The sequence below is a fragment of the Yimella sp. NH-Cas1 genome (assembly GCF_022359705.1).
GTDB lineage: Bacteria > Actinomycetota > Actinomycetes > Actinomycetales > Dermatophilaceae > Yimella > Yimella lutea.
In genome coordinates this window covers 2576277-2633947 of the sequence record NZ_JAKSGG010000003.1, presented here as the reverse complement: position 1 = coordinate 2633947, position 57671 = coordinate 2576277, and the positions used below count along the sequence as shown (strand labels likewise).

The window sequence follows — 57671 nt, the reverse complement described above, 5'->3', positions numbered from 1 at the left end:
ATTCGGCAGGACCAGTCCGTCCCCGACGGCAAGGGCCTGGTGCTGTTCATCTCCAACGACAACCTGCGCAAGGGTGCCGCGCTCAACACCGTGCAGATCGCCGAGGTCATCGCTTCGGGGACGTGAGGCCTGATGAACGGTCGCCGACCTGTTCTCGCCGTCGTGGGTGCGACGGGGGTGGTCGGACAGACCCTGGTCTCGATGCTGCCCACCCGTCCCGACGTCTGGGGTGAGGTGCGGCTGCTCGCGTCCGGCCACTCCCAGGGAGCGACGATGCAGGCGCTCGGCCAGGAACTGCCTGTGCAGGAGTTGGCGGAGGCGAACTTCGACGACGTCGACGTCTGCATCCTCAGCGTGCCGATCGATGTCGCCCGCACCTGGGCACCGATCATCGCGCGAGCCGGCACCGTCGTCATCGACAACTCCGGGGCCCACACGGTCAACCCGACCGTGCCGTTGGTGGTGCCGGAGATCAATCCGGATGCAGCCCGCGGCGAGGGCGGGCGGATCATCGCCAGTCCCGGTGGCACGACCTTGCTGATGGCGAACACGCTCGCGACTTTGCACGAGGTCTGGCATCTGCGCGAGGTCGTCGCCGCCACGTACCAGGCCGTGTCCGACGCCGGTGTCCGCGGCGTTCATCGCCTGTACGACGAGACCGCCGAGCTTGCCGGGAACCGAGGCGTCGGTCAGACTCCGGGCGATGTGCGTCGCTTCGTGTCCGACATCGACGGGCGCTCGCCGTTCCCGGCGCCGGTGGCGTTCAACGTGATTCCGTGGGTCGGTGGCCCGGGTGACGGACGTTGGTCGAGTACCGAACTGCGTGCCCGTGAAGAGGTGCGCGCCATCCTGGGTGAACCCGATCTGCGGATGGCGACCACCTGCGTGCAGGTGCCGGTCACGACCACCCACTCGGCCTCGCTGCATCTGAGCTTCGAGCGACGACTCACGCGGGCGGACGCCGTCCGCGCGCTGACCGAGAGATCCAACTCCGTTGTCGTCCTGGACGATCCGTTGCGGCAGGAGTGGCCGACGCCCGTCGACGTCGTCGGCACGGACCCGGTGTTCGTCGGACGGGTCAGGCAGCCCGGTGACTTCCCGCGCGCCCTCGAACTCTTCGTCTGCGTCGACAACCTGCGCAAGGGGTCTGCGCTCAACATGATCCAACTCGCGGAGCTCGTTGCGAGCTGAACGGCGGACGTCCGGATTTGGTCACGATTGCGCTGCGTAACGTCCCAAATGCCCCCATGTCATGACATTGATGTGTTCATGTGACTTAGGGTGTCCGCCATGACGCAGCAGAATGCCGCCGAGGGGCAGCCCGCGGATCTGAGCAAAGCGGGGCGTGACGGGCAGGCCGGTCGGCCGTTGGTCGTCCTGGAGAACGTGAACAAGCACTTCGGTGATCTGCACGTGTTGCGGGACATCGACCTGACCGTTCACCAGGGTGAGGTCGTCGTCGTCCTTGGCCCTTCCGGGTCGGGTAAGTCGACGCTGTGTCGCACGATCAACCGCCTGGAGACCTACGAGAGCGGGTCGATCACGATCGACGGCATTCCGCTGCCGGAAGAAGGCGCGGGCCTGGCCAAGCTTCGTGCGGACGTCGGCATGGTCTTCCAGTCGTTCAACCTGTTCTCGCACAAGACGATCCTGCAGAACATCACGCTCGGGCCGATCAAGGTGCGCAAGATGAAGGCCAAGGAGGCCGAGTCGCGCGCGATGGAACTGCTGAAGCGCGTGGGTGTCGACCACCAGGCGAACAAGTATCCGGCGCAGTTGTCCGGCGGACAGCAGCAGCGCGTGGCGATCGCGCGGTCGCTCGCGATGGAGCCCAAGGTGATGCTCTTCGACGAGCCGACCTCGGCACTCGACCCCGAGATGATCAACGAGGTGCTCGACGTCATGGGGCAACTCGCCAAGGAGGGCATGACGATGATCGTCGTGACCCACGAGATGGGCTTCGCGCGCCGTGCCGCCGACCGCGTCGTCTTCATGGCCGACGGCCAGATCCTCGAGCAGGAGACGCCCGAGGAGTTCTTCAACAACCCCAAGACCGATCGCGCCAAGGACTTCCTGTCCAAGATCCTGGCGCACTGAGCACGCTCACCCACAGTCCCGGGATGACAACCATCCCGTCAGCAGGAGGAGAATCATGAAGTTCCGTTCCGCTTCCGCGGTCGCCATGATGGCCGCAGCATCCCTGACCCTCGCCGCCTGCGGCGGAGACGACTCGTCCGGCTCGGGGGAGAAGATCAAGATCGGTGTGAAGTTCGACCAGCCTGGTCTGGGCTTCAAGGAGGGCACCAAGAACTCCGGCTTCGACGTAGCCGTCGCCAAGTACGTCGCCGGCAAGATGGGCTTCAAGGAAGACCAGATCCAGTTCGTCGAGTCGCCCTCGAAGCAGCGCGAGAAGATGCTGGCCGCCGGCACCGTCAAGATGATCTTCGCGACCTACTCGATCACCGACAAGCGCAAGGCGCAGGTCTCCTTCGGCGGCCCGTACTTCGTCGCCGGCCAGTCCGTGCTGGTGAAGTCCGACAGTGACATCAACAGCGTCGACGCGCTCAAGGGCAAGCGGGTCTGCTCGGTCACCGGTTCGACCTCGGTCGACAACCTGAAGAAGAAGCAGCCGGCTCTGGTGCCGCAGAAGTACGACACCTACTCCGCCTGCGCCACCGCGCTGAAGTCGGGCGCTGTCGACGCGATGACAACGGACGACGCGATCCTCGCCGGGTACTCCAACCAGGCGGCGTACAAGGGTGCCTTCAAGCTCGTCGGTGGCACCTTCTCCACCGAGAAGTACGGCGTCGGCCTGAAGAAGGGCGACAAGGACACCTGCACCAAGGTCAACTCCGCGATCCAGGAAATGATCAAGGACGGGTCGTGGGAGAAGGCGCTGAAGGAGAACCTGGGCGCCGACTACAAGTACAACACCACCGAGAACCCGCCGAAGTCCCTCGAGACCTGCGCGTGATCGGTGCCGCGTCGGTGTCGGTCATGCCGGCACCGACGCGGTTTCCCCTTCGTGACTTCGAAAGGCAGTGATGTCACAACTCATCAACGAGTACCACCTGCTGTCGGCTTTCTGGATGACCATCAAGCTGACGGTCCTGGCTGCGATCGGCAGCCTCGTCCTGGGCACGATCATCGCGGTGCTGCGTATGTCGCCGGTGCCGATGTTGCGCTTCCTGGGCACCTCCTACGTCAACGTCTTCCGCAACCTGCCGCTGACATTGATCATCCTGTCGATGAACCTGGTCCTGTGGGCGCAGCTGAGCATCAGCCTCGCCGACAGCAAGGACCCCGCGTACCTCGACATCAACAACTTCCGGTTGGCGGTGCTCGGTCTGGTGATCTACCACGCCGCGTATGTCTGTGAGTCGCTGCGCAGTGGCGTCAACACGATCCCGCTCGGGCAGGCCGAGGCCGCCCGCTCCATCGGGCTCACCTTCGGTCAGTCGCTGAAGGAGGTCGTGCTGCCGCAGGCGTTCCGCGGCGCGGTGGTGCCGCTGGGCAACACCCTGATCGCGCTCACCAAGAACACCACGATCGCGGTCGTCATCGGTGTGGCAGAGATGGCAGCCCTGCTGACCGCGGTCACCGAGAAAGACCCCGGCCTGCTGAACCAGGCGTTCCTGGCCACGGCCGGACTGTTCGTCCTGCTGACCCTCCCCACCGGCGTCCTCATCGGGCACCTCGGTAAGAAGCTGGCGGTGAAGAGATGAGCGCCTCGGTTCTGTTCGATGCACCCGGCCCGAAGGCTCGCCGCCGGCACATGATGCTCACCGTCGTCGGTGTGCTGTTGTTCTTGGTCGGAATGTTCCTGGTGTACAAGCGGCTGGACGACAAGGGCCAGTTCGCGTCGGCGCTGTGGAAGCCGCTGACCACCGGCACCGTCTGGCAATCCCTGCTCGAGGGCCTGGTCGGCACGCTCAAGGCGGCCGCGATCGCGATCGTGATCGCCGGTGTCCTGGGTGTGCTCTTTGCCCTCGGCCGGATGTCGGAGATCGCGCCGCTGCGCTGGATCTGCTCGGTGCTCGTGGAGATCTTCCGCGCAGTCCCGGTGCTGTTGATGATGCTGTTCACCTACGGCTACCTGTCCACCAGCGGTGCCGTGGACGACGAACTGGCCCCGTTGTACGCGACCGTCACCGGTCTGGTGCTCTACAACTCCTCGGTGGTCGCCGAGGTCATCCGCTCCGGTGTCGACCAGTTGCCCAACGGGCAACGGGAGGCCGGTCTGTCGATCGGTCTGCGAGCCAACCAGACCCTGCGGATGATTCAGCTGCCGCAGGCGATCACCGCGATGTTGCCGGCTTTGATCAGCCAGTTGGTCGTCGTGCTTAAGGACACCGCGCTCGGTTACAACGTGCTCTACAGCGAACTGCTGCGCACCGGTCAGGGCATCGGATCCAACAACGCCAACATCGTGCAGATGATGTTCGTGCTCGGCGTGATCTACATCCTGATCAACTACTCGCTGTCCAAGCTGGCCGAGTTCGTCGAGCGCCGGTTGAAGAACCGCGGCCGCGGATCGAGGAAACAGCAGGTCACCGGCGGACCGGTGGTCGCTGCCGACGCAGCCGCGTAGTCCCGTTCTGCAGAAAGTCCGCAGCCTCGTCCCTTTGGGCGGGGCTGCGGACTTTCCTCATGTCTACGATCGAACGGTGATTTCGGACGTGAGTTTCGACGGTTTCCCGGTGGCAGCGCTCGACTTCTACGACGACCTCGAGCAGGACAACAGCAAGGCGTTCTGGGACGCGCACCGCTCGACCTACGAGGAGTCGGTGCGCGCGCCGTTCGAGGCTCTCGCAGCGGACCTGGAGTACGAGTTCGGGTCGGCGAAGATCTTCCGCCCGAACCGCGACATCCGGTTCAGCAAGGACAAGACCCCGTACAAGACGCATCAGGGGATGTACGTGTCCGCTGCCGAGGCCACCGGGTGGTACGTGCAGTTGTCCGCCGCCGGTGTCATGGTCGGCCTCGGGTTCTACAACGCCCCGCCGGACCGACTCGCCTTGTTGCGCAAGGTGATCGACAGCCCGAGCGGCGCGACCCTCGAGCGCATGATCGGCGATCTGACGGCGCAGGGCTGGGCGCTCGGCGGTGACACCGTCAAGACCGCGCCGCGCGGTTACAGCGCAGACAACCCGCGCATCGAACTGCTGCGACACAGGACGATGTCGCTGTCGAAGCAGTACGGCTTCGAGCCGTTCGTTCACACCCCGGAGGTGTTGACGCGGATCCGGGACGACTGGCGCACCGGCCGACCCCTTGTCGACTGGCTCGCCACTCATCTCGGCGACGATGGGACGGGTCTTCGTTGAGTGTTGAGCCTTGGGCCTGACGGAGGAAGGCGCAGGTGCCGAAACCACGGCGCGATGGGCTGGGACTCAGCCGGACGCTGTTCAGCTCAGAGCCCTTGGGCGTCCAGGGCTTCGGCGGTCATAATCCGACCCAGTTCGATCATCTCCGCGGCGCGGTGGAATTCCAGCGTTCGGCACGCGTCCGAGGGCAACGTGACCAGGACGTCCGGCGGGTTGGATGCCATCCGGTACCGCGCGACCAGCGACGACATCGTGTCGAACGAGCGGTTGAAGATCTCGATCGTCGACAGGTCCTTCGGCATGCGCGACCCGAGCAGACGCGCCAGCGGGTCGGCGTCCAGGTCGGCGTCCTCGGCCGCACGGTTGGCGGTCAGTCGCGCAGACAGCCGCTGCATCGTCGGCGTCTCGAGAATCTCGTTGGTGCTCCGGCGAACTCGGCGAGCTCCTCGGGTCAGCGCCTCGCTGCTTCCGATGATGGTGCGCAGCGGCGAGAGCGGCACACCCTCGTTCACGCCCTGACTCTGGCGAACACCGTTGAGCGAGATCGCGATCGTGATGTCGGAGGGCACCGCGCGCGTGGGTTCGACGGGGATCGGGTTCATCAGTCCGCCGTCGACCAGCATTCGTCCGTCGACGGTGATCGGGTGGATGACTCCGGGCATCGCGATCGATGCACGCACTGCGATGTCGGCCGGACCCTTCTGGAACCACACCTCGCGGCGTCCGTCGAGGTCGGTGGCGACGGCGGTGAACGGGATCGGGAAGTCCTCGATCTGCGAATCGGCAAGCAGTGCACCGATCTTCGTCAGGATGCGCTCGGCTCGGACCACACCCGGGCCGCCGAGGCTCGGGTCGACCAGCCGCAGGATGTCGCGCTGGGTGAGACTGAGCGCCCACTCCTTGAGGTTGTCCATCCGGCCGGACGCGGCGAAGCTGCCGACGAGAGCGCCCATCGAGGTGCCGGCGATCGTGACGACCTCGTGGCCGCGTTCGGCGATCACTTCGAGGGCGCCGATGTGGGCGTAGCCGCGGGCGCCACCGGAGCCGAGTGCGATGGCAACTCTCTTCCCGGGTGTCATGACTGCAACTGTAGGACGGTGTGGCGTGGCACCAGTCGGCTGCCGGCACCGTGTGTGGCCGCCATGGTGACCGCGGTCACATGATGGATAGCATCGGGGCTGGTTCACCTCGACACAACGAAAGTGCGGTCATGGACAAGGTTGTTGCGTCCGCGGCGCAGGCGGTGGCCGACATCGGCCCCGGTTCCTCGCTGGCGGTCGGCGGATTCGGGCTCTGCGGCATCCCGACGGTTCTCATCGAGGCGCTGCACGACGCCGGCGCGGACGACCTGAAAGTGATCTCCAACAACTGCGGCGTCGACGGTGCCGGCCTGGGAATCCTGTTGGCCGACAAGCGGATCAGCCTCGTCCAGGCGTCTTATGTCGGTGAGAACAAGGAGTTCGCGCGGCAGTACCTGTCCGGTGAGCTCGAGGTTCGCCTCACCCCGCAGGGCACCCTGGCCGAGAAGATGCGCGCCGGTGGTGCCGGCATCCCCGCGTTCTACACGCAGACCGGTGTCGGCACTCAGGTGGCCGAGGGCGGCATGCCGTGGAAGTACGACGCCGACGGAGGTATCGAGATCGAATCGCCGCCGAAGGAGACCCGCACCCTCGACAGCCTCGGCGCAGAGCGCGAGTACGTGCTCGAGGAGTCGATCGTCACCGACTTCGCGTTGGTGCGTGCCTACAAGGGTGACCGTCACGGCAACCTCGTCTTCCGCACGTCGGCCCGCAACTTCAACCCGGCCTGTGCGATGGCCGGGCGCGTCACGATCGCCGAGGTCGAGCACCTCGTCGAGCCCGGTGAGATCGAGCCGGACGAAGTGCACCTGCCGGGCATCTACGTCCACCGCGTCGTGCCCCTGACGCCCGAGCAGGCGCAGGACAAGTTGATCGAGCGCACGACCACCCGTCAGCGTCCGGGCGCCGGCGCGGCCGGTGGCTCGGAGAGCGTCGCAGAAAGCAAGGAGGCCTGAGATGGCTCTGTCCCGTGAACAGATGGCGGGTCGTGCGGCGCAGGAGCTGCAGGACGGCGACTACGTCAACCTCGGCATCGGCCTGCCGACGCTCGTGCCCAACTACGTGGCCGACGACGTCGAACTCGTGCTGCAATCCGAGAACGGCATCCTCGGCACCGGTGCCTATCCCTTCGAGGGGGAGGAGGACGCCGACCTCATCAACGCCGGCAAGGAGACGGTCACCCTGCGCAAGGGGGCGAGCATCTTCGACTCCTCGACCAGCTTCGGGATGATCCGCGGTGGCAAGGTCGACGCCGCGATCCTCGGCGCCATGCAGGTGAGCGCGGTCGGCGACATCGCCAACTGGATGATCCCCGGCAAGATGGTCAAAGGAATGGGCGGGGCGATGGACCTGGTCCACGGCGCGAAGAAGGTCATCGTGCTGATGGAGCACCTCGCCAAGGACGGCAGCCACAAGATCGTGCAGGAGTGCTCGTTGCCGCTGACCGGCAAGGGAGTCGTCCAGCGCATCATCACCGACCTCGCGGTGATCGACGTGACCGACGACGGTCTCGTCGTCCGGGAGATCGTCGACGGTCTGTCGCAGGAGGAACTGCAGGAGAAGACCGGCGTTCCGCTGACCTTCGCCTGACCTCGCCGAGGCGTGCGGGCATCGACGTCATCGCGCGTCCCGCAGGGTCTCGCCAGAGGGCGGCCACGTAATCTGCTGACCATCGGCGTCGGTGGCGATTTTTGAGGAGACATGCGGTGAGTGAGTACGACGAGTTGGTGCGTCCGGAGCACCTCGGGCCCGCGTTGGCCGAAGCGACCGGTGACGAGGCATGGAGTGAGTTCGAGGCCAAGCTGATCGCGGGCGGCAAGTCCAATCTCACCTTCGAACTGCGCTCCGGCGCAGGCGAACTCATCCTGCGCCGTCCACCGTCGGGCAAGCTGCTGCCGAGTGCACACGACATGGGTCGTGAGGCGCGGGTGCAGAAGGCGCTCGCCGGCACGTCGGTGCCGGTGCCCGAGATCGTGCTCGTCGACGAAGGCGAGTTGCTCGGACTGCCCTGCTATGTGATGCGCAAGGTCGACGGTCACGTGATCCGCGAAGCATTCCCCGAGGGATACGCCGACTCGGTCGACGACATGCAGCGCATCGCGGGGGCGCTGGTCGATACTCAGGCCGCGCTGCACCTGACCGACCCCGACTCTGTCGGGCTTGCTGACTTCGGCAAGGCCGAGGGGTTCATGGAGCGCCAAGTGCGTCGCTGGACCGAGCAGTGGCAGCGCTCGAAGACCATCGAGATTCCGCAGATGGACGAGCTCGGACGCCGCCTGTCCTCAGGGGCGCCTGCGCCGCAGCGGGTTTCGGTCATCCACGGTGACTTCCGGCTCGACAACTGCATGATGGATCCGAAGGACCCGCGCACCGTTGCCGCGGTCCTCGACTGGGAGCTCTCGGCGCTCGGCGACCCGCTCGCCGACCTGGCGCTGACCCTCTTCTACTGGGTCGAGGAGTCGGACGAGCCGGTCGGCATCACACCGTCCATCACCCGCACGCCGGGCTTCCCGGGACGCGACTTCGTCAAGAAGCGGTACGCCGAGCGCACCGGGCTCGACCTGTCGGATCTGGGCTTCTACGAGGCGTTCGCCGCGTTCAAGCTCGCCGGCATCGTCCAGGGCATCAACGCCCGGCAGAAGGCCGGTTCGATGGCGGGCCAGAACTTCGGCGAACTCGACCACCTCGTCAAGCACATCTCCCAGAAGGGTCTGGACACCCTCGACGCATGAGCTACGCGGCTGACCCTCGTTCGTCGCGGCGGGCAAGCAGGATGATGACTACGGTCACCAGCGCCGCGACGACCGATCTGTACCAGCGAGGCGGTCACGGACGACTTCTGGTTGCCGACGGCCTTGACGAGGTTCTCGCCGTGGACCACCTTGCTCGCTGCCGGCTTCGTCGGCGGCGTGGCTCAACCACCGCCGCTGGTTGAGCCGTGGGGGTGAGCTTGCGAACCCCCACGCGCCGAAACCGAGGCGAGATGCGCTGGGCCTCAGCCGGTGTAGCCGAACACGAGGGCCGAGTACGGGCCGATGTTGACCGTCGCTGCAGCCGGCTCGCCTTCCGCGGTCACCGATCCTGCTGCGACTGAACCGAACTCGTCGGAGTAGCTCGTGCCGTCGGTGTTCAGCAACAGTTCCCAACCACCCGCGCCCGGGAAGCTCACCGGAACGTCGGAGCGTGCCTCGCCACTGAAGTTCAGCACCACGACGACGCTGTCGTTCGGGCCGCCCTGCGCCCAGCGGTGGTAGGCGATGACGTTGGCGTCGTCGTCCGCGCTGACGATCTCGGTGTGTTGACCACGCAGTCCGGCACTGCGTCCTGTTGCGTTGCGGCGCAACGCGATCAGGTCGCGCCAGATGTCGACCACGCCGGGCACCTGCTCGGTGAGCGACCAGTCGAGCGGGACCGTGTCCTGGAACCAGCCGTCCTGCAGGAACTCCTGACCCATGAACAGCATCGGGATGCCGGGGGAGGTCAGCATCGTCGCGGCACCGAGCGTGGCCATCTTCTGGGCGAGCTCGCCGGACGTGTCGTCGGGCGCGACCTCCAGTGGCACGCGCGCCTTGCCGTTTGCCACCTCGTCGTGCGACTCGGTGTAGATGACCCGCTGGAACGCGTCGTCGTTGTACTTCTGCAGGATCGCTCCTGCGAGTGCCTCCAGCGAGCGGTGTTCGTCGGTGGACGCCTTCAGCGCCTCACGCACCGGGTGCACGAACGCACCGTCCCACTGGGCGTGGAAAGCGGCGCCGGCCTCGTCCGTCGAGCTGACTGCGGGGTTCTGCTGCATGTCCTCGGCGATCAGGATGCGGTCCGGGAACTCCTGTCGCACAGCGGAGTTCACCTCCTGCATCATCGCCCAACCCTCGGGGATGTCCATGCCCGAGCCGTCCTTGCTGCGGATGTACGGCGTCATGTCGAACCGCAGACCGTCGGCGTGGAAATCGCGCAACCACATGAGGGCGTTGTCGCGGATGAACGCGCGCACCTCCGGACGTCCGTAATCGGGGCGGGTGTCGCCCCACGGCGTCGAGGACCGCTCGTCGTTGTAGAAGTAGATGCCGCCCTTGCCGTTCTCCGACCAACCGTCGAACTGCCAGGTCGGCAGGTCGCTCGGACCGAAGTGGTTGTAGACGACGTCGACGATGACCGCGAGGTCACGCTCGTGCGCGGCCTTGACGAGATTCTTCAGACCGTCGGGCCCGCCGAGCACCGATTCCACCGCGAACAGGTGGGCCGGGTTGTACCCCCAGGAGTCGTCGCCTGCCCATTCCATGACCGGCATGAGCTCGATCACGTTGACTCCCAACGACTTCAGGTAGTCCAGGCGCTCGCCGACGGACTCGAACGAGCCGCGTCCCTGCTCGGCGTTGAACGAGCCGACGTGCAATTCGTAGATGACCAGGTCGTCGATCGAGTCGAGCTTGGGGGCGTCGCTGCCCCAGTCATACGTGCCGTGGTCGTAGACGATCCCGTTGCCGACCGAGTTGGTCACCTTGCGGGCATACGGGTCGATGCGCTGGAAGGACTGACCGCCGGCGGTGAGCTCGTACTTGTACTCCTGGCCGACCTCCGCCTTCGTCTCGGCGTACCAGTAACCGTTGCCCTCGGGCTCCATGACGGTCGCGCCGCCGTCCCAGCCGTTGAAGTCGCCGACGACGGCCACGCGTTCTGCGTGGGGAGCCCACACTCGGAAGGCGACGCCGCCTTCGAAGGGGATCGCGCCCATGCCTGCCTGCTGACCCATCGGTGTCTCCTGAACTCGACGCGAACTGCCCGGCCGGACGGCCGTGCGCCAGCGTACGTGGCGACGGACGCCGGGCAGGGTGACCGGAATGTGGGCGTTACCACTCGGTACTCCCGACGAGTGCGAAATTTTCCCGTTCTCACTCTGGCCCAGGGGGTCAGACAGTCGTAGATTCAACTCTCGACTCGGGCAGCACCAGCAGGAAGGCTCTCGCCATGAGCATGATGCGTACGAAGACGGTCGAGCAATCGATCGCCGAGGGTGACGAACCGGAGTACCAACTCAAGAAGCGGCTCACCGCGCTCGACCTCACGGTGTTCGGCGTCGGCGTCGTCATCGGTGCAGGCATCTTCACGGTGGCCGGTAAAGCCGCCAACGAACTCGCCGGTCCGGCAGTGGTTCTTTCCTTCATCATCGCCGCGTTCTGTTGCAGCCTGGCTGCCCTCTGTTATGCGGAGTTCGCGTCGGCGATCCCGGTCTCCGGCTCGGCCTACACCTTCAGCTATGCATCACTGGGTGAGATCATCGCGTGGATCATCGGGTGGGACCTCCTGCTCGAGTTGATGCTCGGTGCAGCTGTTGTCGCGCAGGGTTGGTCGGCCTATCTCGGAGTGTTCTTCGAACAGATGGGCTGGTCGATGCCCGAGTCGATCGCGTACGGCTCGAGTTTCGACCTTCCCGCCTTTCTCCTGGTCGCGGTGCTGACGATCCTGGTCAGCGTCGGTATCAAGGAGTCGCTGCGGGTCAACCTCGCACTCGTCGCGCTGAAGGTCTTCATCGTCCTGTTCGTGATCGTCGCTGGTCTGTTCTACGTGAAGAAGGAGAACTACACGCCGTTCGTCCCGGACAGCAAGCCGGCCGAGGGCACCACGGACGTCTGGAAGCAGCCGCTGACCGAGTGGATCTTCGGCATGACACCAGCACACTTCGGTATCGCGGGCATCATGGCCGGAGCCTCGTTGGTGTTCTTCGCGTTCATCGGTTTTGATGTCGTCGCGACCACCGCCGAAGAGGCCGAGAACCCCGCTCGCGACCTGCCGCGCGGCATCATCGGTTCGCTGATCATCTGCACCCTGCTCTACTGCGGCGTCGCCTTGGTGCTGACCGGCATGCAGCCCTACAACGAGATCGCACCCAGTGCGTCCCTGTCGAAGGCCTTCGAAGCGGTCGGGCAGGACGGGTTCGCGACATTGATCGCGGCCGGTGCGGTCGCCGGTCTGACCACGGTCGTCATGACATTGCTGATCGGCGCCTCGCGTGTCATCTTTGCGATGTCGCGTGACTGGCTGCTGCCGAAGAGCCTCGGCAAGACGAACCCGAAGACCGGAACCCCGCTGCGGATCACGATGGGTCTGGGCCTGGTCATCGCCCTGGTCGCCGCGCTGACCCCGATCGGCGAACTGGAGTACATGATCAACATCGGCACGTTGAGCGCGTTCTTCCTCGTGTCGATCGCGGTCCCGGTGCTGCGTAAGAAGCGTCCCGACATGCACCGCCCGTTCAAGGTGCCGTTCAGCCCGGTGCTGCCGATCATCTCGGCGTTGATCTGTGGCTACCTCATGCTCACGCTCCCGGTCGAGACCTGGTTGCGCTTTCTCATCTGGTTGGTGCTCGGGTTCGTCATCTACTTCGTCTACGGCTATCACCGCAGCCGGCTGGCCAAGGGCTACACCGGTCCGGCGACGGAGAAGGCGAATCTCTGACGTCGACCGGAGATGTCGAACGGGCGGGCTCCTTCCAAGGAGCTCGCCCGTTCGTCTTTTTTCGTTGTCAGGGGCAGCGTTCACATTCGCGTTGGGCGGACGTCCTGCCGGTGATCTAGAGATCGACGATCGCTTCGAGCGGCTTGGTGCGGGCCGCCCGGATGGCCGGCCACAGTGCGGCCAGCACACCGGCCACTGCTGACATCGCCAAAGTGAACAGGATCGTTCCCCACGGGATGACCGCCTGGATGTCCGGGATCCACTCGCGGAAGGTGCGCACCAGGCACCAGCCGATCGCGACGCCGATGACCATGCCGAGCAGAGCACCGAAGATGGAGATCAGGATCGACTCCAGGTAGATCGTCCGGCGCACCTGCTTGCGCAACATTCCGACCGCACGAAGCATGCCGATCTCGCGCTTGCGCTCGACCACCGACAACGCGAGCGTGTTGATGATGCCGAGCACCGCGATCAGCAGCGACAGACCGAGCATCCCGTAGAGCACGGTGAGCATCTGGTCGATCTGACCCGACTGGGAGTTCGCGAACTCCTTCGGTGTCTGCACCTTGATCGTCAGGTAGTCCTTCGTCGCCTCGCCGATGCGTTCCTGCACCGGCGGGACGTCCGCGCCGTCCTCCACATTGACCAGGGTCACGAACGACGACTGCAACTGCTTGGGCACGAGGGCCGTGTACGCGTCCTGACCGATCAGGTACGGACCCGAGAGTGGACTCTCCTGGTACACACCGGTGACGGTCGCCGTCGTGCTGGTGCCGAAGACGGTCTGCAGACGCACCTTCGATCCCAGTTTCCAACCCGGCTCGGTCGCCTGCTTGTCCGAGACCAGCAGGTCGTTGCCGCCGAGATTGGAACTGCCCTGCACCATCTTGAGCTTCATCACGTTGCCCAGGTCGCCGCTGGGCGCCGTGCCGACGGCATTCTTCCCGTCGACCTTCGCCGGGACGTTACGCAGTTGCACCACGTCCTGCACGCCGTCCACCGCGGCGACGGCGGCGGCGCTCGCCGGCGGAACGCCGCGTTCGCTGCCGATGAGGATGACGTCGGCGGTGATGTCGCTCTTGACAGCTGCGTCGATCGTCGATTTGAAGGACGATCCGAGAGTGCCGATCACGGCAACCAGCATCAGCCCGAGGGTGAGCGCGAACGCTGTCGCGGCCGTCCGGCGCGGGTTGCGGACGGCGTTGGTGCGGGCCAGGTTGCCGAGCTTGCCGAACGGTCGGGCGATGACCGCACCGAGCGCGCCGATGATCGGACGTGACAGGGCGGGCGACCCCATGATGATGGCGACGATCAGCAGGACGGCGCCGAAGCCGACCGTGCCCGCCGCCTGTCCGCCCTTGCCGGTTGCGCCGATCGCGATGGCGGCGGCACCCAGGACGGCGAGCACTGCACCGATCAACGTGCGCAGCCTGAGCGATGCGGCGCCGTCGGTCTGGCTCTCACGCATCGCCTCGACCGGAGCGACCTTGGATGCTCGGCGAGCCGGTGCGTACGCACTCACCATCGTCACCAGCACGCCGACCAGCAGGCAGGCGACGAGCGCCACCGGCGAGATCGCCAACGCTCCTTCGGGCAGCCCCGAGCCGGTCAACGACAGCAACGCCTGCAACCCGGCCGCCAGACCGATGCCGACCGCGAAGCCGATCACCGACCCGATCAGCCCGACCACGAACGCCTCGAAGAGCACCGACCGGGTGATCTGCTTGCGACCGGCACCGATCGCACGCAGCAGCGCGAGTTCCTTCACCCGCTGCGCGACGATCATCGAGAAGGTGTTGTAGATGATGAACGTGCCGACGATCAGGCCGATCGCCGCGAACGACAACAGGATGTAGTTGAAGATCTGCAGGAACTGGTTGATCGAGTCCTTCGCCTGCTTGCGCACCTCGTCGCCCGTCGTCACCTTCAGGTCCGGAAAGGCCTGTGCAACACGCTGTTTCAGCTGTTCGGGGGAGACGCCGTCGACGGCGCTGAGCGAGACGGTCGACACGTGTTCACCGTCCGTGAACAGTCGTCGGGCGCCCTCGGTGGTGAAGTCGGCTTCGGTATACCCGCTGGCGGCGGTCGACAGCTTGGTCACGCCGACAACCGTGACGTCCATCGGCTCACCGCCACCGTTGGTGGCGACCACCTTGGTCCGGGAGCCGACCTTCAGCTTGCCCTTCTTGACCGCGTCCTGGTTGAGGATGATCTCGTTCGGTGCCTGCGGGGCACGTCCTTCGATGATCCGGACGCCGTTCGGGTCCAACGCCTGGTCGTTCGGCACCCAGTTCGATCCGACGCTGGGCGCGCCGCCGGTCTGGATCGCCTTGCCGCTCGCGTCCGCGACGACGATCGTCCCCGTGTAGCCGAGCTGCACCTTGTCGACGCCGAGGCGGCGCTTCTGCGCTTGCATCCGATCGACGTCCGACTGGGGAATGCCGAGGTCGGTGCTGACCCCACCGCTCTCGTTCTTGGAGGTGACCTGGGCATCCACCCCGACCGCGACGTTGTCGAACAGGTCGTTGAACGACTTGCCGACGGTGCCGGTGAAGACCAGTGAGCCGGCCACGAACGATGTGCCGAGTACGACCGACAGGACGGTGAGCAGCAGGCGCAGCCTGTGCGCGCCGAGATTCCGCAAGGACACCTTGCGCATGGTGTTCGCCATGTCAGCGTCCCTGGCTCGGGGCGGTGTGCGGGGACGACGGACCGGCGCCACCGTCCAGGTGCTTCATGTACTCGTAGATGTCATCGGCCGACAGGCCGCTCTGGTCGGAGACGACCTGTCCGTCGGCGAGGAAGACGACGCGGTCGGCGTAGGACGCGGCGCGCGGGTCGTGGGTGACGATCACGACGGTCTGCCCGAAGTCGTCGACCGCCCCGCGCAGGATCGAGAGCACCTCGGCGGACGACTTGGAGTCCAGGTTTCCGGTCGGTTCGTCGCCGAAGATGATCTCCGGTCGTCCGACCAGCGCCCGAGCGCATGCGACACGCTGCACCTGACCACCCGACAGTTCGCTGGGCCGGTGACCGAGTCGGTCGGTGAGACCGAGTCGCTGCGTGACGGTGTCGAACCATTCCTTGTCCACGGCGGCGCCGGCGATGTCCAGCGGAAGGGTGATGTTCTCCTTCGCGGTCAGCGTCGGCACCAGGTTGAACGACTGGAAGACGAACCCGATGCGATCGCGCCGCAGCTTGGTCATCGCGGCGTCCTTCAAACCGCTGAGGTCGGTGTCGCCGATGAGGACGCGCCCGCTCGACGCGGTGTCGAGACCGGCCAGGCAGTGCATGAGCGTCGATTTGCCGGATCCGGATGGTCCCATGATGGCGGTGAATTGACCACGGTCGAAGGTCGCGCTGACTTCACGCAGGGCGTACACCGTGGTCTCACCCGAGCCGTAGGTCTTCGTGAGGTTCTCGGCCACCGCGGCGGCTTGACGGACGGGTGCTGCGGGGACCGTCATCGGTCAACCTTTCGATCGGCGTGGGGTGCTGACCGGGCACGTCCAGCGTGCGTCGTCCTCCCCCGAGGAGCATCTGCTGCGTCGAGCATTTCACGTGAGTCCGGTAGAGCGCACTGCGGTTTACCCGACGTTCGCTCGTCGGGCCAGCACGCACAGCAGGCGCCGTCGCGAGCTTCCCCCATGCCCTGTCTCCAGCCACCGCCGGGCTGCGCACTGCCCGACCTGCGCGATGCCTTCACCGGCTTTCCCTCCCTCACATCCTGATCGGAAGGTCACCGCAACGGGGGAGTCCAGCAGGTGGTGCGCGACGGCGTTGATCGCCGCCACGGTCGGGACCGCGGCCAGCGCGCCCACGATCGGGATGAAGGCGCCACAGCCGACGTCGTACGTGACAGGTGTCGCCATGCAGACTCAGCGGACGCCCGACTCACCGCAGGGTTACTGGTTGTCGTCGGATGTGCGTTGTGCGAAGCCGGAGTCGGCGAGGTCTTCGGCGAGTTCGTCGACGACGAGGGTGTCGGAGTCGATCAGGCCGGCGCGATAGGCGCTGCGACTGACCATCGTGCCGGCGACCGGTGCGGTGAACAGTTGCATGAAGACGATCAGCACGCAGATGCCCACGGCGTACCAGGTCCGCAGCGACAATGCGATGCCGAGCGCGATCACGATGATGCCGAGCACCTGTGGCTTGGTGATTCCGTGCAGTTTCGACAGGAGGTCGGGGAAGCGGACGAGCGTGACCGCCGCGCCCAGGCACAGCAGCGAACCGATCAGCAGCAGGATTGCGCCGAGCAGGTCGAGGAACCCGTTCATGACGTGCTCTCCTGGTCGCTGTGGTGTGTCTGCTCGTAGCGGCGCCGGCTGACCATTCGGTCGGCCACCATGCGCGACACGGCGACGGCACTGGTGAACCCGAGCATCGACAGCAGCAGCAACACGTTGATCTCGGTGGAGGAGTCGGAGTACGCCGCCCAGAGTCCGACGGATGCGATGACGACCGCGACCATCAGGTCGGCGGCGACGCTGCGGTCGAGTTGGCTGGGGCCGTGTGCGATGCGTCCGACCGCGATCAGGGCGGAGGCGAAGAGCACGACGGCTGCGATGCCGATGATGACGTGTGCAACCAAAATCATTCCTCGACCTCCCATTCGTCGCGGCGGGTGGCTGTGGGCGGCAGCTTGACGCAGGCGGTCTCGAAGGCGTCCTGCTCCTGCTTCGTGCCGAACGCTCGAAGTACCCGCCGCTCCGTCTCGAGTACCTGGTGCCGAACACCGGCGATCGCGTGCTCCCCCTCGAGGTCGAGCACGTGCAGGTAAAGACGTCGTGGCGAACGGACGATCTCGACGACGACAGTGCCCGGAATGAGCGAGGTCAGTTCGGCGACCTGCACCTGGTAGAGGTCGTTGTCGGAGAACAACTCGGTACGCACGATGCCGGAGCGAAGATGCACCTCGCGTCCCCAGGTCAGGCGGATGATCCTGGCCGACGACACGACGAGATCGCGCAGCAGATGACCGAGCAGGACGATGCAACCGACCAGGTGCGGACGCCCGGACAGGTGGATCGGCGGCAAGGGGAAGACGATCGTGATCAGCCAACCGAGCAACACGCCGCCGAGGAATGCTACCGGTGACGGGGACCCCCACAACAGCATCCACACCACGGCCATGCTGAGCACCGCGGCGGGACGCAAGCGCATCCGGGCGCGTGCGTTGGTCATGGCTGCACCTCGCCGAGGACGGCGCGGACGTAACTCTGATCGGTCAGGTTCGCCGCCGCCCGGCCGGTGTAGTCGTACAGCGGCCCGGCGAAGAAGGTCAGCGACAGGCTGAACAGCACCAGGGCACCGGTGGCACCGACCATCAGCGGCGGCATCGGACGGCGGTCGCCGGAAAGGTCGTCGGCGACAGCTCCGTGCAGTTCCTCGTCGTCGTGCTTGCTGGGGGAGGTGCCCCAGAACGCACGGTTCCAGACCTTGGCCATCGCCAGCAGCGTCAGCAGGCTGGTGACGATGCCGCCGACGACGACCACCCAGGCGAGCGGGGTGCCGAGTTCGGCACCGCCCTGCATCAGGCCCAGCTTGCCGATGAAGCCGGACATCGGCGGAATACCGGCCAGGTTCATCGCGGGCAGGAAGAACAGGAACGCCAGCACCGGTGACACCTTGGCCAGTCCGCCGAGGTTGTCGAGGGCGGACGACCCACCGCGGCGTTCGATCAGCCCGGTCACCAGGAACAACGTGGCCTGGATGGTGATGTGGTGCGCGGTGTAGAAGATCGTCGCGGCCAGGCCGGCGGGGTTGGCGACCGCGATGCCGAAGATCATGTAGCCCAGGTGGCTGACCAGCGTGAACGACAGCATCCGCTTGATCTCGGTCTGCGCGACCGCACCCAGGATGCCGATGATCATCGTGAGCAAACCGGCCACCAGCAACAGGTTGGTCAGGTGCTCGCCGGGGAACAGCAATGTCTGCGTCCGGATGATCGCGTACACACCGACCTTTGTCAGCAGGCCGGCGAACACGGCCGTGACCGGTGCCGGGGCGGTGGGGTAGGAGTCCGGCAGCCAGGCCGACAGCGGGAAGACGGCCGCCTTGATGCAGAAGGTGACCAGCAACAGCATGTGCAACAACAACTGCACCGGCTCGGACAGGTCACCCAGGCGCTGGGACAGCTGCGCCATGTTGACGGTGCCGGTCGCCGCGTAGATCGAGGCGATCGAGATGAGGAACAGCGACGACGACAGCAGGCTGACGATGATGTAGGTCGTGCCGGCCCGGATGCGGTCGGCCGTGCCGCCGAGGGTGAGCAGCACATAGGACGCGAACAGCAGGATCTCGAATCCGACGAACAGGTTGAACAGGTCGCCGGCCAGGAAGGCGTTGGAGACGCCGGCGATCAGCAGCAGGAAGGTCGGGTGGTAGATCGAGACCGGGATGTCGCGGCGTTGCTCGTCGTGTTCGGCGCCGGTGGAGAACACCAGGACGGCGAGGGCCACCACGGATGCGACCAGCAGCATGAGCGCGCTCAGGCGGTCTGCCACCAGCACGATGCCGAGCGGCGCCGGCCAGTCACCCATCCACAGCGCCAGCGGACCTTCCTGGTCGGTGTGCCACATGAGGATCGCGGCGACGACGATGACGCCGGAAAGGCACAGCACCGAGACGGCACGCTGCAGGCGCGGACGACGTGGGAGCGCCAGCGCGACACCGGCACCGAAGATGGTGAGCAGGACGGGGACGGGGAGCAGGTTGTTCATTCGCTCACCACGTCCTCACCGCTGTCGGAGAAGGTGGTCTCCTCGAAGGAGTCGGACGCCTCGTCCTTCTTGGCCAGTTCGCGGATGCGGGAGTCCTCGACGTCGTCCGCCGTCTCGTCGTGACCGTGCAGTTGGAAGCTGCGGTACGCCATCGCGAGCACGAACGCCGACACGGCGAGGGTGATGACGATCGCGGTGAGCACCATGGCCTGCGGCAGGGGATCGGCCGCGGTCTCGCGGGAGAACATGCCGATGATCGGTGGTGTGCCGGCGTCGCCGGCTGCGTTCAGGAACAACAGGTTCACGCCGTTCGAGCAGAGCACCACCCCGATCAGGATCCGGGACAGCGAGCGTTCGAGCAGCAGGTAGACGCCGGCCGCGACAAGGAGTCCGGCGGTGATGCTGAGGGTCAGATTCGCGGTCATCGACGACGCTCCTGACCGGGGATCGCCTTGGTGGACGAGGCGAGCGGCATGGGGGCGATGTCCTCCTGGGCGTGGACGTCGATGCCGGAGCCGAGGCTGCGGGCGAGGTCGAGGATCATGCCGACGACGACGAGGTACACACCGATGTCGAACAGCGTCGAGGAGACCAGGTGCAGTTCACCGAACATCGGCCAGTTCGCACCCCACGGCGTCGTCCATGAGTCCGGACCGGGGATGTTGACGTGGAGGTCGTAGCTCTCCAGCACCTTGCCGCCGAACGCGACGGGAATGATGGCGGAGCTGATCGCCGTGAACAGTCCGGCGCCCAGCAGACGTCCGGCATCGAAAGGCGCGGCCTCGTCCAACTCGTGGCGGCCGGCGGTCAGGTAACGCACCATCAGCGCCATGCCCGCGACCAGGCCGCCGGCGAACCCGCCACCGGGCAGGTTGTGACCGGCGAGCAGCAGGTACAGCGAGGTGATGATCAGCAGTCCGAACAGCAGACGGGTGACGACCTCGAACACCAGCGAGCGCGTCTGCGGCGACAGCGTCTGCCCGGCACGCAGCCAGACGCCGGGGTTGCGGTCGTCCTTGTGGTCGTCGTCGTGGGTCTCCATCACCTCGGACGTGCGGGTGACGGTGGCGGTGCGGGAGCGCAGGAAGATCAACGAGGCGACACCGGTGGCGGCGATGACCAGCACGGAGATCTCTCCGAAGGTGTCCCAGGCGCGCATGTCGACCAGGGCCACGTTGACGATGTTCTTGCCGTACCCGAAGTCGTAGGCTGCGTCGTACCACTCCTCGCTGACCGGTGCCGCGGTGCGTGCGCCGCCGGTGACGAGCGCGATCAGCGTGACGGTGGTGCCGACGAGCAGCGCCACCAGGACGCGCCACCAGCGGGTGGAGCTCAGCGGGCGGTTGGTGAAGTAGCGCGGCAATTTGCGGATGACCAGGACGAAGATGACCAGGCTGACGGTCTCGACGAGCACCTGGGTCAGGGCGAGGTCGGGGGCGCCGGCGATCATGAACATCAGCGCCAGGCTGTAGCCGGTGACACCGGTGAGTAGCACCGCGCGCAGGCGTCCGCGGGAGGTGGCCGCGAGGAACGCGGCCCACACCATGACGATCGCGATCGGGATCTGCGCCCAACTGTCGGCGAGGCGGACCGAGGGCCACTGCTGGATGCGCAGCATGGAGTAGGTGGCCAGCGAGACGAACACGATGAGGATCGTGCCGAGGTAGATCGACAACGAACCGCGCTGTGTGCGTGCCGTGGTCTCGACAGCGAGACGGTCGATGCCGCGCATCGAGCGGTGATAGATCTCTTCTGCTGCAACGGTCTTGGGGAAGGTCGACTGGACGGCGGCGATGCGGTCGCGGGCCAGGAACAGGCCGATACCGGCGACGACTGCGGCGACGGACATGAACAGCGGCCATCCCAGGCCGTGCCACAGGGCGAGTCCGTGGCTCGGGGTGCCGGTGCGCACGCTCTGCGCGTACGGCTCGAGGAGTTCGGTGAGCGGGGCGCCGAGGAATCCGCCGACCAGGCTGAGTGCCCCGAGGACGACGGGGACGGCGACCATGCCGACGGCGGGACGGTGCCAGTTCAGCACGGGGGCGCCGTCCTTGGGTGCGAAGGCACCCCACCACCAGCGCAGGCTGTAGGCGACGGTCAGCGCCGAACCGAAGACGAGAGCGAACGCGACGACGATCGCGGCCAGCGGGCTGACCGACGGGGGCTCACCGTTGACCAGGTAGGTGACCGACTCGAACGCGCCTTCCTTGGTGACGAACCCGATCAGCGGGGGCACACCCGCCATCGACAGGGCGGCCAGGCCGCCGAGGACGGCCAGCCATGGGACGCGGTAGCCGACTCCGTTGAGTTCGTTGAGGTTTCGGGTACCCGCGCTGTGATCGATGATGCCGACGCACATGAACAGCGTCGACTTGAACAGCGCGTGTGCGATCACCAGGGCCATGCCGGCGAGCGCCGCCGACCGCGTCCCGACGCCGACGAGCAGCACCATGAATCCGAGCTGGCTGACGGTGCCGTAGGCCAGCAGGAGTTTGAGGTCGGTCTGTCGTAGGGCTCGCCAGCCGCCGACCAGCATCGTCGCGGTGCCGAGGATCAGGACGGTCGGGCGCCAGAAGGCGACGCCGGCGAACGCCGGGGCGAGCACGGCGACCAGGTAGACGCCGGCCTTCACCATCGCGGCGGCGTGCAGGTACGCCGAGATCGGGGTCGGGGCGGCCATCGCGCCGGGTAGCCAGAAGTGGAAGGGGATCAGCGCGGACTTGCTGAGCGCTCCGACCAGCATGAGCAGGACGCCGACGGTCACCAACGCACCCGACGGAGGAGCGGCGATGATCTGGCTGAGGGAGTAGGTGCCTGCTTCGTGGCCGAGGGCGACGATGCCGATCAGCATCGCCAGACCACCGGTGGTGGTGACCAGCAGTGCGGTGTTCGCGGCGCCGCGGTTGGCCCGGCGGGTCACGTCGTGCGCGATGAGCAGGTAGGAGAAGACCGAGGTCAGCTCCCAGAAGACGTACATCAGGATCAGGTCGTCGGCGGTGACCAGACCGAGCATCGTGCCCGCGAAGATCGTCAGGATCGATCCGCTGCGGACCGGCATCTCCTTGTCGAAGTACCAGCGGCAATAGATCAGCACGCAGGCACCGATCCAGCAGACGATCAGCGCCAGGACCCACTGCACCAGCCCGATGTGCATGTCGAGGCTGACCCCGAGGCCGGGGATCCAGTCCAGGCGGACGTCGACCGTCTCGCCGGAGGTGATCCTGGGCGCGAGCGTGAGCAACCAGACGCCGGCGGCGAACGGAACCAGGGCGAGTACGAAGAATGCTCGGGACCCGAGGAACCGGGCCAGCCAAGGGGTCGATGCACCCGCCACCACGTGTGCGGCAATGAGTGCGTAGAGCACGCCAGGCGTCCTTCCGTCTGGTGGCTTCACATGAAGGGGATTGGTCACACTTTACAGTCCGCACGGTTCGATCCCGAATCGGTGAGCCGCGCGAAATCGCGCATCGGCGGCATTCCACGGGTCTCTGCGGGCGGTTGCGTGCCTGAGTGGGATTCGTGGGTAGCGATCGATCGGCGTATAACTGGTCGTCATGCGTTCCATCACCTCGCGTACGGTCGCTGCGCTCGCGGCCGTCCTTGTCGTCCTCGCGACGTTGCTCGGATCAGGCGGCACGGCGGCCGCTGCGCCGGCCCCGACGTCCGTGCAGGAGTTGCCGAAGGTGCTGCGGGTCGGCACCGAGGGTGTGTACCCGCCGTTCAGCTACCACCAGGGCAACAAGCTCACCGGGTATGACGTCGAGTTCATGGAGGCGCTGGGGCGCAAGGCCGGCGTCCGCATCCAGTTCGTCGAGGTGCCGTGGGACTCCATGTTCGCGGCTTTGTCGTCCGGACGCATCGACGTCGTCGCCAACCAGGTCACCAAGAACCCCGAGCGTGAAGGTCTGTACGACCTGTCGACCCCGTACATCGAGACGACCGGTGTCGTCGTGGTGGCCGAGGACGACGACTCCGTCAAGAAGCTGTCCGACATCAAGGGCAAGCGGGCCGGCCAGAACCTCACGTCCAACTGGGCGCAGACGGCGAAGGCGAACGGTGCGCAGGTCGTCGGTGTCGACAGCATGGACAAGGCGATCCAGAACCTGCGCCAGGGCAGCGTCGACGTCGTGGTCAACGACAAGCTGGCCGTCCGCAACTTCCTGGCCACCACCGACAACCCGGGTGTGAAGATCGTCGCCGAGACCGACGACAAGTCGGAGTCCGTGCTCGCGGCCCGGAAGAACTCGGGCTACGTGCCCGTCCTGAACAAGGGCATCAACGAACTCAAGGCCGACGGTACCTCGCAGCGACTGTACGACAAGTACTTCAACCCCAAGGCCGAGCCGATCACGGACTGGAAGATGATCCGCGAGAACGCCTGGCCGATGGCGTGGGCCGCCATCAAGGTGACGATCCCGCTGACGATCATCAGCTTCGTCATCGGTCTGATCATCGCGCTCGGTGTGGCGATCGCGCGGATGTCGACCAACCCGCTCGCGTTCCTGCCGGCACGGCTATTCATCTCGATCTTTCGCGGCATCCCGGTGCTCGTGCTGTTGTTGCTGATCTACTTCGGTCTGCCTCAGTTCGGTTGGAAACTGGCGCCGTTCACCGCCGCGGTCATCGGCTTCTCGCTGAACGTCGCCGGGTACGGTGCGGAGATCATCCGGGCCGCGATCCAGTCGGTGCCTCGTGGGCAGTGGGAAGCAGCGCGGACGATCGGCATGGATCATCGGACGACGTTGCGCCGCGTGATCATCCCGCAGGCCGCGCGGACGGCCGTCCCGCCGTTGTCGAACACGCTCATCGACCTGGTCAAGAGCACCTCGCTCGCCTCGGCGATCCTGGTCGTCGAATTGCTGCGTCAGGCGCAGATCGCGGCGGCCCCGACCTTCAAGTTCTTCACGCTGTACAGCCTCGCGGCGCTCTACTACTGGCTGATCAGCGTCGTCCTGTCGTTCTTCCAAGCACGCATCGAGAAGCGAGTGAGCAGGTTCGTGGCATGAGTGAACTGGTGCAGGTCTCCAACCTCCGCAAGTCCTTCGGGGACAACCGGGTGATCGACGACATCTCGTTCACCGTGCCGTCCGGCAGCGTGACCGTCATCCTCGGGCCGTCGGGTTCGGGCAAGACGACGCTGCTGCGTTCGCTCAACGGCCTCGAACTTCCCGAGTCGGGCACCGTCGAGGTCGCGGACGCGTCCGTCGACTTCTCCCAGGTGCGCCCGAACAAGCGCGGACGTCTGCCGAAGACGCAGCAGGCTTCGTTGAACCGCCTCGGCGCTCAGAGCGCCATGGTCTTCCAGTCCTACAACCTCTTCCCGAACCGCACCGCCCTGGAGAACGTCACCGAGGGGCCCGTTGTGGTGCAAGGGGTTTCGCAGGAAGCGGCGCGCGCCGAGGCGCTCGACCTGCTGGCCAAGGTCGGCCTGGCCGACCATGTCGACAAATACCCTTACCAACTGTCCGGCGGTCAGCAGCAGCGCGTCGGCATTGCCCGAGCCCTCGCGCTGGAGCCGAAGTTGGTGCTCTTCGACGAGCCCACGTCGGCCCTCGACCCCGAACTCGTCGGCGACGTCCTGCGGGTGATCCGCGATCTGGCCGAGGAGGGCTGGTCGATGGTGATCGTCACCCACGAGGTGAAGTTCGCGGCCCAGGTCGCCGACCAGGTGCTTTTCATCGACCAGGGTCTGATCGTCGAGCAGGGTTCGCCCGCGCAGGTCATCTCCAACCCGAGCAACCCCCGCACCCAGGACTTCCTGCGTCGCATCCTCGAACCGATCTGACCGGGCGCAATCGAGACCCGGTCAGATGCGCTGGGACGCAGGCCAGAAGGTTACTTTTCACTGAGAAGGCTCGGTCATCCTTCTGAGGAGGAGCAATCCTTCTCCACTCCGTTGGGGGTGCCCCCCGGGTACGGTCAATCCATGGTCGGGCCAGGGCGCCTTCAGCAGGGCGCGCTGGTTGACATCGAGCAGGACGGGTTCGTCGGCGTTGCGGCCGAAGCCATGTGCACGACCTTCTCACGCGGCTCGTCCTGATTCAGGGCGCGAGCAGGCCGATCGCCGCGTCCAGCATCTGCTCGGTCAGTCGGCCGGTGAACGTGTTCTGCTGACTGACGTGATAGCTGCCGACCAGCTTCACCTGACGAGTTTCGTTCTGCAACAACGCCACTGCGCCGTGGCCGAACTTGGGTTTCGGGCGCGGGACGTCCCAGCCCAGTCGGCGAGCAGCCGCCAACGTGGAGTCCCAGCCGATCGAACCGAGAGCGAGAATCGAATAGAGGTTCGGTTCGGCGAACTGCAGGTCGCGGTCGAGCCACGGAGCACAGGTGCGCCTCTCCTCGGTCGTCGGTTTGTTGTCCGGCGGGGCGCAGCGCACGGACGCGATGATGCGCAGATCGGTGAGTTCGAGGCCGTCACCCGCGTGTTCGGACGACGCCTGGCCGGCGTACCCGGCGCGGTTGAATGCCGCGTACAACCAGTCGCCCGAACGGTCACCGGTGAACATGCGTCCGGTGCGGTTGGCGCCGTTGGCAGCCGGTGCGAGTCCGACGACGAGGACACGAGCGTCCGGGTCGCCGAAGCCGGCACCGGGTCGACCCCAATACGGCTGTGCGGCAAAGGAAGCACGCTTCTTGTTCGCGACCTCCTCGCGCCACGTCACCAGGCGAGGACAGGCTCGGCAGACGGTGATCCGGGCGTCCAGTTCGGCGAGATGCGGCGTGCTCCCGGCCAGCGAAGCGACCTCGTCGGACGTGTGCGCGACAGGAGTGGACGCGTCGGCTTCATCGCCCGGCCATCCTGTTCCCGGTGGTACCGGCGAGGGGAACAGCTGTCCGGTGATCGGGTGGGGGAACTGAGCATCGGGCATGAAGCCATTGTCGGGGTGAGCGCCGGTGCACGACGGCCTGGTTGTCTGCTCGCCGGTTACGCCGAACGCCTCGTCACACTCCTCGGTCGGGCCGTCGAGGAGCACGCAGCAGAGTCCGTCGCGCATTGCCCGGTTGAAGTTGTCCATCTGAGGAGCGATGTTGGTGAAGTAGAAGGAGTCCACGTTCGCCTGCTGCGCGCCCGGGGTTCAGGTCTGCTGGGATGATCGTGGCGTGGAACCGGTGGTGCTGATCCAGCGCTCGGTGGTGCGGCTGCACCCCGAGCCCGACCCGTTGCGCCTGATCTCCGGTAGCGACCGAGCCCGTTGGGAAAGGTTGCGTCGGCCGTGCGACCGACACGATTTCCTTGCTGCACGGCTTCTTGCTCGGGACGCCGTCGCGCAGGTCTGTGGCCCGGGGCCGGCGGCCGATTTCGTGCAGCGTTGCGATTCCTGCGCAGGACCGCACGGCCGTCCGGTCGTCACGAATCACGACGTGTCGGTGTCGTGGGCGCACGCGCACGGCTTCTCGGCAGCAGCGGCCTGCCGAGGCGACAGGCTGGGCGTCGACATCGACCTCCTCGATCCGGACCTCCTCGTGCCCGACGTGGGCGTGACCGGACGAGCGTTCGTGCGAGCCGAGGCCCTGGTCAAGGCGGGTGCGTTCGATCTCGACGTGGTGCTGGAGCTTGCGCGTCACGGTGAGTTGGGGTGGCCGGCGGATCGGCGGGATGTGTATGGGCTCGTTGTCGAGGACGTCCCGACCGGTTTCGACGGGGTCATCGCCGCTGTCGCCTGGCGGCGTCCTACGGTTGGTTCGTGAAGACACCGGTACCGGATTATCTCGAGGAGATCCTGAGTTCCTGCGCGCATGAGACCAGTGGCGCGCTGGCCGACTACATTCCAGAACTTGCCAACGTCGACCCCGATCAGCTTGCGGTCGCAGTGTGCACGACCGACGGCAGCCTCTACTGCGCGGGTGACGCTGACAACGCCTTCACGATCCAATCGATCTCGAAGGCGTTCGTCTATGCACTCGCGCTGCAGGAGCACGGAGTGGACGCGGTCGTGAAACGCATCGGCGTCGAACCCAGCGGCGAGCCCTTCAACGAACTGTCGCTCGAGGCCGGCTCAGGTCGTCCGCTCAACCCGATGATCAATGCAGGCGCGCTCACCTGTCACGCGCTCATCGGTGGCCCCGACTGCGACCCGGACGAGCGTTTCGAGAAGGTGCGCCAAGGGCTGTCTGCCTTCGCCGACCGTGAACTGGACGTGGACGAAGCGGTGTTCGAATCGGAGCTGGCGGACGCCTATCGCAACAGCGCCATCGCCAACATGCTGCGCTCCTACGGGGTGATCGACGGCGACCCGGCCGATGTGGTCCGCGGCTACACCCGGCAGTGTTCGCTGCGGGTGACCACCCGCGACCTCGCCCGCATGGCCGCGACGCTGGCACACGGGGGAGTGCAGCCCGCCACCGGCGAACGCGTGGTCGACACCGACGTGGTGCGCCAGGTGCTCAGCGTGATGATGACCTGCGGCATGTACGACGCGGCCGGCGACTGGATGACCAGTTGCGGTTTCCCGGCCAAGAGCGGGGTCAGCGGCGGGATTCTGGGCGCGCTCTCCGGTCAGGTCGGGCTGGCGACCTTCTCGCCGCGACTGGACGATCATGGCAACAGCGTTCGTGGAATCACCCTGTGCCGCAGACTTTCTCGCGACTTGGGTCTGCACATCATGAACAGCCCTGAAGAGTCGCAGTCGGCAGTGCGTCGTGACCGTCGAATGCGTACGAGCGATGGACATCTGGTACGGGTCCTGAGCCTTCAGGGCGAATTGCGTTTCAGCGGAGCCGAACTGGTGCTGCGCGAGATCGCCGAGGATGACACCGATCTCGAACGCCTCGTCCTCGACCTGCGCCGGGTGTCCTCAATCGACCGCGTTGCCGGGGTGATGATCGCCGAGGGACTGCGACGGGTGCAGCAGGAGGGGTGTCGCGTCGTCCTTGTCGACCCGGACGGTGTGCTGAAGGTTCCGGCCGAGCACCCTGCGCCGGAGCGGGTCGAGCACCTCGACGAGTACCGAGAGCTCCCGCGGGTCTGACCGTGGGCCCGGCCCTTCAATCCAGTGATACGGGTGCGCGTCCGACGGGTTGAGTGGGCTGCGCAGTGAGCGGCTGGACAGGTTCGACGGGGAAGCTGACCGGCTTGGAGGTGGTCAGCGTGAACTTGTGGTTGTAGTGGCGCAGTTCGCAGTGACCGTCGGTGCCGTCTTCCAACTGATAGGTCGCGTGATCGTGAGTGACGCTCACCCGAATCTTGTACTCGCGCCACCGGATGGAGAAGGCGAGACGGTGCATCTTCGGCGACAGCACCGGCGCGAAGCTCAGGTGGCCGTCGTACTCGCGCATCCCACCGAAGCCGGCAACCAGCGCCAACCAGGCGCCGGCGAGCGAGGCGACGTGGACGCCGTCCTTGGTGTTGTGTTCGAGGTCGCGTAGATCCATCACCGCTGCTTCGGTGAGGTAGGCGTGGGCGAGTTCGAGTTGGCCGACCTCGGCCGCCATGACCGCCTGGGTGCACGCCGACAAGGAGGAGTCACGCACGGTGATTGTTTCGTAGTAGGCGAATGCCTTCGCTTTCTCCTCCCGCGTGAACCGGTCACCACACCAGTGCATTGCCAGCAGCAGATCGGCCTGTTTGACGACCTGTTTGCGGTAAATCTCGAAGTAGGGGTAGTTGAGCAGCAGCGGATAGCCGTCGTCCTTCAGCGTTGCGTCGAAGTCCCACACCTCGTTGGCGGTGCTTCCCCGATTCTGTTGGTACACATCGCGTTCGGTGTCGAACGGAACGGCCATGCTCTCGTCGGCGGATCGCCATTGCGCGATCTCGTCCTCGGTGACGTTCAAGTCGGCTGCCTGCTCCGGCCACCGCTGGGCTGTGTCGGCGGCGTACCGGAAGTTGCGAGCCGCCATGAGGTTGGTGAAGGTGTTGTCGCCGACGACGGCGGTGTATTCGTCCGGCCCGGTGACGCCGTCGATGTGGAACTTTCCGTCGTCGCCGTGGTAGCCCAGGCCGGCCCACAGGCGTGCGGTCTCGACCAGGATGGTCAACGCGATGTCCCGGTCGAAGATCTCGTCGCCGGTCCAGAAGACGTAGCGTGCAGCGGCAAGGGCGACATCGGCATTGATGTGAAAGGCCGCGGTGCCGGCAGGCCAGTAGGCCGAGCACTCCTGTCCGCGGATCGTGCGCCACGGGAACGCTGCGCCCTCCATCTTCAGGTGCTGCGCGCGCTCTCGCGCGAACGGCAGGACCGAGTGCCGCCAGCTGAGGGCGTCGCGTGCCGCCGGTGGCGCGGTTGCGGTGAGCACGGGAAGCACGTAGCTCTCGGTGTCCCAGAAGCAGTGACCGTCGTAGCCAGGACCGGTGAGTCCCTTTGCTGCGATCCCGCGACCCTCCGCGCGAGCTCCCGCTTGCAGCACATGCCAGAGTCCGAATCGGACTGCTTGCTGGACAACCGGGTCGCCGTCCACCTCGACGTCCGCGCCATCCCAGAAATCCTCGACGTAGGCGGCCTGTTCCTGCACCATCGAATGCCAACCGGTGTGCAGCGCCGCCGAGAGTGCGCCGTCGACCTGGTCGCGCAGCGCGGGCATGGTGCGGCGGGAGGACCAGCCGTACGCGACGAACTTGGTGATTCCGAGGGTCTCGCCGGGGGCGAGGTCGGTGCCGATCGTGGTGCGACTCCAGTCTTCTTCGACGTAGGTGTGGCTGCCGACGCCCGGACTGTGCAGGACGTGGTCGCAGGCGGCCGCCATCCGAAGCCCGCTCTGCCGGGTGTGATGAATCAGCAGTGAGCGGTTGTGATTGTGGCTGTGCAGTTCAGGAACCAGCGGATCCTTGAGCGCGGCCGCGACGCGTGGGTCGTCGGAGACGGAGGGCAGTTCCTCGTTGGTGACCATCTCGGACTGGATCACCACGCGCAGCGGGTTGTCGACGGCCTCCACCTGGTAGCGGACAGCGAGGATCGCTCGCTGGGTGAACGACACGAGCCGGGTCGACCGCACCCGGACCAGACGGCGGGAGGGCGATTCCCACAGCAGGTCGCGGTGCAGCAACCCGGTGCGCATGTCGAGCGTGCGTTCGTGGTGGTGGATGACGCCGTAGCGCAGATCCAACGGCTGATCGTCCACGAGCAGTCGGATGAGTTTTCCGTTGGTGACGTTGACGATGGTCTGCCCGGAATCGGGGTAGCCGTAGCCCGCCTCGGCGTACGGCAGCGGACGCTTCTCGTAGAAGGAGTTGAGGTACGTGCCGGGTAGACCGCTGGGGTCGCCCTCGTCCAGATTGCCTCGGACGCCGATGTGTCCGTTGGCGAGTGCGAAGACCGACTCGGCCTGGGCGAGATTGTCGAAGTTCAGCCCGATCTCGCGCACCTTCCAGGGCTCGACGGTGAACGCGGACGGGTGTGCGGTCATCGGGTTCCTCCACTCAGCAGGTCGGCGAGGTCTTCGACCACGACGTCGGCGCCGTGCTTTCTCAACGCCTCGGCGTGACCGACCCGGTCGACGCCCACGACGTAGCCGAAGTGGCCGGCACGCCCTGCCTCGACGCCTGATAATGCGTCCTCGAAGACCGCCGCCTGCGCGGGCTGGGCTCCTACGAGTGCGGCTCCGGCCAGGAAGGAGTCGGGCGCTGGTTTGCCCTTGATGTTCTGCCGCGCGAGCGTGACCCCGTCGACGCGGCCTTCGACGAGTCGATCGAGACCGGTGACCCTCAGCACCATCTCGGTGTTCGCGCTGGACGAGACGACGATCCGGTGAAGGCCTGCTTTCTTGGTTGCCTCCAAGTACGTGCGAGAACCCTCGTACACCCTCACGCCGTCGCGGGCGATCACCTGCTGCACCTGCTCGTTCTTGCGATTCCCGAGCCCCCGGACGGTAGCGGCGCCGGGCGCGTCGTCGCGCGTTCCCTCTGGCAGCGTGATGCCCCGAGAAGCGAGGAAATCGCGGACCCCGTCCTCGCGTGGCTTGCCGTCGACGTAGTGGGTGTAGTCGCGGTCGGTGTCGAACGGCACGAAACCCTCGCCGTCGCGATCACGCAAGTACGCGTCGAACATCGCCTTCCATGCCGTGCGATGCACGCTCGCGGTGTCGGTGAGCACACCGTCCAGGTCGAACAGGCAGGTGGTGATCCCGTCGGGCAGGCCCAGTGTCCGTGGCGCCGTCATATCGTCTCCATCGTCGACCACCGCCACGGTAGCCCGGCGCAGGCATGTTCGAGGACGACGACCTTGAAGAAGCTGAGTATTGGGCAGTGCGGGAGGTGCTCGAGGAGATCCTCGGTTCGTTGCCATCCCGCTTCATGGTTCTCCTTGAGCTGCGTCGACGTTTCAGACGAAGGCGGACGCGGAGGGCTGGCTGGCCGCTGAGCGTCGGCTCATCCAGGACGACGAGTGGTCGCCGACGAAGTCTCGGCGCGCCAAGGTGCGCCGAGCCACGGAGGCGTTCGGGCCGTACGCCGAGGCATGGCTGGGGCAGCGCGACATCAAGCCGCGGACCCGCGCGCTCTATCGACGGCAGTTGGATCGGTTCCTGCTTCCGGCGTTCGGCGACATGTCGCTGAGGGACATCACGCCGGCGGTGGTGCGGGTCTGGCACAGCGAACTCGACCCGAAGACTCCAACACAGCGTGCTCACGTCTACGGGCTGCTTCGAGCGATCATGTCGACGGCTGTTGCCGATGAAGTCATCCTTGCGAACCCGTGCAGGGTCAGGGGCGCCGGCACATCGAAGCGCGCGCATTCGGTTGAGCCCGCCTCGCTTGACGAGCTCAAGGTGCTGATGGCCGAGTTGCCCGCACGGTACGGCGCGTTGGTTCTGCTCAGTGCGTGGTGCGGGCTTCGCTTCGGGGAGGTTGCCGAATTGCGTCGGCGTGATCTGGACCTGTGTGCTGGCCTGGTGCGCATTGAACGCGCCGTGGTTCGGGTCACGGGGGAGGCCTCGGTTGGGGATCCGAAGAGCGAGGCTGGTCGTCGGACGGTTGCGATCCCGCCACACTTGATCCCGATATCGGAAGTGCATCTAGAGGAGTTCGTTCTGCCGGGTCGCGATGCGCTGTTGTTCCCGGCGGTGAAGTCTCCGATGACCCAGGTGCACCCGAACACCGTTTATTGCCACTGGTACCGGGCCCGGGCTGTGGCTGGGCGGCCGGATCTGAGAATCCACGATCTTCGCCACACCGGTGCAGTGTTAGCGGCCCAGACGGGTGCGACGTTGGCGGAGCTCATGGCACGGATTGGGCACTCGACGCCCCAGGCGGCCCTGCGCTACCAGCACGCTGCGCGTGGGCGGGACGCGGAAATCGCCGCGAAGCTGTCAGAGCTGGCCGGATACTGAGCGTGGCTCGCCCCACACGCGGCGTATAGACGCGCCGCCGCGCTCGCTCCTGGTGTCGCTGGCGGGTGGCCTTTCCGCCGCGATTGGTGCGGCTCTGGTCGTGCCGAAGGCTTTCTCGTTCGCGCGGAACGTCCGCACCGGGCAGGAGAAGGCCTCGGGTCGACAGGAGAAGCGATGAGGTCGTCTGCGCCAAGGAGCGCGAGCGCGTCGCAACAATGGCGGTCTTGGTCTGTTGGGTTGCCCGGACCGATGAACTGTCCCTATGAAGTCCTCAGTTCTGACCCGCGGCGACGTCGAACGTTAGTCGACCCTCCTGGGCCGCTCGGACAAGTTCTCGTATCGTAGCCAACAGACGTGCCGAGCCCGAGCAGGGAGCAGACCGATGTACCTGGAACGACTCACACTGACCAATTTCCAGTGTTTCGGCCCTGAACCGCACACCATCATGTTCGACCAGCAACTGACCGCGCTGCTAGGGGTGAACGCTTCCGGCAAGACGGCAGCCTGCCAAGCACTCCTCAGGCTCTTCAGCGTGGTCGCCGAGCAGCGCCAAGTACGCGTCGAGGACTTCCACGTCCCCGAGAACGAGACCACTCCGGCGGCAATCCGGACGATGCGGATCGACGCCGTGTTCGCCTTCCCGGAGCTGGTCGATCCCAGTGCAGAGACTGCAGCCGTTGTCCCTGAGTTCTTCGCACAGATGGCCGCCTTCGACGACCAGAGCCTCAAGCTGCGGATCGTGCTCGACGCAACGTGGACGGCCGAGGGACCCGCGCAGGGCACGATTGAGGACACCCGCCGTGTTGTGTTCACCTTCGACGAGGACTACGGCGATAACTGGGCCGAGCTTCGCTCATCGGACCGCAACCGGATTCAGATGGTCTACGTGCCAGCGACAAGGGATGGCGCCCGCCAGGTGACTTCGTTCCTCCGCGGACGGCTGTGGCGTGCGGGTGTGTGGTCCGACGATTTCCGCGAAGAAACTCTCACGGCCGCGGCCACGCTGTCAGAGAAGTTCAAGGATGAAGCAGTGGTCGCCACTGTCACCGATGCGATCACAGGACGGTGGCAGGAGCTGCATCACCTCGGCACCGAACGCAACCCGATCTTCGAGCCGGTGAGTCGGGACGTGAGTGTCCTGGTCACCAACGCCGAGATGCTGTTCGAGCCGTCGGCAACTGGGCGGACACGCTCGGCGCGCGAGCTCAGCGACGGACAGCAGTCGCTGCTCCACATCGCCATGACCGCGGCGACCCTCGACCTCGAGTCGGGCGTCGCCGCCGGCGCCCACGACGACAAGTTCGACATCGCCGCGACGGCCCTCCCGACCCTGACGCTCCTGGCGATCGAGGAGCCAGAGAACAACCTGTCTCCCTACTTCCTGTCGCGCGTCGTTCAGCAGCTGATTGATGTCACACGCTCAGGCCGTGCCCAAGCCGTGATCTCAAGCCACTCAGCCAGCGCCGTAGCGAGGATCGACCCTGAGAAGATCCGACACTTCCGGATTGACGCGATCACCCGAACGACCCGCGTGAACCCGATCCTTCTCCCCGCTGACACAACTGATGCGGGCAAGTATCTACGCGAAGCAGTCCACGCTCACCCCGAGCTCTACTTCGCCCGCTTCGTCGTCCTGGGCGAGGGCGACTCCGAGCAAGTCGTCATACCCAAGTTGGCCGCCGCTCGCGACATACACATCGACCAGTCGTTCGTCGCCTTCGTCCCGCTCGGAGGCCGGCACACCAACCACTTTTGGAGGCTGCTCAATCAACTGGGCATCCCGCACGCCACCCTCCTCGACTTCGACTGGGGCCGCTTCGGTGGAGGCGAAGGCCGCATCCGAGACACCTGCACGCGTCTGATCGAGAATGGGATCGATCCCTTCGACGGATCAGCGGGCGTGGAGGACTTCGCCTCGACCGACGACATCGACGGGCTCACGAACGTCCAGATCAAGGCATGGCTCGACCACCTCGAGAAGTGGGACATCTACTACTCCGTCCGACTGGACCTCGACATGGCTCTCCTGCAGCATTACGGCGACGCCTACACCGGCCATCTCGAGGCTGGAAAGACCGGACCTCAATCGACGGGGGATGCGCGCGATGCCGTCCTCGGAGACACAAAGGACCGGCCGAACATCAATTACTGGAACTCGGAGGGGGCGATGGAGGATCTGCGGTGGTATCGGTACCTGTTCCTCAACCAGTCCAAGCCGGGCACGCACCTGCGAGCGCTGTCGTTCGTGGCCAAGGAAGACTTGGCGAAGCCGCCCGAGCGGATTGGGCGGCTCATCGACCGGATTGGGAAGGCGGTCTCCCCGACATGAGGGTCGATCCGGCTTCATGGCGCCCCCAGGGCATTGATGACTTGGAAGGGGCCGCGTGGGCCGCATTGCGCGCCGGCACCGCATCCGTGACCGCCGGACCCGGCGCAGGCAAGACAGAGTTCCTCGCACAGCGCGCCGGCTACCTCCTCGAAACCGGGATCTGCCGTCCACCGCAGCAGATCCTCGCGATCTCCTTCAAGCGCGACGCCGCGGCCAACATTCGACGCCGGGTCGAAGCCCGCCTCCCCGAGCACGCCAGCCGTTTCACCTCGATGACCTTCGACGCGTTCACGAAGTCCATCCTCGATCGCTTCACCCGCCTGTTGCCGCAGGAGTGGGCCTTTGAGGAGCGCTACAAGATCGGGTTCGCCAGCCGAACGGAGATCGAGGCGTTCCTCAGCGACATCGCGGCATCGGCACCGAGCGGACTCCAAAGCGATGTCTATTCAATCTCGGCCTTCACATTCCTGCCGAACGTCGTCGGCGCTGCCGAGCTGCCCTCCCAACCATCCGAGCAGGCGCCGCCGACGACCGCTCGCGAGTACGCCGTCCAGCAGTGGTGGGCGCGCCACTACCTGGGGCGCGCAAACCCAGTACTGGACTTCGTCATGCTGAACCGCCTTGCCGAACTAATGATCCGCAGCAGTCCGCAACTGCAGCGTGCGCTGCAAGCGACCTACCCGTTTGTTTTCATCGACGAGTTCCAGGACACGACCTACGCCCAATACTCGTTCCTGAAATCGGTGTTCGCGGGTCACGGTACGACTGTCACCGCCGTCGGCGATCGCAAGCAGCGCATTATGGGCTGGGCTGGCGCTCTCAGTGATGCGTTCACCCAGTTCGAGCATGACTTTGCGGCAGAGCCGTTCGCCCTCGTCTCGAACTTCCGCTCCACCCAGCGGCTCGTCGACCTGCAACACCGGTTCGCCAAGCGGCTCGATCCGGAGAGCCAGCATCAGAAGTCCCAGGTCGCGCCGGCGGTGGGAGAGTCGCCGATCGAGGTGTGGTCGTGCGCGACTGCCGAGCGCGAAGCACAGGCCATCGCGGCCTGGATCGCGTCAGACATCGAACAGTCAGGCCGGCAGCCCAGCGAATTCGCCCTCATTGCCCGTCAGAAGGTCGGGGACCTCGAGCCAGCACTCACTGAGGCGCTCCAGGCAGTTGGGCTTAAGCTCCGCAACGACGACGCCGAGGTCGGCAAGCTTCGCCTGCTCGACCTGCTGAAAGACGACCTCGTACATCTGCTCGTAGGCATCGTCCGACTCGCCGCCATTCGCGGCGGGCACCCACAGACCTGGCAGGACGTCACCGACCTCTTGGGACGTGTCGCATCACCCACGCGCCACCGAGAAGTCGGAACGCAACTCGAGGACGACCTCAGTGCGTTCCTCAGCGAACTCCGCAGCTGGTTCGCTGAGATGCCACTCGAGTCCGGCGCTGGGCCCGACCTGAGCGAACAGATCACTCAGGCACTCACCGATAAGCTCGCGGCATTCGTCAACCTCGACTCCGCCGGCTCCAAGCGCATCTTCGGCGATCGCCCCGAAGACATTCAAGTCACTCTGGACGCCTTCAAGATCCGGGTCGCCCACGTACTTCGACGAGTCGACTCGTGGGATGCCGTCGCCGACGCCTTTAGTGACGCAGACGCAGTCCCCTCCTCACGATCCATCGAAGCAAGGGCCTCGAATACCACACGGTGTTCTTCATCGGCCTGGACCGCGACCAATGGTGGGCCCACACCCGCGACACCATCGAGTCCACGATGACGTTCTTCGTTGGAGTGTCCCGCGCTGCCGAGCGGTTGGTCTTCACACAGTGCGACGAACGAGGAGGTCCCGCCCCATTCGGTGAGTTGTACGAGGATCTACGCGATGCTGAGGTCTCGCTCATTCGGCTCGATTGACTGACACGAGGCAACTCACGGGGCAGCGCCAGTCGTCCGAGATCGGTGCCATGGTCCGGGTCAGGCTTTCAATGTTGCTCGAGACGGGATCGATCTACCGTCACCGCGCGGTGCTGAAAGTGCTCCTCGCCGAGGATATTCGCCCTCTCACCGGGCGTAGTCACGAGTGGTGCGCATGGGGCCAACAACTTCGTTGGCCGACCAGATTGGCGCGTCACTCGGGTCGGTAGGACGCGCCTTAGCCCGACTTGCGCGGCCGTCGGCACCTGCTACGCGGTAGGAACCAGAACCATCAGTCGATCGACGTCGGCGGGGTCAACCCGCAGCACGCGGGGTCCGCTGCGGTGCGCGGGCAGTTGCCCGGCGGCGATCCTGCGGCGGAGCGTACGGATGCTGAGGCCGGTGCGCTCGGCGGCGTCGGCGAGGGACTCGAACTGGCGGCGACTTTTTGTAGGGGTAGTCATACCTCCCCGAAGGTCAGGTTGTGACCCTGGCGGTCACACCCGGCAAGAAAGATCATGGAGAGGACATCGACCGCCGGGGGACCCATGGCTGACCGCTCGAAATCACGTCCGGTGCCTCAGCGACCCCGCGCACCCGTCTCTCATGCGAACAAGGTCGCCGCGGCGCGTGTGTACATCGCGGCCAGCGCCAAGAGCGGGCAGCCCGTGCCCGATTGGATACGACAGCTTGCCGCAGACAACGACCGCTAGATCCGCAGCTGCTCTTCCAAAGCCGTTGCCACCGCTTCGAACTCAGCAAGGGCAGCGGTGAGGTCTTCGACGATCTCGCGGGCGATGACGTCTGGCGACGGGAGGTTGTCGAGATCTTCGAGCGAGTCGTCCTTGAGCCAGGTGATGTCCAGGTTCGCCTTGTCGCGGGCGACGATCTCGTCGTACGTGAACGGCTTCCAGCGCTCGGACTCGACACGCTCGGCCGCCGTGTACGCCGCAACGAAGCCATCCAGGTCGGCCCGCCGGAGCGGGTTCTGCTTGAGCGTGAAGTGCTTGTTGGTGCGCAGGTCGTAGACCCACAGACGCTCGGTCCACGGCTGCCCGGGGCGCGCGACCTTCTTGTCGAAGAACAGCACGTTCGCCTTCACGCCCTGGGCGTAGAAGATCCCCGTCGGCAGGCGCAACATCGTGTGCAGGTCGAAGTCGGCCAGCAGCTTGCGGCGGATCGTTTCGCCGGCGCCGCCCTCGAAGAGCACGTTGTCGGGAAGCACGACCGCGGCGCGCCCGTTGGTGTCGAGGATCGTGGCGATGTGCTGGACGAAGTTGAGCTGCTTGTTGCTCGTGGTCGCGACGAAGTCCTGCCGCTCGATCTCGCGGTCTTCTCGCACTTCGCGGCCGTCGGCGCCGACCATCGTCAACGAGGACTTCCGACCGAACGGTGGGTTGGAGAGCACGACCGACCAGCGGCGGCCCGGATCGGCGATGAGGGAGTCGCGCACCTCGATCAGCGACTCACCGTTGGAGGTGCCCATGCCGTGGAGCAGCAGGTTCATCGCGGCCAATCGGGCTGTGCCGTCGACGAGTTCGTAGCCCGAGGCAAAGCTGTCGCGCAGGTGGTCACGCTGGACCGGGGTCATTGACTCAGCGTCGCGGGCGGCATGCTCGTGGGCGACGAGGAGGAAGCCGCCGGTGCCGCAGGCGGGGTCGACGACGGTGTCGGCGACCGCTGGGCGTACGACGTCGACGATCGCCTCGATCAGGGCACGCGGTGTGAAGTACTGTCCCGCACCGGAGCCCTTGTCGGATGCGCCCTTGGACAGCAGGTCCTCGTAGGCGTCGCCCTTGATGTCGGTGCCGGATTGTGACCAGTTCTCGTTGTTGATCAGGTCGACAACCAGCCGGCGCAGCTTCGCCGGGTCTTGGATGCGGTTCTGCGCCTTGCGGAAGATCGTGCCGATGACACCGTCCTCGCGGGCGAGGCCGACGAGGATTCGGGTGTACTCGTACTCGAGCTTGTCGCCCTGAGCGTCGAGCAGCTTCTGCCACGAGTACTCCTCCGGCACGATCTGCTCCGGTCGCAGCTTTCGGGTGGCGCGTTCGTGCGCCATCTTGAGGAACAGTAGGTAGGTCAGCTGCTCGGTGTACTCGATGACTCCGACTCCGTCATCGCGGAGCACGGCGCAGTACGACCAGAGCTTGTCGACCAGCTGGCGGGCATCTGTCACTGGGGCCTCCTCGGCCAGAATGGATCGGCGTACCAGTCGTTGGGGACACCCATGCTCGACAGCGGCACGGTCGGATGCTCACGAAAGAGCTCGTTCAGCCGTGGCGCCCACATTGAACCGGGTGCAACGGTGTGGAGCACTGTCTGCAGCGAGACGAGCACCGCATAGAGCCGTTGGCGGCGCCATGGGTTCCGCTCAAAGAGATCGGCGTCATCGAGCCAGCGGATCGCACGGGACTTGGGGATCGCTGGGTACACGCCGAGGCCACGGTTCCAGAGGCGACCGTGGTGCGCGCAGATGTTTCGGACCCGTTGGTAGCTCAGCAGCCATGAGCGAAGGACCGGAGCCCGTAGGCCGAGCGACTCGGCGATCCGATTCTGGGAGGCGGTGTCCTTGAGTGCGTCGTAGATCGATCGGACCGAGCCAAGGCTCAACTCCTCGAAAACCACCCAGGTCGGCGGCCTGGACGGTGATCCGTAGTGGGTCACATAGTGCTCGAGGGCGGAGACGAAGCTGTCTGACCCGACTGCTCGCTCGCGTGGACGACGCAGCTGGTCCTCCACCATGGTGTCGATGTCGCGAAGGAGCCGCTGATGCACGCCCACCCGCGCGAACTGCTGAGAGTCTTCGTACCAGTGAGGACCGGCAATCCGAGACATGCGATCGCTGATGGCCGCTCGGACAGCGACCTCAACGCGCTCCAATGCATCGAGAACGTGGAGGCGGAGCTTCCGATCGAAGATGTAGAGGTTGAGTACGTCGTCGAAACCGGTATCGCCGCGGAGCGTGTCGCGCCGGTCACTCTCGAAGCTTCGAACGTATGCGGACAGTCGGTAGTAGCCGAGGTGCCGCAGGTACCGGGTAGCGCGCTCTTCATCCGGGATGACTAGGCCGCGTTGCCGCCATCGCTCCAGAAGGTCGGATTCGGCCAGCGCTGGCTTGATGTACTCCGTCGTTGGTCGCGAACTGCTGTCAGGCAAGAGAAAATCCCCCGGTTGCGCATCGTTGAGAGGCTCGGGGGATGTGGTGCCCCCACCATACAACGAACCAGGGACGGCTGTGACCGAGCCGCTCAAGATCAGTCGTCATCGACGCCCCGGCTCTCCCACGCACCGAATGTCAGCCCGTTCGCGGCAATCCATGACGTGCGTCCGTTGCACGAGGTGCCGATGGCAACGGCGCCAGCGGTCGACGGCGAGGAAAACACAATGTCTCGTGTGACTCGGCCGGAGCCGTCTTCGACGACGATCGATCCGTCCGCCAGAAGTCCTTCGTGCTGGGCTCGGTAACTGGCGTACGCCTTCTGCGTGCTGGCCGCCTTGCCGACTCCGTGCCACTCGGGCACGACGACGGAGCCGCTCAGCATGCTGAACTCGCCGTCGACCTGCTGAGCTGATGCGGCAACGCCCTGACGGGCATTCCGCAAGGCGAAGATCGGCGACTGGCTCGGTGCTGACTGCGCATCGTCAGCTCGCGCCGAGCGAACCCGGATCGCGTTCACTCCCAACACGGGCAGCACGATCTGCAGCTGACCGAGGAAGTACTCCATGTCGGACGCGTCCGCCTCCGGCAGGCGCGGCGTCGGAGGGGCAGTGCCGTTCTCGAGGGTGACCCTTCCGGCCTGGGTTGCGAGCTCGATCAGCCGCGACTCCAGATACCTGCCGTGCGACTTCGTCAGGTTGGTGTCCTTCGAGGTGTTCACCACAACCTGGTTCCAGAACGCCTTGTCCTTGGCATGGCTGCGCAGCCGGGTGGCGACGACGTCGGCCTCACCGACATAGCAGCGGGTGTCGCCGACAGCGGACTCGTCCTCACCGAGCAGGAGGTAGACACCGGTGCGCTCGGCTTCCTCGCGTCGGAGCAGGTCGGCCAGGTCGGAGCGCCGGGCGGATAGGACGTGGCCGGTCCAGTTGGTGATCTCGGCCGTCGTCAGCCCACCCGGGGTGCCGTCGACGAGGAACAGCTTCACTTGCTTGCCGTTCACGCCATTGCCTCTGCGAGTTCTTCGATGCGTTCGTCGTCCGTGTGGTGGCCGGTGAGTTTGCCGCTGAAGGCAGCGGCGAGCACGGCACGTTTCAGCGCATGATGGCGACTGATCGCCTGCGACACCTGCTCGTCCAATCGTCGGGTCGCGCCAATCAGGTCCTCTACAGACTGGACCACCTCGTGTTGTTGGTCGAGAGTGGGGATCCGCAGGCTTACGGACTTGAGTTCCCGTCCGGAGATCCCAACCTGGCCAGCGCTGGTCTTCAGGCGCGAGTCGATCTGCGCGCGGCCTGAGCCGTAGGTGCACGCGTATGCGGCGAACTGAGGGAGCACCCGTTGGTCGTCCAGTCGCACACGAATCAACTTGTCGGGGTACGTGAGTTGGCCCAGACCCTCTGGAACCACTGCGCATGCGCCGACGTAACGGGGATTGCCGTTGTAGCGGGTGAAGACTAGGTCGCCAGCGGCAAGCAGCTCGTCGCGAGCGGCTAGGTCCCTACCGCTGCGCCCGGAATAGCGAAGATCGTCAACCGAAAGCTTCAGAGCGCGAACGGCACCGATTCTCAGGATCGGGACGCCGTCAGGTTCTGAGGTTGGCCGGGAGACAAAAATCCCGTTCTTCACGGAGGCAGCGAGGGCTCCGATCGTGACGTCATCACCGCCAGTGTCTATCAGGAACTCAGTCACGTGACGGGTGATCAGCAGATCGATTCTGCGTCGGGACGCGGACGCATAATCCGCTGCTGCGTCGAGGCGGGAGAGGTGGTCTTCGAGGATCTCGACGATCCGCCGTTGCACGCTAGGTGTCGGAAGTGGCACCGGGACACGTCGCAATTGCTGCTGAGGGAGGTGGGCGATCGTTGATCCGGTGGCGAGCCTTGACAGGACACCTGTGTGCGCGTGGTGCTCAAGCAGGTAGCGCAGGTACGCCGCGTCGAGTTCGCTGCTCGGACGAACACGATGGAGTGCCTTTTGGTACGCGAGGTAGGTGTCGCGCCCTCGCCAGATGGCACACCTACCGATCTCGCCGCCTTCGCATACGAGTAGATCGCCGGGGAGCACTCCGAATCGTTCGCGGTCGTGGTCGGAGAGTTCCATAGTCGACAGGTCGTCAATGTCGATGCGTCCCCACTGGACGTTGACGTTCCGCAGGTACTGCACGTGCGGCAGCCCCTTGGGCTTGCCCCTGTCGAGCATCTTTCCGAGTGCAGTATCTGCGACCTCACCGAGCATGCGAATGGGCCACGTCACGCCGTGAGCTCCGCGTTGAGGTTCTCGAGCAGGTCGGCGGCTTGGTCGCCGAGGTCTCGCAAAGCCCCGTCCACGCCGCCCCGCTCCGTGAAGGGCGCTTCATCGAGGTCTTCGGCGGTGATGCCGGCGGAATTCGCGATCACTTCGACCATCCGGTCTAGCCACCACCTTTGTGTCTCAGTGAAATTCACGCCCGCCTGCTCTTGCTGGGCGAGCCAGGCGGCGTACCGCTCGCGTACGCGGTCGGCGTACGGGACGAGTTCGTCGTCGACGCCGACGGTATAGCGCAGCAGTGACACAAGGTCGGTGAGGGTGTGTCGGTCGCTGTGTCGGACGCGGCCGACGTCGATGGTTTCGTACGCGGCCCAGATGAAGTCCGTCGTCCAGTTGTGCGGGGGTCGGCTGATGCGGTCTGCGAGTTCCTGGATGTCGGCGAAGTCGATCCGTCGTTCGCGGGCTTCGCCGAGCAGTTGGATGGCGGTGATCTCGTCGCGGTGCTGTTCGAGGTAGGCCCGCCATGACTCGACGACTGACCGTGCGCGGTTGGTGTCGACGACCCCGCCGGCGGACAGGAGCGTGTCGGCGTTGACCTCGTCGATGACGCGGTCGTGGGTGGCGCGCAGTTCCAGGATCCGACCGCGGAGTTCGGGGTTGGCGGCGAGCGGTCGCGTCGCATCGTCGAGCAGGCGCTGGATCGCGGCCGCCGGATCCGATTGTCCGGCGGCAGCTTTGGCCTGGGCGTCGGGGTCGACCGCGTCGACGAGCCCACGCACGATGTCGCGGACGGGCCCGCCAGCGACCTCGTCGAGTTCCTCCCGCTCGGCCGGGGTGAGGTCGAGTTCGAGCTTGGCCAATCGCGAAGCGAGAGTGGCGGTTTCGGCTTCCGTGAGCGAGAGCGTCGCCGCCTTGTCGAGGAGCTTCTTGAGTGAGACGCCCTTCTCGCGGTTCAGCGGCGGGTCGACGAAGTCGTGCTCCGTCACGCCGACCGCGTCGACGATGACGAACCTGGTCTTGCCGGACGCGTCCGGGGTGACGGACTGGAAGTCGGCCGGTGCGATGGTGCGGGCGCCGCGGCCCTTCATCTGCTCGAAGTACTGCGCCGACCGCACGTCACGCATGAAGAACACGCATTCCAGCGGCTTCACGTCGGTGCCGGTGGCGATCATGTCGACGGTGACCGCGATGCGCAGGCTCGGCGACGTGCGGAACGCCTGCAACTGGCTCTTGGGGTCCTTAGCGTTGTAGGTGATCTTGGCGGCAAAGTCGTTGCCCTTGCCGAAGACCTCGCGCACCGTGGTGACGATCTCCTCGGCGTGCACGTCGTCCTTGGCGAAGATCAGCGTCTTGGGCACGGTCGATCGGCCGGGGAAGATCTCGGTGAAGAGCCGGCTGCGGAAGGTTTCGAGCACCAGTCGGATCTGTGACTTGGCGGTGACCGCGCGGTCGAGTTGCTTGTTGGTGTATTCGAGGTCTTCTTCCAGCGCCTCGAGCCGTTGCTTGCGAGTGCGCCGATCGACCTTCGGCACGACGGTCGTTGCCTCGATCAGGCCGCCGCGCTCGGAGATCTCCGTGCGGATTCGGTACACGTCGAAGTCGACGTTCACTCGGTCGGCGACCGACTGCGGGTAGGTGTACTCCGACACGAGGTTCTGCCGGAAGAACGCGAAGGTCTGTTTGCCCGGTGTTGCGGTGAGGCCTACGACGTGCGCGTCGAAGTACTCCAGCACGCCGCGCCATACGCCGTAGATCGACCGGTGAGCTTCGTCGACCACGACCAGGTCGAACGTCTCCGGCGGCAACTGCGGGCTGTAGGTGACGGTGACGGGGGAGCCGGGCACGAAGTCGTCCAGGCCGGGGTCGTCGTCGGGCGTGACTTTCTCGCCCTGCAGCCCCTTGTAGACGCGCTGGATGGTGGAGATGACGACGTTGCTGCTGTCGAGCATCCCCGCGCGGGTGAGTTTGTCGACGTTGTAGATCTCGGTGAAGCGTCGGCCGTCGCCGGGTGTGCGGTAGTTCTGGAACTCCGCGATCGTCTGGTCGGCGAGGTTGTTGCGGTCGACGAGGAACAGGATGCGTTTGAATCCGCCGGACTTCAACAGGCGGTAGGCGAGCGTGACCGCGGTGTACGTTTTGCCCGCGCCGGTTGCCATCTGCACCAGTGAGCGGTCGAAGTGCTGAGCTGCGAGTGACTGCTCAACGCCGTTGATCGCGATGATCTGCGCCGGCCGCAGCGCGGCCGTGTCGAGCTCGGGCAGGTGGCGCACCTTGGCCCGCCAGGTTGGCGTGGTCGCGTCGGCTTCCGCGTCGCGGATGATCCGCGCCAGTGTCGCCGGCTGTGGGAACGCGAACACCTGCCGCGATCTCGCGTCCGGGTCGTAGCCGTTCGTGAAGTGCGTTTCGGTGCCGCTGGCCTCGAACACGAACGGCAGCCGGCCGTCGCGCGTCAGCGCTTTGAGCCGTACGTCGGCCGGCAGTCCCTCGGCGTACATCGCCGACTGCCACTCGACGCCGCTGAGCGTCGTGCCCTGCGGCTTCGCCTCGATGACACCGACGACGCGCTGATCGACGTACAGCAGGTAGTCGGCCCGGCCATGCCCGGGCTTCATCGTGACCTCGCGGCAGGCAACACCCTGCGCGGCGAACAGGTTCAGCGCTTTCTTGTCCTGGACGACCCAACCACCATCGGTCAGCTGGCGATCGATCAATACTCGCGCCCGTGCCTCGGCAGCAAGCCGAGCGTCATCCCCCTGATGCGCATTCATAGTGCTCGCAGATTACTGCGAAGGCCGTTTGATCTGTCGTTCGTGCTGCGCAACGTCGAGCATCGGATGGGCGTTGGTCCGTACACCAGAACATGTTGGACCAGTACTCGGGCGGGATGCCACGCAGCTGCCGTCGGTGTGGTGTTAACCGGCCGGCGATGAACCACCGCCGGCCTCCGCTACGGCAGAGCGAGACAGGCGGCGACATGTTTATTAGCAGCCGGTGCCGTTGTGCCTCACTTATGCCCGCGAGGGGAAAAGCAAAACCGGCCCTGGCTGCGTTTCGCAGTTCAGAGCCGGCTTTCCACGATGTCGGGGTGACAGGATTTGAACCTGCGACCTCTTCGTCCCGAACGAAGCGCGCTACCAAGCTGCGCCACACCCCGTGGCCTGCGTACGTTGGCGCTTTTGGCGATACCCGCACGCAGCAAGTGGAGACTTTACCGGTTGACGGGGCAATCTCCCAATCGGGTTCAGACGCGTGGGGTGTCGAGATGTGCGCGGGTCAGGACGCGAGCAGATCTCGAGACCCCAGGCATCTGTCAGGACTTCGGGACGAGGGTCAGCAGCGTCGCCTCGGGGCGGCAGGCCAGGCGTACCGGCGTGTACTTGTTGTGCCCGAGGCCGGCCGAGACATGTAGCCAGGCGGCATCGTCCGGAGCCCGCGACGACGGAGCGTTGTCGGCGCCGGGCCACCAACGCGACAGTCCCTTGACCCGCTCTGTTCCGAGATCGCAGTTGGTGACCAGGGCGCCGTAACCGGGAACGCAGATCTGGCCGCCGTGCGTGTGCCCGGCCATCACCATCGATGCGCCGTCCGCGGTCATCGCGTCGAGCACGCGAAGGTACGGCGCGTGGACGACACCGACCGTGAGATCGGCGTCCGTTGCGGCGGGCCCGGCGACCTTGTCGTACTCGTCGTAACCCAGGTGCGGATCGTCCACCCCGACCAGTTCGACGTCCAGGTCACCGATCGGGACGCGGGCGCGCACGTCAGTGAGGTTCGTCCAGCCACCGGCTTCGAACCCGCGCACCATGTTCTTCCAGGGCAGCGACGGCACGCCCATCTGGTCGCCCTGCTTGTGCGAGGAGTTGAAGTACCGGAATGGGTTGCGCCGTGCCGGGGCGAAGTAGTCGTTGGAGCCGAGCACGAACGCGCCGGGGAAGTCCATCAGCGGTGCCATCGTGCGCAGCACCGCCGGCACCGCGTTGAGATCGGAGCAGTTGTCGCCGGTGTTGACCACGAAGTCGGGCTCGAGGCGCGCGAGGTCCTGAACCCACTCGATGCGGCGGGCCTGGCGCGGCACCAGGTGCAGGTCACTGAGGTGCAGCACGCGCACCGGGTCGGCACTCTCGGGCAGAACGGGCACGGTCACCTCACGCAATGCGTACCAGTTGCGTTCGACCAGGCTCGACCAGCCGAGGGTCGCGGCCCCGAGAGCGCCGACGGCCACAGCTGAACGAGTGAGCGAGTGCATCCGCTCATCGTCGCACGGTGGTGACGGGGCACCGAAACGTCCGGGCGACAATTCGGGTGAGGGCGGTGTGACCGGAGTGGGACACTGAACCCATGACGCTCAAGCAGACGCTCCAGTCCGACCTCAACCAAGCGATGAAGAGCCGCGACAAGGTGACCGCCGGTACGTTGCGTATGACGATCGCCGCCGTGAAGACCGCTGAGGTTTCCGGTGACACCGCCAAGGAACTGACCGACGACGAGACGCTCAAGGTCATCACCAAAGAGGCCAAGAAGCGTCGCGAGGCCGCGGATGCCTATGACGCAGCGAACCGTCCCGAGCTCGCCGAGCAGGAGCGCGCCGAACTCGTCGTACTCGAGAAGTATCTGCCCGCCCAGCTCAGCGACGCCGAACTCGACCAGATGGTCGCCGAAGCCGTCGCCGAGTCCGGCGCCACCAACATGGGCGGCATGGGCAATGTCATGAAGATCCTCCAGCCCAAGATCGCCGGTCGCGCGGACGGCGGCAAGATCGCCGCAGCCGTGAAGCGCGCGCTCAGCTGAGGCGAGAAACGAAAGGCCCCGCCGATGGCGGGGCCTTTCGTGAACGGGCTGATCAGTTCGGTGAGACAGCCGGCGCGATCGTCGGCTGGGTGGACGAGGGACGACGTCCGGTGCTCGGGTAGATCGTGATCGTCGCACCCTTGGCCACCTTCTCGCCGCTCGCAGGTGTCGAGCCCATGATCAGACCCTCGAACAGCCGGGCGTCCTGGGCCGGCCCCTGCTTCACCTTGAAGCCGGCCGACTCCAGCATGGACGTCGCGTTGTCGGGCGTCTGTCCCTTGACATTGGGGACGCGCACCTTGTTACCGTCCAGGAACTCCGACGACGGAGCGGCGAACTTCCTCTCCGGTTTGCCCCGGAGCGCGTCGTCCATGATCGTCTTCCAGATGGGCGCGGCGATCGTCGAACCGTAGAGGTAGCCGTCGTAGTACTTGCCGCCGAGCCGGACGTCCTTCAGCGTCTTCTCGTTGTCGGCGTGGCCGACCCACACGGCCGTCGCCAGTTCCGGGGTGTAGCCGGCGAACCAGCTCTGGGTGGCGCCTTCCACGGTGCCGGTCTTGCCGGCTGCCGGACGATCCCCTGCGAGACGAGACGCGTAGGCGGTACCACCCGGCTTCATCACGTTCTCGAAGACTTTCGTCACGGTACGTGCGACGTCCTTGGAGAGCAGTTGCTTGCAGCCGGCCTGGGCCAGCTTCAACTGCTTGCCGTTCGCGTCGGCGATCGACTTGACCGGACGCGGGGTGCAGTAGACGCCGTCCGCGGCCACGGTTGCGTAGGCGTTCGCGAGGTCCAGAGCCGTCACCGGCTCCGAGCCGAGGATGATGCCGGAGGGCGACTTGCCGATCTCAGTGCCGTCACCGTTGCGCACTCCCATCTTGGTCATCGTCGCGTGCACGTCGCAGGCGCCGAGTTCGGAGACGAGCTGGGCGAACGCGGTGTTGATCGAACCGGCGGTCGCCTCGATGATCGGCATCGGTCCACCGGATTCGTGACCTTCGGAGTTGTGGACGTCCCAGTTCTCACCGGGAGCTAGTCCGCATTCACCCGGGAACTGCTTGTTGGTGAACCGGACGAAGTTTCCGTTCTTGTCCTTGCCGCTGAACTTCGGAACGTTGATGTCGCCCTCGATGTCACGACCCTGCTGGACCGCGCTCACGATCGCGAAGAACTTCGCGGTGGAGCCGATCGTGAAGCCCTGGCCACCGCCCATGTTCAGCGGGACGGTGTAGTTGATCGCGCTCTTCCCGGCGGTGGTGTTGTTGCTGTACGCGGTGTTCTGACCGGTCGCGAGGACCAGCCCGGTGCCCGGCTGGATCGTCAGCGCTGCGGCCTGCACGTTCTCGGAGTTCGCGACCGGCACCTTCGACTTGATGTCCTTGTCCATCTTGGCCGCCAGCTTGGGGTCGAACGAGGTCTGGATCGTCAGGCCGCCACCCTTGAGCGCGGCCTCGCGCTCCTTGCGGGTCTTGCCGAGCGACGACTCGTTGAGCAGCCAGTTGTAGACGTAGTAACAGAAGTACGGGTACTTCGAGCTGGCGCACGAACTGCTGATGTTGGTGACCTTGAGGTCGGACTTCAGATCGTGGCTGGTCGCGTCCGTGTATTGCTTGTAGGAGATCATCTGCTGGGCATACATCTTGCCGAGCACCTGGTTGCGGCGCTTGGTGGCCGCCTCCGGGTTGTTGATCGGGTCGGTGACGCCGGGCGCGTTCACCACGCCGGCCAGCGTGGCGGCCTGCGGCAGAGTGAGCTGCGAGGCGGAGCGGCCGTAGTAGTGGCGGGCCGCGGCCTCGACGCCGTACTGCTGGTCGCCGAAGTACACGAGGTTGAGGTATCCGTCCAGGATCTGCTGCTTGGTGTACTTCTGCTCCAGAGACACCGCGTACTTCAGTTCCTGCAGCTTTCGCACGTACCCCTGCATGCCCGATCGGGCGACGGACGCCGCTGCGGCGTCCTTGTTGCCGGAGGCCAGCGCCTTGTTCTGCAGGGCGACCTTCACGTACTGCTGGGTGAGGGTCGAGGCACCCTGGGTGCCGGCGCTCAGGATGTTGGTGCTGATCGCGCGCAGCAGACCCTTGGGGTCGACACCGCCGTGCTCGAAAAAGCGCTCGTCCTCGATCGCCACCTGCGCCTGCTGCATCACCGGTGCGATCTTGTTCAGCGGCACCACGATTCGGTTCTCGTTGAACGGTGTGCCGATCACGGTGCCGTCGGAGGCGAGGATGCGGGATTGCTGGGCCAACGGGTTCATCTGGAAGTCGGCCGGCATCTGGTTGAACATCTTGATGCCGTTGTTGGTCGCCTGGCCCGCGACACCCACCGCGGGGATGACGAGACCGGCCGTCAGCAGGCCCATCGTCATGGCGACCGCGACGAAGCCGCCGAGCATAGACATGACGCTGGCGATCCGGGAGGTTTGGCGCATGGAAGGAAGGGTAACCCGCCGACCTGGGTAAGCCCGGAATCCGCGTTTCGCGTGAACATCGGCCAGGGGACGTGCGCCAGGGTTGCGGCGAAGGATAACAAAAAGAAGGTAAAGATTGGGTCTTCCCACAACGTGACGCCGCTTGTATTATCGCGATTAGTAGGACAGATGACCTGGATACCCGGGTCCTCCAACGAAGACGTGGTCTCCGCATGCAGTTCGCGGTGACACGGGGGCGCGTTGGCGGGGCGGAATGTCCAGCAGTGCCCGAGGAGGCAGCTGTGACCGTTGTTGCACCCGACACCGTGATGTGGGACGAGAACTGGGCCGGACGTGCGTCCTGCCGAGCCGGTAGTCCCGACGACCTTTTCGCCAAGGGGGCTGCTCAGCAGAGCGCCAAGGTGATCTGCCAGCGCTGCCCGGTCGTGGCCGAGTGCCTGGCCGATGCGCTCGACAACCGCACCGAGTACGGCGTCTGGGGTGGCATGACCGAACGCGAGCGCCGTGCGCTGCTTCGTCGTCGCCCTGAGGTGAAGTCCTGGGCTCAGTTGTTCCGTGCTGCGCGTGCCGACGGCTTGGGCTGACTCAGCCGGCGAGTTCCTCGCCGATCTCGCGTAGTTCCGCGATGTCGTTGACGTCGTGACCTGCTGCGGCCACCTGGCCGACCGGCACCTGCGGGTGCAGTAATCGGAATCGGTCGATCGCCTCGGCGTGCCGCACGCCGAGTTCGGTGACATCAGCGTGCAGCCGAAGCAGTGCGGCGGTGTCCGTCGGTCGCCATCCGCTTGACCGGTCCGGTACCTCGTCCATCGCGTCCGCTGCGCTAAGTGCTCGCGCTGCATTGACCGACGGCACGTACGTCATTTGCACCCGGTTGACCACCAGCCCGGCCAACGGCATGCCGTCCTCCTCCAGACGGTCGACGAAGTACGCGGCCTCTCGCAGTGCGTCCCGTTCCGGGGTCGCGACGACGACGAAGGCTGTTGCCGGATCTTTCAGCAGCGCGTACGTATGGTCGGCACGCTCGCGGAACCCACCGAACATCGTCTCCAGTGCGGCGATGAATGTCTGTGCGTCCGAAAGTAATTGGGCACCGAGGATCTTCGACATCACGGTCGTCACCGACGAGACGCCGACACTCATCAGCTTCAGATAGGCCCGGCCACCTGCTCGGGCCGGCGCCGTCATCAAGCGGATGAAGCGACCGTCCAGGAAGGTGCCCAAGCGCTCGGGGGCGTCCAGGAAGTCCAGCGCCGAACGCGACGGGGGAGTGTCGACGACGACGAGGTCCCATCGCAGCTCTCCGTCGGCAGCCGTCTCGCTCATGAGCTGACCGAGTCGCTCCATCGCCATGTACTCCTGGGTGCCGGCGAAGGAACTGGAAACGGCTTGGTAGAAGGGGTTGTCGAGAATCTGCTGAACCTTCTCCGGTGCGGCGTGCCGGATCACCACCTCATCGAAGGTGCGCTTCATGTCGAGCATCATCGCGTCGAGCGATCCGCCCGCCGAGGCATCGATGGTCGTGACCGGCTCGGGTTCGTTGTCGAGGTGCTCGAGACCGATCGCCTGCGCCAATCGCTTCGCGGGGTCGATCGTCAGTACCGCGACGCGGCGTCCCTGTTCGGCGGCACGGATCGCGATCGCGGCGGACGTCGTGGTCTTGCCCACACCGCCGGAGCCGCAGCAAACGATGGTACGGATCGCCTCGTCGTGCAACAGGTCGTCGATCGAGAACTCGCTGCTCATCGCACACCTTCCATCAGTGCGGCGGACAGGTGGCGCAGGCCGCCGGCATCGACGCCGCCGGGGACGAACGGCAGGTGCACGATCGGACGATCGAGCGCGCGCAGGTCGGCGAGTTCCTCGGCCTGCAGGTCGAGTCGGTCACCGAGGTCGCGTCCGGCTTGGACGAGTCCGTTGACCAGAGTCGGGCCGACGCGCAATCCGCTTGCGGCCAGGTCTGATTCGAGGTCTGCGAGGTCGGCGTCGTCGGACTGCAGATGCGCCAGCGCGCGCTTGCTGAGCACGTCCGCGCGCTCCTGATTGACCACGACATTTCCGATCGAGAGTCCTAAGCCCCGCAGTTCGCCGGCGGCGTCGAGCGTCTCCTGCACCGGCATCTCCTCCAGCAACGTGACCAGATGGACGAGCGTGTCCGGGCCGGTCAGCAACTGCATGATCGATTCGGCCTGCGACTTGATCGGTCCGACCTTCGCCAGCCCGGCGACCTCCTGGTTGACGTTGAGGAAGCGTCCGATGCGTCCGGTGGGTGGTGCGTCGAGCACGATCGCGTCGTAGATCTGGTCGTGGCGGACACCGCGCCGGGAGGTGCGTCGGCGGGCGGCTTCGTAGACCTTGCCGATGAGCAGGACGTCGCGCACGCCCGGTGCGATCGTGGTCGCGAAGTCGATCACGCCGAACCGTTCCAGCATCCCGCCGGCCATGCCGAGCTTGTAGAACATCTGCAGGTACTCCAGCAGCGCCGCCTTCGCATCGACCGAGATGCCCCAGACGCTGCCGCCGTCCGCGCCGCGCGCCACTCGCGTCTCGACCTCTCCCAACGGCGGGATGTCGAGCAGTTGACTGATGCCCTGCCGGCTCTCGACTTCGGCGAGCAGGACCTGTTTGCCGCGGTCGGCCAGTGCAAGGGCGAGCGCGCCGGCGACGGTTGTCTTGCCGGTGCCGCCCTTGCCGGTCACGATGTGCACACGCGCGCCGTCCCAGGTCATGGAGTCACCCTAGCTGCGGGCGAACAGCGTCCGGATCGAATCGATCGTGACGTCGAACGCATCGGTTCCGGGCGTGATGAGCGGCCAGTGATCGGCGCCGGGAATCTCCACCAGTCGGGCTCCGGTGCGCTGCGCGTAGTGGCGCGAGATCTCGATCGGGACGTCGAGATCCGCGTCCCCGTGGACCGCCACGACCGGCTGCCGAGGCGGGAGCCGGATGGGGTCGGCGTTCGATGGTGGCGCACCGTCGAACAACGCTCGCACTGCGCCGGCGCCGAGCCCGTCGTGGTCTGCCGAGCGCAGGTCGAGACAGCCGGCCAGGCTGACCGCACCGACGAGTCCGGCACCTTCGGGTTGGTGCAACGACCAGACCGCGAGCTGTCCGCCGGCGGAGTGTCCGACGATCACCGCCGGTACGCCGCCCAGGTGTGCCAATGCCGCACGGATGTCGGCCGAAATGACCGGCCACCGCCCGCTCTCGGGACGTCGGTATTCGACGAGTGAGACCTCGAAACCGTTGTCGCTCAAGGCGGCCGCCATCGGACGAAGGTGCTCGCGGTCGTACGCGGGTTTCCAGAATCCACCGTGCACCAGCACGACCAGGCCCGGGCCCGATCCGTCGTAGCGGTCGATCACCTGGTCCGCGGCCGGGCCGTACGGGAGGGTGCGATCCGGCCCCCGGGCCGGCTCGTCGGGCAGGCGGTCCACGGGGTACTCCTCGGTAGGCAAGGCCCGATGTGAAGGGTGTCTCACCGGTGCTAGCGTCGCAATGGTTTGCGCGTTCTAGGGAGAGTCAAGCATGGCCAACGTCCTCCGCCCACTGAGCGGATCGGGCACACCGCACGTCGTCGTCGTCGGAGCCGGGATGGTCGGTCTGTCGACCGCCTGGTACTTGCAGGAGCACGGCGTGCAGGTCACTGTCATCGAGCGGTCGGGTGTTGCGGCGGGTAGTTCGTGGGGCAACGCGGGGTGGATCTCGCCGGGTCTGTGCGTGCCGCTCTCGGACCCGTCGGTGCTCAAGTACGGGCTGAAGGCCGTGCTCGACCCGGACTCTCCGCTGTTCATCCCGCTGAAGCCTGACGTCCGGCTCGCGTCCTTCCTGCTCGGGTTCGCCCGCCGCTGCACCCCGGGTCAGTGGAGGAAGACGATGGACCTCTTCGTGCCGGTGAACCGTCTGGCCATCGGTGCGTACGACGAACTCGAGAGCAACGGTGTCGCGGCGAGGTCCCACGAGGCGCCGATCATGGCAGCGTTCCGCAGGGCCGAGGACGCGAAGGGCCTCGAGCACGAGATCGAACTCATCCACGAAGCAGGCCTCGACCTCGAGGCCACCGAGGTCGACAACGCCACCCTGCGGGCTGAACTGCCGATCATCAGCCCCGACGTGGAGAAGGCGATCCGACTCGGCGGACAGCGTTACATCAACCCCGGCGAGTACGTCGACGCGCTGGCGCAGGCCGTGCAGGAGCGTGGCGGACGACTGGTCATCGGTGCGAACGCTCGCGCCCTGCGTCACGGCCCCGGCGGAGTGACCGTCGAGATGATGAGCGGCGAGCCGGTGTCCGGTGACGCCGTCGTGATCGCCACCGGTGCCTGGCTGCCCGAGCTCGCCAAGACATGTGGCGTCCGTGTGCCGGTGCGGGCCGGCCGCGGCTACAGCTTCTCCGTCTCGGTCACCGACGAGAACGCGCGTCCGGTGCCGTGCCCGGTCTACTTCCCGCACGAGCGGGTGGCGTGCACGCCGCTTGGCGATCGGCTGCGGGTCGGCGGGACGATGGAGTTCGCCGGCACCGAGGACCCGCTGAGCGCCGACCGCGTGGCCGCCATTCGCCGCAGCGGCGAACCGTTGCTCACCGGAGTGAACTGGGACGACCAGCAGGACGTCTGGGTCGGCGGCCGTCCGGTGACCGTCGACGGTCTGCCCCTGATCGGCGAGACCAAGGTGCCGGGTGTCTACGTCAACGGCGGCCACGGCATGTGGGGCATCACCCTCGGCCCGCTGTCCGGCAGGCTGCTCGCCGAGCAGATGGTCACCGGTCAGGTGCCCTGCGAACTCACGCCCTTCTCACCGACGCGATAATCGAACCGACCAGCTTCTCTCTTCAGACAGGAATCGCCATGACCAAGTGGGAGTACGCCACCGTCCCGTTGATCGTCCACGCCACCAAGCAGATCCTCGACCAATGGGGTGAGGACGGCTGGGAGCTGGTGCAGGTCCTCACCGGTGACAACGGCAACCTCGTCGCCTACCTCAAGCGCCAGAAGGGCTGATCCCAGATGTCCGAAGTCGAGAACCGGCTGTCCGAACTCGGGCTGACCGTCCCCGCAGTCGCCGCCCCCGTCGCCGCATACGTGCCGGCGATCCGTGACGGCAACATCGTGATGACCTCCGGCCAGTTGCCGATGGTCGACGGCAAGCTCGCCGCAACCGGCAAGGTCGGTGCCGAAGTCTCGCCCGAGGACGCCGCCCAGCTGGCTCAGACCTGCGCACTGAACGCGATCGCTGCGGTGAAGAGCATCGTCGACGACCTCGACAGCGTGCGCGTGGTCAAGGTCGTTGGCTTCGTGGCCAGCGACCCCTCGTTCACCGGTCAGCCGGCCGTGATCAACGGTGCCAGCGAACTGTTCGCCAAGGCGTTCGGTGAGAACGGCGCGCACGCCCGCTCGGCCGTCGGCGTCGCAGTGCTGCCGCTCGACGCGCCCGTCGAGGTCGAAGTCACGGTGTCGGTGCGCGACTGATGAACGACCAGCCGCGGGTGATCGAACGCCTGTGGCAGCCTGCCCCGAAACTCGGCGGGCTCGCGTCGGACTGGGTCCACGCGGGTTCGCCGGGCGGGGTGCAAGCCCGGCGGGCCGCCACCGTCATGCTGCTGCGTGACGAGCCCGGTGGGGTCGAGGTCTTCATGATGCGCCGGGTCGCCACGATGGCATTCGCGCCGTCGATGTGGGTCTTCCCCGGCGGAGGCGTCGACGACCGCGACGCGCATGTGTTGCCGGCGTGGGCCGGGCCCTCGCCGCAGGAGTGGAGCGAGCGTCTCGGCGAACCCGTCGACGTCGCGACCTCCCTGGTCGTCGCGGCCGCTCGGGAGGTCTTCGAGGAGTCCGGAGTGCTGCTCGCCGCACGCGGCGACGACGCGATCGTGTCGCCGGACGAGCACCCCGAGCGGGACGCCGACCGCGCAGCGCTTCTTGCCAGGGAGGTGTCGTTCGCGCAGCTGCTGCAACAGCGCGGCATGACCCTGCGGACAGATCTGCTGCAGGCGCAGGATCACTGGGTGACGCCGGAGTTCGAGCCCAAGCGGTACGACACCTGGTTCTTCGCCGCGCTCATGCCCGACGGGCAGGACGCCGACGACCAGACCACCGAGTCCGACATCAGCCGGTGGGTGCGCCCCGCCGATCTGTTGGCCGATCTGGAGTCCGGCGATGCCGTGATGTTGCCACCGACCGAGTTGCAGCTGGAACGCATCCGACGGGCCCCGGACGCGCAGGCGATGGTGCGCCTTCGTCCGCCGCTGATGACCGTCATGCCGGTTGCCGAGATGGGACCCGAAGGAGTTCGGCTCCGCACCCGGTATTACGGGTGATCCGACGGTTACCGTTCATTCATGACCGAAGTTGTTTGGACCGGCGGCGCCGTCAGCGACCGCTCCGCAGTGATCCTGTGCCCCAACCCGGGACCGATGACGTTGGAGGGCACCAACACCTGGGTGCTGCACTCGACCTCGACCGACGAGGTGATCGTCGTCGACCCAGGCCCGCTCGACGAGGAGCACCTCACCGCGGTCGAGAACTACGTCGAGCAGATCGGCGCCCGCGTTGCGCTGACATTGGTGACCCACGGTCACTTCGACCACGACGAGGGCGTGCCCCTATGGGTGGAGCGCACCGGTTCACCCGTGCGTGGCGCCGGCCGCGGCGAGTCCTTCGAGGACGGCGACCGGATCTCGTCGGGCGACATCGACCTTCGCGTACTGGTGACGCCCGGCCACACCAAGGACTCCGTGTCCTTCGCCTGGGACGAGGAGCGTCTGCTGCTCACCGGCGACACCGTGCTGGGACGCGGCACCTCGATCGTGGCGCACCCCGACGGGAACCTGACCAGCTACCTGGCCTCGCTCGAAGCGCTTTACGCGGCGGCGTCCGAGGGTGGTTCGTTGCTCGCCCCCGGCCACGGGCCGGCCACGACCGATGCGGCAGCGGTCATCGACTTCTACCGCAAGCACCGCGCCGAGCGTCTCGAGCAGGTGCGCGCTGCGCTCAAGGACTCCGACCCGGACACCGAGGACCTCGCCCAGGCGATCGTCGAACTGGTGTACGCCGATGTGTCCAAGGACGTCTGGCCGGCGGCCAAGGCGACCGTGCAGGCGCAGTTGGAGTACCTCGAACTCCAGCGTTGAACCTAGCGGCTGCGGCGCTGCAGCCGCTCGACGTCCAGCAGCGTCACCGCGCGAGCCTCGAGCTTGACCCAACCGCGCGCGGAGAAATCGGCGAGGGCCTTGTTGACCGTCTCACGGGAAGCGCCGACCAGCTGGGCGAGCTCCTCCTGGGTGAGGTCGTGCGCGACCAGCACGCCTTCGTCCACCGGCTTGCCGAAACGCAGGGAGAGGTCCAGCAAGGCCTTGGCGACGCGTCCGGGGACGTCGGTGAACACGAGGTCGCCGAGGGCCTCGTTGGTGCGGCGCAACCGGCGGGCCAGCGCGGTGAGCATGGTCATCGCCACTTCGGGGCGGCTGCTCAGGAAGTCGCTCATCGCCTGGTGGCCGATGCCGACGAGTTCGGTGTCGGCGACGGCGGTCGCGGTGGCGGTGCGGGCGCCCGGGTCGAACAGCGACAGCTCACCGAGCATCTCGCCGCGGCCGAGGATGGCCAGCAGGTTCTCGCGTCCGTCGGGGGAGCGTCGGCCCAGCTTCACCTTGCCGTCGGTGATCACGTAGAGCGAGTCGCCCTGATCGCCCTCGTGGAACAGTTCCTGCCCGCGGGGCACCTTGGTGCGGGTCATCGACTCCAGCAGCGCCTCGGCCGCCTGGTCGTCCAACGCTGCGAAGAGAGGTGCTTTGCGCACGGATTGGGTGTCCACGAGGGTCAGTCTGCCACGGCAGTGGTGTATTTCACGTCCGCCTCGGCCGGGTGGCTGATGATCCCGCACTCCCGCGGGGAGCCGGGTGTCGCCATCGGTCTCTAGGGTGAGTCACGTGAAGCCGATCGACATCGAGAACGAGACACCGGTG

General features: G+C 66.0%; 52 protein-coding genes and 1 tRNA gene (2 of these 53 cut by a window edge). 26 read left to right on the top strand and 27 right to left on the bottom strand.

The annotated features are described in order from the left end of the window. The 7 genes from MF407_RS13000 to MF407_RS12970 form a co-directional block, all read left to right on the top strand. Nucleotides 1-126, top strand: partial view of an aspartate-semialdehyde dehydrogenase gene (locus MF407_RS13000; protein WP_239702537.1) — the end only. It extends 927 nt beyond the left edge of the window; the window shows 126 of its 1053 coding nt (coding positions 928-1053); its start codon lies beyond the left edge, outside the window; it ends in the stop codon at nt 124-126. 6 nt (nt 127-132) lie between these two features. Continuing rightward, a complete protein-coding gene (locus tag MF407_RS12995; protein ID WP_239702536.1) occupies nt 133-1191 on the top strand; it encodes an aspartate-semialdehyde dehydrogenase in 1059 nt (352 codons plus the stop codon). Nucleotides 1192-1368: 177 nt separating this feature from the next. Then, nucleotides 1369-2097 carry an amino acid ABC transporter ATP-binding protein gene (locus MF407_RS12990; RefSeq protein ID WP_205744652.1) on the top strand — a complete coding sequence of 243 codons (729 nt, stop codon included), beginning with the start codon at nt 1369-1371 and terminating at the stop codon, nt 2095-2097. A gap of 55 nt (nt 2098-2152) precedes the next feature. Then, on the top strand, nt 2153-2974 hold the full coding sequence (locus MF407_RS12985; RefSeq protein WP_129624221.1) for a glutamate ABC transporter substrate-binding protein: 822 nt from the start codon (nt 2153-2155) through the stop codon (nt 2972-2974). Nucleotides 2975-3044: 70 nt separating this feature from the next. Next, nucleotides 3045-3725, top strand: a complete 681-nt coding sequence (locus tag MF407_RS12980) for an amino acid ABC transporter permease (protein WP_129624220.1) — start codon at nt 3045-3047, stop codon at nt 3723-3725. After that, entirely contained in the window at nt 3722-4591 is an 870-nt protein-coding gene (locus MF407_RS12975; RefSeq protein ID WP_239702535.1) for an amino acid ABC transporter permease, read from the top strand. Before MF407_RS12980 ends, MF407_RS12975 begins: the two co-directional genes overlap by 4 nt. Before the next feature lie 76 nt (nt 4592-4667). Beyond that, a complete protein-coding gene (locus MF407_RS12970; RefSeq protein ID WP_239702534.1) occupies nt 4668-5327 on the top strand; it encodes a DUF2461 domain-containing protein in 660 nt (219 codons plus the stop codon). A gap of 86 nt (nt 5328-5413) precedes the next feature. Here the strand turns inward: MF407_RS12970 and MF407_RS12965 are convergent, their stop codons facing one another. Continuing rightward, nucleotides 5414-6406: a patatin-like phospholipase family protein gene (locus MF407_RS12965; protein ID WP_239702533.1), complete on the bottom strand. Its 993-nt coding sequence runs from the start codon at nt 6404-6406 to the stop codon at nt 5414-5416. A gap of 131 nt (nt 6407-6537) precedes the next feature. On the opposite strand from MF407_RS12965, the gene MF407_RS12960 reads away from it, so the two are divergent. The 3 genes from MF407_RS12960 (at nt 6538) to MF407_RS12950 (ending at nt 9138) form a co-directional block, all read left to right on the top strand. Beyond that, nucleotides 6538-7362 (top strand): CoA transferase subunit A, encoded by an 825-nt coding sequence (locus MF407_RS12960; protein ID WP_239702532.1) that lies wholly within the window; start codon nt 6538-6540, stop codon nt 7360-7362. Nucleotide 7363: 1 nt separating this feature from the next. Next, complete coding sequence (locus tag MF407_RS12955) at nt 7364-7996, top strand: CoA transferase subunit B (protein WP_129624216.1); 633 nt, start codon at nt 7364-7366, stop codon at nt 7994-7996. A gap of 116 nt (nt 7997-8112) precedes the next feature. Further along, on the top strand, nt 8113-9138 hold the full coding sequence (locus MF407_RS12950) for a phosphotransferase family protein (RefSeq protein WP_129624215.1): 1026 nt from the start codon (nt 8113-8115) through the stop codon (nt 9136-9138). 263 nt (nt 9139-9401) lie between these two features. On the opposite strand, the gene MF407_RS12945 is transcribed toward MF407_RS12950, so the two are convergent. Then, a complete protein-coding gene (locus MF407_RS12945; protein ID WP_239702531.1) occupies nt 9402-11156 on the bottom strand; it encodes an alpha-amylase family glycosyl hydrolase in 1755 nt (584 codons plus the stop codon). Nucleotides 11157-11371: 215 nt separating this feature from the next. Here MF407_RS12945 and MF407_RS12940 point away from each other — a divergent pair, with 215 nt between their 5' ends. Beyond that, on the top strand, nt 11372-12859 hold the full coding sequence (locus MF407_RS12940) for an amino acid permease (RefSeq protein WP_239702530.1): 1488 nt from the start codon (nt 11372-11374) through the stop codon (nt 12857-12859). A 115-nt stretch (nt 12860-12974) separates the two neighbouring features. Here the strand turns inward: MF407_RS12940 and MF407_RS12935 are convergent, their stop codons facing one another. The 9 genes from MF407_RS12935 to MF407_RS12895 form a co-directional block, all read right to left on the bottom strand. Further along, a complete protein-coding gene (locus MF407_RS12935) occupies nt 12975-15530 on the bottom strand; it encodes an FtsX-like permease family protein (protein ID WP_239702529.1) in 2556 nt (851 codons plus the stop codon). A 1-nt stretch (nt 15531) separates the two neighbouring features. Continuing rightward, nucleotides 15532-16326 (bottom strand): ABC transporter ATP-binding protein, encoded by a 795-nt coding sequence (locus MF407_RS12930; RefSeq protein ID WP_239702528.1) that lies wholly within the window; start codon nt 16324-16326, stop codon nt 15532-15534. 120 nt (nt 16327-16446) lie between these two features. Continuing rightward, a complete protein-coding gene (locus tag MF407_RS12925; protein WP_239702527.1) occupies nt 16447-16731 on the bottom strand; it encodes a hypothetical protein in 285 nt (94 codons plus the stop codon). 33 nt (nt 16732-16764) lie between these two features. Further along, a complete protein-coding gene (mnhG, locus tag MF407_RS12920) occupies nt 16765-17139 on the bottom strand; it encodes a monovalent cation/H(+) antiporter subunit G (RefSeq protein ID WP_129624212.1) in 375 nt (124 codons plus the stop codon). Next, nucleotides 17136-17459: a monovalent cation/H+ antiporter complex subunit F gene (locus tag MF407_RS12915; protein WP_239702526.1), complete on the bottom strand. Its 324-nt coding sequence runs from the start codon at nt 17457-17459 to the stop codon at nt 17136-17138. Before MF407_RS12915 ends, mnhG begins: the two co-directional genes overlap by 4 nt. Continuing rightward, nucleotides 17456-18046 (bottom strand): Na+/H+ antiporter subunit E, encoded by a 591-nt coding sequence (locus MF407_RS12910; RefSeq protein ID WP_239702525.1) that lies wholly within the window; start codon nt 18044-18046, stop codon nt 17456-17458. Before MF407_RS12910 ends, MF407_RS12915 begins: the two co-directional genes overlap by 4 nt. After that, the gene (locus MF407_RS12905) at nt 18043-19584 is read right to left on the bottom strand and encodes a Na+/H+ antiporter subunit D (protein ID WP_239702524.1); all 1542 of its coding nucleotides are present in this window, start codon (nt 19582-19584) and stop codon (nt 18043-18045) included. The genes MF407_RS12910 and MF407_RS12905 overlap by 4 nt, the downstream gene beginning before the upstream one ends. Beyond that, complete coding sequence (locus tag MF407_RS12900; RefSeq protein ID WP_129624208.1) at nt 19581-20009, bottom strand: Na(+)/H(+) antiporter subunit C; 429 nt, start codon at nt 20007-20009, stop codon at nt 19581-19583. Before MF407_RS12900 ends, MF407_RS12905 begins: the two co-directional genes overlap by 4 nt. Further along, nucleotides 20006-22948, bottom strand: coding sequence for a Na+/H+ antiporter subunit A (locus MF407_RS12895; protein ID WP_239702523.1), 2943 nt, complete (start codon nt 22946-22948; stop codon nt 20006-20008). The genes MF407_RS12900 and MF407_RS12895 overlap by 4 nt, the downstream gene beginning before the upstream one ends. Before the next feature lie 190 nt (nt 22949-23138). Here MF407_RS12895 and MF407_RS15940 point away from each other — a divergent pair, with 190 nt between their 5' ends. Together MF407_RS15940 and MF407_RS12880 are read left to right on the top strand one after the other, a co-directional pair. Further along, on the top strand, nt 23139-24590 hold the full coding sequence (locus tag MF407_RS15940; protein WP_345770867.1) for an ABC transporter substrate-binding protein/permease: 1452 nt from the start codon (nt 23139-23141) through the stop codon (nt 24588-24590). Then, on the top strand, nt 24587-25369 hold the full coding sequence (locus tag MF407_RS12880) for an amino acid ABC transporter ATP-binding protein (RefSeq protein ID WP_275578263.1): 783 nt from the start codon (nt 24587-24589) through the stop codon (nt 25367-25369). Before MF407_RS15940 ends, MF407_RS12880 begins: the two co-directional genes overlap by 4 nt. 256 nt (nt 25370-25625) lie before the next feature. On the opposite strand, the gene MF407_RS12875 is transcribed toward MF407_RS12880, so the two are convergent. Next, nucleotides 25626-26456, bottom strand: coding sequence for a uracil-DNA glycosylase (locus MF407_RS12875; protein ID WP_239702916.1), 831 nt, complete (start codon nt 26454-26456; stop codon nt 25626-25628). Nucleotides 26457-26688: 232 nt separating this feature from the next. On the opposite strand from MF407_RS12875, the gene MF407_RS12870 reads away from it, so the two are divergent. Continuing rightward, a complete protein-coding gene (locus tag MF407_RS12870) occupies nt 26689-27276 on the top strand; it encodes a hypothetical protein (protein WP_239702522.1) in 588 nt (195 codons plus the stop codon). After that, complete coding sequence (locus MF407_RS12865) at nt 27273-28556, top strand: glutaminase (protein WP_239702521.1); 1284 nt, start codon at nt 27273-27275, stop codon at nt 28554-28556. Before MF407_RS12870 ends, MF407_RS12865 begins: the two co-directional genes overlap by 4 nt. 16 nt (nt 28557-28572) lie before the next feature. On the opposite strand, the gene MF407_RS12860 is transcribed toward MF407_RS12865, so the two are convergent. Together MF407_RS12860 and MF407_RS12855 are read right to left on the bottom strand one after the other, a co-directional pair. Continuing rightward, nucleotides 28573-30930, bottom strand: coding sequence for a glycosyl hydrolase family 65 protein (locus tag MF407_RS12860; RefSeq protein ID WP_239702520.1), 2358 nt, complete (start codon nt 30928-30930; stop codon nt 28573-28575). Continuing rightward, on the bottom strand, nt 30927-31682 hold the full coding sequence (locus tag MF407_RS12855; RefSeq protein ID WP_239702519.1) for a beta-phosphoglucomutase family hydrolase: 756 nt from the start codon (nt 31680-31682) through the stop codon (nt 30927-30929). Before MF407_RS12855 ends, MF407_RS12860 begins: the two co-directional genes overlap by 4 nt. A 256-nt stretch (nt 31683-31938) precedes the next feature. On the opposite strand from MF407_RS12855, the gene MF407_RS12850 reads away from it, so the two are divergent. From MF407_RS12850 to MF407_RS12840, 3 genes are all read left to right on the top strand, one after another. Further along, nucleotides 31939-32850, top strand: a complete 912-nt coding sequence (locus tag MF407_RS12850; protein WP_239702518.1) for a site-specific integrase — start codon at nt 31939-31941, stop codon at nt 32848-32850. Nucleotides 32851-33232: 382 nt separating this feature from the next. Further along, a complete protein-coding gene (locus tag MF407_RS12845; RefSeq protein WP_239702517.1) occupies nt 33233-35179 on the top strand; it encodes an AAA family ATPase in 1947 nt (648 codons plus the stop codon). Continuing rightward, nucleotides 35176-36948 carry an ATP-dependent helicase gene (locus MF407_RS12840; protein WP_239702516.1) on the top strand — a complete coding sequence of 591 codons (1773 nt, stop codon included), beginning with the start codon at nt 35176-35178 and terminating at the stop codon, nt 36946-36948. Before MF407_RS12845 ends, MF407_RS12840 begins: the two co-directional genes overlap by 4 nt. Before the next feature lie 406 nt (nt 36949-37354). Here MF407_RS12840 and MF407_RS12835 read toward each other — a convergent pair whose 3' ends face one another. From MF407_RS12835 to MF407_RS12800, 8 genes are all read right to left on the bottom strand, one after another. Then, complete coding sequence (locus MF407_RS12835) at nt 37355-37549, bottom strand: helix-turn-helix domain-containing protein (RefSeq protein WP_239702515.1); 195 nt, start codon at nt 37547-37549, stop codon at nt 37355-37357. A 245-nt stretch (nt 37550-37794) separates the two neighbouring features. Continuing rightward, nucleotides 37795-39264, bottom strand: a complete 1470-nt coding sequence (locus tag MF407_RS12830; protein WP_239702514.1) for a class I SAM-dependent DNA methyltransferase — start codon at nt 39262-39264, stop codon at nt 37795-37797. Continuing rightward, nucleotides 39261-40340: an Abi family protein gene (locus tag MF407_RS12825; protein ID WP_239702513.1), complete on the bottom strand. Its 1080-nt coding sequence runs from the start codon at nt 40338-40340 to the stop codon at nt 39261-39263. The genes MF407_RS12830 and MF407_RS12825 overlap by 4 nt, the downstream gene beginning before the upstream one ends. Before the next feature lie 2 nt (nt 40341-40342). Next, the gene (locus MF407_RS15935) at nt 40343-41248 is read right to left on the bottom strand and encodes a GIY-YIG nuclease family protein (protein ID WP_239702512.1); all 906 of its coding nucleotides are present in this window, start codon (nt 41246-41248) and stop codon (nt 40343-40345) included. Next, nucleotides 41245-42501: a restriction endonuclease subunit S gene (locus MF407_RS12815; RefSeq protein WP_239702511.1), complete on the bottom strand. Its 1257-nt coding sequence runs from the start codon at nt 42499-42501 to the stop codon at nt 41245-41247. Before MF407_RS12815 ends, MF407_RS15935 begins: the two co-directional genes overlap by 4 nt. Next, the gene (locus MF407_RS12810; protein ID WP_239702510.1) at nt 42498-45263 is read right to left on the bottom strand and encodes a DEAD/DEAH box helicase family protein; all 2766 of its coding nucleotides are present in this window, start codon (nt 45261-45263) and stop codon (nt 42498-42500) included. Before MF407_RS12810 ends, MF407_RS12815 begins: the two co-directional genes overlap by 4 nt. Nucleotides 45264-45575: 312 nt before the next feature. Then, nucleotides 45576-45649: transfer RNA gene (locus MF407_RS12805), tRNA-Pro, on the bottom strand. Nucleotides 45650-45805: 156 nt separating this feature from the next. Continuing rightward, complete coding sequence (locus MF407_RS12800; protein ID WP_239702509.1) at nt 45806-46741, bottom strand: metallophosphoesterase; 936 nt, start codon at nt 46739-46741, stop codon at nt 45806-45808. A 92-nt stretch (nt 46742-46833) separates the two neighbouring features. Between MF407_RS12800 and MF407_RS12795 the strand changes: the two genes are divergently transcribed. Continuing rightward, nucleotides 46834-47283, top strand: coding sequence for a GatB/YqeY domain-containing protein (locus tag MF407_RS12795; protein WP_239702508.1), 450 nt, complete (start codon nt 46834-46836; stop codon nt 47281-47283). Nucleotides 47284-47335: 52 nt separating this feature from the next. On the opposite strand, the gene MF407_RS12790 is transcribed toward MF407_RS12795, so the two are convergent. Next, nucleotides 47336-49711, bottom strand: a complete 2376-nt coding sequence (locus MF407_RS12790; RefSeq protein WP_239702507.1) for a transglycosylase domain-containing protein — start codon at nt 49709-49711, stop codon at nt 47336-47338. 305 nt (nt 49712-50016) lie between these two features. Here MF407_RS12790 and MF407_RS12785 point away from each other — a divergent pair, with 305 nt between their 5' ends. After that, the gene (locus MF407_RS12785; RefSeq protein WP_342771365.1) at nt 50017-50295 is read left to right on the top strand and encodes a WhiB family transcriptional regulator; all 279 of its coding nucleotides are present in this window, start codon (nt 50017-50019) and stop codon (nt 50293-50295) included. A 1-nt stretch (nt 50296) separates the two neighbouring features. Here MF407_RS12785 and MF407_RS12780 read toward each other — a convergent pair whose 3' ends face one another. From MF407_RS12780 to MF407_RS12770, 3 genes are read right to left on the bottom strand one after another with little or no spacing between them, the layout of a single operon-like run. Continuing rightward, nucleotides 50297-51457: an ArsA family ATPase gene (locus MF407_RS12780; RefSeq protein WP_141927507.1), complete on the bottom strand. Its 1161-nt coding sequence runs from the start codon at nt 51455-51457 to the stop codon at nt 50297-50299. Next, nucleotides 51454-52440, bottom strand: a complete 987-nt coding sequence (locus tag MF407_RS12775) for an ArsA-related P-loop ATPase (protein WP_141927508.1) — start codon at nt 52438-52440, stop codon at nt 51454-51456. The genes MF407_RS12780 and MF407_RS12775 overlap by 4 nt, the downstream gene beginning before the upstream one ends. 9 nt (nt 52441-52449) lie before the next feature. Then, on the bottom strand, nt 52450-53148 hold the full coding sequence (locus tag MF407_RS12770) for an alpha/beta hydrolase (RefSeq protein ID WP_141927509.1): 699 nt from the start codon (nt 53146-53148) through the stop codon (nt 52450-52452). Between the two features lie 91 nt (nt 53149-53239). On the opposite strand from MF407_RS12770, the gene MF407_RS12765 reads away from it, so the two are divergent. Genes MF407_RS12765 through MF407_RS12745 form a run of 5 tightly spaced genes read left to right on the top strand, consistent with a single transcriptional unit; the run spans nt 53240 to nt 56840 of the window. Next, nucleotides 53240-54520: an FAD-dependent oxidoreductase gene (locus MF407_RS12765; protein WP_239702505.1), complete on the top strand. Its 1281-nt coding sequence runs from the start codon at nt 53240-53242 to the stop codon at nt 54518-54520. Between the two features lie 38 nt (nt 54521-54558). Then, a complete protein-coding gene (locus MF407_RS12760) occupies nt 54559-54711 on the top strand; it encodes a DUF4177 domain-containing protein (protein ID WP_129624190.1) in 153 nt (50 codons plus the stop codon). A 6-nt stretch (nt 54712-54717) separates the two neighbouring features. Further along, nucleotides 54718-55179 (top strand): RidA family protein, encoded by a 462-nt coding sequence (locus MF407_RS12755; RefSeq protein ID WP_141927511.1) that lies wholly within the window; start codon nt 54718-54720, stop codon nt 55177-55179. After that, nucleotides 55179-56027 (top strand): NUDIX domain-containing protein, encoded by an 849-nt coding sequence (locus MF407_RS12750; RefSeq protein ID WP_141927512.1) that lies wholly within the window; start codon nt 55179-55181, stop codon nt 56025-56027. Before MF407_RS12755 ends, MF407_RS12750 begins: the two co-directional genes overlap by 1 nt. Before the next feature lie 21 nt (nt 56028-56048). Next, nucleotides 56049-56840, top strand: coding sequence for an MBL fold metallo-hydrolase (locus tag MF407_RS12745; protein ID WP_239702504.1), 792 nt, complete (start codon nt 56049-56051; stop codon nt 56838-56840). 2 nt (nt 56841-56842) lie between these two features. Here the strand turns inward: MF407_RS12745 and MF407_RS12740 are convergent, their stop codons facing one another. After that, entirely contained in the window at nt 56843-57520 is a 678-nt protein-coding gene (locus MF407_RS12740; RefSeq protein WP_205744631.1) for a Crp/Fnr family transcriptional regulator, read from the bottom strand. 115 nt (nt 57521-57635) lie between these two features. Here MF407_RS12740 and nth point away from each other — a divergent pair, with 115 nt between their 5' ends. Further along, nucleotides 57636-57671: the beginning of an endonuclease III gene (gene nth, locus MF407_RS12735; RefSeq protein WP_129624186.1), read on the top strand. The gene runs 726 nt beyond the window's last position; 36 of the gene's 762 nt are visible here — the first part of the coding sequence; the start codon lies at nt 57636-57638; its stop codon lies beyond the right edge, outside the window.

What these genes read in the sequence shown, in the direction of transcription:
- MF407_RS12905 (WP_239702524.1), bottom strand. Translation starts at nt 19,584, where the DNA reads ATGAACAACCTGCTCCCCGTCCCCGTCCTGCTCACCATCTTCGGTGCC.
- MF407_RS12840 (WP_239702516.1), top strand. Translation starts at nt 35,176, where the DNA reads ATGAGGGTCGATCCGGCTTCATGGCGCCCCCAGGGCATTGATGACTTG.
- MF407_RS12810 (WP_239702510.1), bottom strand. Translation starts at nt 45,263, where the DNA reads ATGAATGCGCATCAGGGGGATGACGCTCGGCTTGCTGCCGAGGCACGG.
- MF407_RS12915 (WP_239702526.1), bottom strand. Translation starts at nt 17,459, where the DNA reads ATGATTTTGGTTGCACACGTCATCATCGGCATCGCAGCCGTCGTGCTC.
- MF407_RS12795 (WP_239702508.1), top strand. Translation starts at nt 46,834, where the DNA reads ATGACGCTCAAGCAGACGCTCCAGTCCGACCTCAACCAAGCGATGAAG.
- MF407_RS12775 (WP_141927508.1), bottom strand. Translation starts at nt 52,440, where the DNA reads ATGACCTGGGACGGCGCGCGTGTGCACATCGTGACCGGCAAGGGCGGC.
- MF407_RS12900 (WP_129624208.1), bottom strand. Translation starts at nt 20,009, where the DNA reads ATGACCGCGAATCTGACCCTCAGCATCACCGCCGGACTCCTTGTCGCG.
- MF407_RS12880 (WP_275578263.1), top strand. Translation starts at nt 24,587, where the DNA reads ATGAGTGAACTGGTGCAGGTCTCCAACCTCCGCAAGTCCTTCGGGGAC.
- MF407_RS12765 (WP_239702505.1), top strand. Translation starts at nt 53,240, where the DNA reads ATGGCCAACGTCCTCCGCCCACTGAGCGGATCGGGCACACCGCACGTC.
- MF407_RS12985 (WP_129624221.1), top strand. Translation starts at nt 2,153, where the DNA reads ATGAAGTTCCGTTCCGCTTCCGCGGTCGCCATGATGGCCGCAGCATCC.
- MF407_RS12745 (WP_239702504.1), top strand. Translation starts at nt 56,049, where the DNA reads ATGACCGAAGTTGTTTGGACCGGCGGCGCCGTCAGCGACCGCTCCGCA.
- MF407_RS12755 (WP_141927511.1), top strand. Translation starts at nt 54,718, where the DNA reads ATGTCCGAAGTCGAGAACCGGCTGTCCGAACTCGGGCTGACCGTCCCC.
- MF407_RS12955 (WP_129624216.1), top strand. Translation starts at nt 7,364, where the DNA reads ATGGCTCTGTCCCGTGAACAGATGGCGGGTCGTGCGGCGCAGGAGCTG.
- MF407_RS12935 (WP_239702529.1), bottom strand. Translation starts at nt 15,530, where the DNA reads ATGGCGAACACCATGCGCAAGGTGTCCTTGCGGAATCTCGGCGCGCAC.
- MF407_RS12940 (WP_239702530.1), top strand. Translation starts at nt 11,372, where the DNA reads ATGAGCATGATGCGTACGAAGACGGTCGAGCAATCGATCGCCGAGGGT.
- MF407_RS12875 (WP_239702916.1), bottom strand. Translation starts at nt 26,456, where the DNA reads ATGCCCGATGCTCAGTTCCCCCACCCGATCACCGGACAGCTGTTCCCC.
- MF407_RS12790 (WP_239702507.1), bottom strand. Translation starts at nt 49,711, where the DNA reads ATGCGCCAAACCTCCCGGATCGCCAGCGTCATGTCTATGCTCGGCGGC.
- mnhG (WP_129624212.1), bottom strand. Translation starts at nt 17,139, where the DNA reads ATGAACGGGTTCCTCGACCTGCTCGGCGCAATCCTGCTGCTGATCGGT.
- MF407_RS12750 (WP_141927512.1), top strand. Translation starts at nt 55,179, where the DNA reads ATGAACGACCAGCCGCGGGTGATCGAACGCCTGTGGCAGCCTGCCCCG.
- MF407_RS12800 (WP_239702509.1), bottom strand. Translation starts at nt 46,741, where the DNA reads ATGCACTCGCTCACTCGTTCAGCTGTGGCCGTCGGCGCTCTCGGGGCC.
- MF407_RS12945 (WP_239702531.1), bottom strand. Translation starts at nt 11,156, where the DNA reads ATGGGTCAGCAGGCAGGCATGGGCGCGATCCCCTTCGAAGGCGGCGTC.
- MF407_RS12980 (WP_129624220.1), top strand. Translation starts at nt 3,045, where the DNA reads ATGTCACAACTCATCAACGAGTACCACCTGCTGTCGGCTTTCTGGATG.
- MF407_RS12910 (WP_239702525.1), bottom strand. Translation starts at nt 18,046, where the DNA reads ATGACCAACGCACGCGCCCGGATGCGCTTGCGTCCCGCCGCGGTGCTC.
- MF407_RS12995 (WP_239702536.1), top strand. Translation starts at nt 133, where the DNA reads ATGAACGGTCGCCGACCTGTTCTCGCCGTCGTGGGTGCGACGGGGGTG.
- MF407_RS12845 (WP_239702517.1), top strand. Translation starts at nt 33,233, where the DNA reads ATGTACCTGGAACGACTCACACTGACCAATTTCCAGTGTTTCGGCCCT.
- MF407_RS12760 (WP_129624190.1), top strand. Translation starts at nt 54,559, where the DNA reads ATGACCAAGTGGGAGTACGCCACCGTCCCGTTGATCGTCCACGCCACC.
- MF407_RS12960 (WP_239702532.1), top strand. Translation starts at nt 6,538, where the DNA reads ATGGACAAGGTTGTTGCGTCCGCGGCGCAGGCGGTGGCCGACATCGGC.
- MF407_RS12835 (WP_239702515.1), bottom strand. Translation starts at nt 37,549, where the DNA reads ATGACTACCCCTACAAAAAGTCGCCGCCAGTTCGAGTCCCTCGCCGAC.
- MF407_RS12855 (WP_239702519.1), bottom strand. Translation starts at nt 31,682, where the DNA reads ATGACGGCGCCACGGACACTGGGCCTGCCCGACGGGATCACCACCTGC.
- MF407_RS12930 (WP_239702528.1), bottom strand. Translation starts at nt 16,326, where the DNA reads ATGACGGTCCCCGCAGCACCCGTCCGTCAAGCCGCCGCGGTGGCCGAG.
- MF407_RS15940 (WP_345770867.1), top strand. Translation starts at nt 23,139, where the DNA reads ATGCGTTCCATCACCTCGCGTACGGTCGCTGCGCTCGCGGCCGTCCTT.
- MF407_RS12975 (WP_239702535.1), top strand. Translation starts at nt 3,722, where the DNA reads ATGAGCGCCTCGGTTCTGTTCGATGCACCCGGCCCGAAGGCTCGCCGC.
- MF407_RS12925 (WP_239702527.1), bottom strand. Translation starts at nt 16,731, where the DNA reads ATGGCGACACCTGTCACGTACGACGTCGGCTGTGGCGCCTTCATCCCG.
- MF407_RS12860 (WP_239702520.1), bottom strand. Translation starts at nt 30,930, where the DNA reads ATGACCGCACACCCGTCCGCGTTCACCGTCGAGCCCTGGAAGGTGCGC.
- MF407_RS12780 (WP_141927507.1), bottom strand. Translation starts at nt 51,457, where the DNA reads ATGAGCAGCGAGTTCTCGATCGACGACCTGTTGCACGACGAGGCGATC.
- MF407_RS12965 (WP_239702533.1), bottom strand. Translation starts at nt 6,406, where the DNA reads ATGACACCCGGGAAGAGAGTTGCCATCGCACTCGGCTCCGGTGGCGCC.